Genomic DNA, 56607 nt, shown 5'->3' on the forward strand with positions numbered 1-56607 from the left:
GCGATCTCCTGATCGGCGAAACCGCGCAACGCATGAGCGATCGCCACCGCGGAATCGACGGCATTGGCCGCGCGATGCGGCATCGCCGAGTGGCCGGTGCGCCCGATCACCGTCAAGCGACGCGCCACCTTGCCCTTGTGCGCGCGAACGACGCGCATCGCGGTCGGCTCTCCGACGATGGCGAGCACCGGCGGCGCGACGGACTGCATCAGCGCACGCACCAGATCCGGCGCGCCACGGCATCCGACTTCCTCGTCATAGGAAAACGCCAGATGCACCGGAACGGCCTGAGCCGCCGCCTTGAGACGCGGCACGGCGGAGAGAACGACAGCCAGAAAGCCCTTCATGTCAGTCGCGCCGCGACCATAGACGCGCTGATCACGGATGACCCCGGCAAATGGCGGCACGGTCCAGGCCTGCCCCTCCACCGGCACAACGTCCGTATGTGCCGACAGAACGACACCGGCTCGGTCCGCCGGACCAATGGTCGCGAGCAGCGACGCCTTGCGTCCGTCAGGCGACGGCACGCGACACGCCGGCACGTCCGATGACGTAAGTATCCGCTCGATATAATTGATGATATCGAGATTGGAATTCGAGCTTATACTTTCAATACTGATTAGCTCGCAAAGTATTTGAGCTATCTTTTCGATCATCTATACTACCATTACTTTTACGAATACGGGAGCATCACGATGACCTATTCTATCTCGGCGCGTTGTCCGGAGACCGGCGCATTCGGCATCGCCATCACGTCGTCCAGTATCGCGGTGCCGGCGCGCTGCGCGTGGGTCGGGCCTCTGGGCCTCGTGGTGTCGCAGAATGTAACCGACCCGGTGCTCGGCCCGACCGGTCTTGCGCTGCTGCGTCAGGGCCTCGGTGCCGCTGCCGTTCTCAACAGCCTCACACTCGGCACGCCGCAGCCAGCATGGCGACAGGTCGGCGTGATCGATCGTTACGGTCAGGTGGCCTGGCATTCCGGCGCTCAGGCATTGGCCACGGCGGCAGTTGCCGAAGGCGCTGGCTGCCTCGCGCTCGGCAATCTGCTCGCCGACGACAAGGTGCCCAGCACGATGATTGCGCGGTTCGAGGCGACCGTTGGCCAGCCACTGGCGGAGCGGTTGATGTCGGCGCTGGAAGCCGGCCTCGACGCCGGCGGTGAGACTGACGACGAGCATGCGGCGGGTTTGCATGTCGCTCACATCTTCGACTGGCCGGTCGTCGACCTGCGTATCGACTGGCACGACGCGCCGATCGGCGAGTTGCGCGCGTTGTGGGAGCGCTATCGGCCGCAGCAGAAAGATTATGTCGCACGCGCGAAGAATCCGGGCGCGGCGCCGTCGTTCTAGACGCAGACGCCTCACGGCGCCTCGCCCGGCGGAAACGCCACGATGTCGTCGGAGCCGATCGACAATCCGACCTCGGCTCCGACCGGACAGGACGACAGCGCCGCAATACCCGGCGACCGCAGCAAAATATGATCGCGCGCGCTACCTGGCGCGTCGATATAGAGATCGACATGGCCGCCCTGGAACACCTGCGTCGTCACAGTACCAGGCAGCGATCCCGATTCCCCTCGCGACGTCACGGAAAGGTGTTCCGGCCGTACGAAGACGTCCACAGAACCGCCAATCGATACTTCAGCAAGTGATGCTGCAGGAACGCTCGCGCGCACATCACCAATCGAGACCACCGCGGCATTGCCGTTCCGCTCGACGAGCCGACCGTTGAGTACGTTGGCATCACCCACGAAGGACGCGACGAAGCGATCGGCGGGACGACGATAGATATCGTCAGGCGCGGCGATCTGGCGGATGCGTCCGGCCGACATCACCGCGATGCGATCCGACATCGACAGGGCCTCGCCCTGGTCATGGGTAACAAAGATCGTGGTGACGCCGAGCTCACGCTGAATCTGCTTGAGCTCGACCTGCATGGAACCACGCAGATTCTTGTCGAGCGCCGAGAACGGCTCATCCAGCAGCAACACCTTCGGCCTGATCACGAGCGCACGCGCGAGCGCAACACGCTGCTGCTGACCACCCGACAATTGCCGGGGCTTGCGGTCTGAGAAACCCGAGAGCTTGACCAGCGCCAGCGCTTCGTCGACACGGCGCGCCATCTCCTTCTTGTCGACGCCGCGGGTCTTCAGTCCATAAGCGACGTTCATCGCGACGCTCATATGCGGAAACAGCGCATAATTTTGAAACACGATGCCGATCTCGCGCATGTGCGCCGGCGTTTCGGTGACCAGGGCGTCTTCAATAAAGATCTCGCCGCTGTCCGCTTCGAGGAAGCCCGCAACAAGATTGAGCAGCGTGGTCTTTCCGCAACCCGACGGTCCCAGCAAGGTCATGAACTCGCTCGACCCGATCTTCAGCCAGGCCTCATGCAACGCGATGGAATCGCCGAAGCGCTTGGTGACGCCGTCGAGCTGCACGGCCGGACGGATTTTGTCGTTTCCGGCGACTGACGTATTGGCAGCCATCTGATTAGTGCGCATCAACATTCAGGATTTTTCCGAGGCCCAGGAAGGAATTGGCGATCGTGAGCAAGGTCGCGGTCACGGCGATGTAGATGACCGACAGGGCGGCCAGTGTGGGATCCGCGAATTCGCGGACGTAATTGTACATGGCGACCGGCAGCGTCTGCGTGGCCTGGCTGCTGACGAACAGAGTCGCCGTGAATTCGTTGAACGATAGAATTGCTGCGAATAGCCAGCCGCTGAGCAAGCCCGGAATCAAAAGCGGGATCGTCACGGTGAACAGGATCCGCAGCGGCGTGGCGCCAAGGCTGGACGCCGCCAGTTCGAGTCGGATGTCGAGATTCTGCAGCGAGATGTAAGTGCTGCGCATCACGAACGGCAGCACCATGACCACATGGGCGAAGATGACGAGTGGAAAGCCGCGCCCGAGATTGGTCTGCGAGGCGAGGATGAGAACGCCGAGGCCGATTGTGTAGTGCGGGATGATCAGCGGCGACAGCAAAATGCCTTCGAGAAGATTCCTGAGTCTGAATTTGTGGCGGTGAATGGCGAAGGCGAAGGCCGAGCCGACCACCAGCGCGATGCTCGACGCCCACACCGTCACCGTCAAGCCATTCCAGAAGCCCTTAGCGAAATCGGGATAAGAGAACGCGCGCCAGAACCAACGCAGCGACCATGATTGCGGGGGAAACAACAAGATCGCACGATCGTTGAAGGCCGAAATCGCCACTACGATGCCTGGCAGCAGCACGAACAGGAGAATGGCGGCGATGAGGATGCGTCCCGACCATCGAAGCAGCAGGGTGCCGGGAGAGCGCTTCATGTCGTGCCTGCCATACGTTCGAGTGGGCTCGCGGCCTTCTTCAGCAAGGCGATCACGGCCAGCGATAATGCGAGGCCAATGATGGAGAGACTGGCAGCAAAGGGAAAATTGAAGGACGAGAAGCCGAGCTGATAGATCAGCGTCGACACCGTACTGACACGCCCGCCGCCGATCAGTTGCGGAGTCGCGAAAGCACTGAACGTCCACGCGAAGGCCGTGGAGAAACCAGCGACGATTCCGGGCATCGACAGCGGCAGGGTAATGGTGAGGAAAACGCGGACCGGACCGGCGCCGAGACTTTCGGCGGCCTTCTCGTAGTTGCGGTCGATGTGCGAGAGCGCTGCAGCCAGCATGATCACCATGATCGGCATGGTCACATGGACCAGCGCAGCGACCACGCCGCCAACGGTGAACATCATCTGCATCGGACGATCCAGCAGGCCAAGCTGGAGCAGCAGCGTATTCAGAAAGCCCTTGTTACCGAGCACGATCATCCACGAATAGGTCCGCACCACCTCGCCGAGAAACAGCGGCGTGACCGACACGACCAGAATGAAGGAGCGCAGCGCCGAACTATTGGTGCGCACCAGCGCATAAGCTAGCGGATAGGCCAGAATCAGCGTGAACACCGCAGTCTCGAAACACAACAACACTGTATTCCAGAATGCCAAAGCATAGAGCGGCCGCAGCATGGCCGCGAAATTCTGCAACGTGAACCCACCGACTTCGAGCGAGCCGGGAATATAGGCCCGGACGCTATACTGAAAGACGGCCAGCATCGCCGCGATCAGGCCCACGGCGACGAGGCCGGCCGGCGAAACGAACCAACCCAGAAACGGACGTGTGTTCATGGACAAACTCGACGTGGGCAAACTTAAAGCGATGGAGCGCGATCCGGCGGTATCAGCCGGATCGCGACCACGACCATGTTATGGAGCCATGATGTTCTCGGTGAACCACTTGCGCCAGGTGCCGGTCTTTTCGGCGCGCAGCTTGGCGTCGATCACGAGGCTCTGTTTTGCCCACTGATCCGGCGTGGAGAAGACGCCGGTCAAAGAGGCTATCTCCGGCTTGAGCTTGGCATTGTCGACCACCGGGCTGCCCTTTTTCAGTTCGGCGATCTTGGCCTGCACTTCCGGATCGAGGGCGATGTTCATGAACTTGTAGGCCAGCTCCGCCTTCCTCGAACCCTTGGTGATGGCCATGGTGTCGACACCGAGCACCGCGCCCTCCTTCGGGATCACGAGCTTGATCGGCACGCCCTGGTTCTGCATGTAATAGGCATTCATCGACAGCACGACCTGGACTGGCGTCTCACCCGTGGCGAACAGCTGCTGGCTGTTGGCGTCATTGGTATAGAATGCCTTGTAGTTCGGCTTCAGCGCCTTCATCTTGGCTTCGCCGACTTCCCAATTCGCAGCATCACCGCCCGACAGCTTGGCCGCGACGACCATCACATGACTCGGGTCGAAATCGGGCGACGAGATCATGCCCTTGAGCGCGGGATTCCACAGGCCTTCCCAGCTATCGAAGCTGACGCCCTTGGGTAGCCGGTCAGGCAAATAGCCGATGGTGTAGACATAGGCCCAGGCGCCGATGTGGTACGGACTGATCCTGGCCTGCTCGACCAGATGGCCGGCATTCGGAATCTTCGCCATGTCGAGCTTCTCGAACAGATTGTCGTTGGCATAGAGCCAGCCGACGTGGGCCGTCGTGAAGGTGACGTCGCTCTCGGGCTTGGCCGCCGCGAGCTTGGCCTGATTCAGCCGGTCGATCGTGCCGCCGGTGATGTATTCGACCTTGACCCCGGTCTCGGCGGTAAACTTCTTTGCGATCGCCTCATCGATCAGATCGCGGAAACTTCCACCCCAGGTGCTGACGACCAGCTTCTCCTGGGCGGATGCCTGCGCGCCGATCGCGAGCGTCGACAGCAACATCAATGCAGTAAACTTCAAGGCGCGCTTCATCTCGGAACCTCACAAGAATTATGACCCCGAGAGAAAAGCAAACACCATGCCAGGCGAACGAATTCGGCAATATTTTCAAGTATTTCTAGCGCAAAAAACTCCGTTGACCTTTCATTCGAAAGATCTGATCTCAAAATGATCGTAGCTATACTTCGGCGTCGAAGATCGACACAGTGCTACGTCGGAATTTCCGCAATGATGTCGATTTCCATCAGGTATTCGGGCTTGGCGAGCCCCTGAACGATAATTCCGGTCGAAACCGGATAGACGCCCTTCAACCACTTGCCGACAACCCGGTAGACCGGCTCGCGATAGGCGCGATCGGTGATGTAGATGACGATCTTCACCACGTCCTGCAGACCCGAACCTGCCTCTTCAAGCAGCACCTTGGCGCAAAACATGGCATTTTCAGTCTGCGCAGCGGCATCGCCGATGCCGACGATCTTGCCGTCGAGATCCATCGCCGTCTGGCCACGCACATAAACGGTGTTGTTGGCACGCACCACCATGCAGACGTCGTTATCGAGGCTCTGCTCGGGATAGGCATCTTTGGTATTGAACTTGCGGAAACGCTGATGGGTCATGAACCAAATCCTCAGGCGGCAGCGAGACGACGGAATGTGCGATCGCAGAAGAGCAAAGGACGCGCAGCTTGTTTGCGGACACTCAGCACCTCGCCGGTGACGATGCGATGCGAGCCGAAATCGAACAGGCTGGCCACGCGGCAATCGAAATTGCACAACGCACCATCGAGCGCTGGCGCTCCGGTGAGCAGTTCTGACCATTCGCCGGCGAGAAAGCGGTTGTCGCGCAATTCGGGGATCAGCCCGGCGAAGCTGTTGGCGACACGCTCCTGCGCATCGGACAAAACATTGGCGACGAACACGCCGTTGGCGAGCAGCAGAGCGAGGCCGCGATTGTCGCGGTGAACGCTGAACACCACCGACGGCGGCTCCATCGATAGCGAGCACAACGACGAGACCGTGACGCCGGCCCGGCCGGCCTCACCATCCGTCGTCACCACCGCGACGCCCGACGCGGTCGTCCGCATCGCGTCGCGAAATTCATCGACGGCGACGACGTCGTGCGACGCGCGGCTCACGATTGTCCCCCGTCGATACGGTCCGACAGACCCGCCGACTTCTTCACGAAGTCGAGCGGTCCGGCGAAGTCGAAGCTGTTGTAGACGGCCGCCAGATGATTGAAGTGGGGCGCCTGCGCGAACTGCACGAAGGTCAGGCGGTGGCCGGCATAGTCGGAGTTCAGCAGATCGCGCGCGAAAGCGAGCAGCTTGCGGCGATCGTCGGCCTGCCACTGCTCATTGAGTGAATAGAACTTGTTCAGCCACTTACCGCTACCCTCGGCCTCAAACGCATCGGCATTCGGCGTGATGCAGATCTGGCCGCCGCATAGCTCGCGGGCGATGTGCATCATCGCCGGAAGCTGCGAACAGGCAAACACGCGGCCAGCATAGAGCATCGATTGCTGCGGCATCAGAAGACCGCCGGGGCTCTTCTCCGCCATAGCGATCGAGGCGGTGAGATGCGCGTTGATGCCTTCGCGATAGCAAACGAGATCGGCGAGCTTCTCACGCACCGATTGCAGTTTGTCCAGACCGGTCTGCTTGGCATTCCACATCGCCGCGCCGATCATCATGTCAGCCGTGTAGAGCAGCCGCAGCACATAGGGGAATGCCGAATAACGGTGCAGTGTCGAGCGCACGAACTGCGCCGCGCGGGTATGACGATAGAAGAATACATCCTCCCACGGGATCAGAACGTCGTCGAACACAACCAGCGCCTCGACTTCGTCGAAGCGGTTGGCGAGCGGATAATCCTTGGCGCTGCTGCGATTGGCGAAGCCGGAGCGGCAAATATGCTTGACGCCCGGCGCGCCCATCTTGACGATGCAGCCCACCGCGTAGTCGGACAGCTTTTCATTCGCCCAGGCACCGACGGTCGGCTTCAGATAGGCCTGATCGGCATAGGGGGCCGCGGTTTCATATTTCGCGCCGCGGATGATGATGCCCGCATCGGTCTCGCGGGTAACATGAACCATCAGGTCGGGATCCTGCTGCTGCGGCGGCAGCGAGCGATCGCCCTTCGGGTCGGTATTGGCCGAGACGTGGAAGATGTCCTTCTCGATCACGGCGCGGATATGCCGGTCGATATTGGGGGCGAAGCGCGAATCAATCTCGGCCAGCACGTCGCGCCCGTCGGTGAGCGACCACATCTCGCCGATCGTCTCGTCGCCCACGCGGGTGACGACGCCACCGATATCCTTCATCACATGGTCGACAGCCCTGATCTTGTCGTGCCAGTCCTTCTGTTCCGTCGGCGGCCGGTAGAAGATCGAATACTTCTCATTGCCTTCGACATAGGTCAGATCGCCGCTGTAGCGCTCTTCCCGCGCCATGTCGTACATGCGGGCTTTGATATCGATGATCGGCTTCAGCGCGGGATGAGTGGTCACATCGTTGACGCGCTCGCCATCGACCCAGACCTCGCGACCATCGCGAATGCCCTGTTTGTACTCTTCACCCGTGCGGATCATTAATCGGCTCCTGTTCGACTGGACGACAAGGTGCCGGAGGCCCTATCATAAGAAAAATATTTTTATGTTTGGAGATACATAGGAAAATGCGATGAGGTTCTCGCTCCGGGCGCTGAGTTACGTTGTTGAGACAGCCGACGCGGGCAGTGTGACGGAGGCGGCCAAGCGCCTGAACGTCTCTCAGCCCTCGATCTCCGCCGCACTGAGCCAGATGGAGGCGGAACTCGGTATCCAGATATTCATCCGTCACCTCGCGAAGGGTGTGACGCTCTCACCGGCCGGCCAGCGGCTGGTGAATGACGCGAGGCTGCTGCTCAACCATGCTCGCGATTTTGCCAAAAGTGCCCAATCGCTTGGCAGTACGCTGCACGGCGAGATCGTGGTCGGCAGCTTCCTGACGCTTGCGACGCGCTTCATGCCTGGGCTGCTGGCCGGCTTTCGCACGCGCCAGCCAGGCATCTCGGTGAAACTGGAGGAAGGCGACCAGCAGGAGATCATCGACGGTCTGATCTCTGGGCGGACGGAATTGGCGCTGTCCTATTCCTTTGCCGTTCCCGATGAAATCGTCGGCGAAAAGTTCTGCGAATTGCCGCCTTATATCGTCTTGTCGGCCAGTCATCCTCTGGCGACCCGGTCTTCGATCAGCCTGACCGAAATGCGCGACGAACCGTTCATCCTGCTGGATCTGCCGCATTCCCGCGATTACTTCTCCAGCCTGTTCACGGCATCGGGGATCGAACCGCGGATCTCGTTCCGGACCCGGTCATTCGAATTGATCCGCGGACTGATCGGGCATGGCCAAGGATATTCGATCCATAACGCCGTTCCGCGCACCACTATCGGCTATGATGGCAGCCGCGTCGCGGTGGTGCCCATCACCGAGAAACTGCCGCCGACACATGTCATGGCACTCCGCCTGAAGCGTCACGCGCTGCGGCCGGCGGTGCAGACATTTGCCGACTACGCGCGCGAGGCCTTTGCCGTTGGCGGCCAGTTCGCGCCGGGCTCAATAGCCCCGTCGGGGATCGACACGGCTTAGCAGTTCCTGCCCGGCCCGAAGCCGGCGCACATTCTCGCCGATCTGCCGTGCAGCCGACCGCGGCAGCGCCACCGATGCAAGATGCGGCGTCACCAGAACATTGTCCATTGCCCACAAAGGACTCTCCGGTGACAATGGTTCGGAAGCAAAGACGTCCAGCGTCGCTTCCGCGATATGAGCCGAACGAAGCGCGTCGATCAAAGCCGGCTCATCGACGATGCTGCCGCGCGACACATTGATGAAGACGGCGCCCGGCTTCATCTGCGCCAGCCGTTCGGCATCGAGAAGGCCGCGGGTCTGCGGCGTCTGGGGCAGCATGCAGACCAGGATGTCGCTATCGCCCAGAATGTCCGGCAATGCGGCCAGGCCGGCAGAGGTCTCGATGCCATCCACCGACTTCAGCGTGTTGGACCAGCCGCGCACCCGATAACCCTGCCGCGCGCATTCCAACGCCGCCGTCAGCCCGAGCTCACCGAGGCCAAGCACGCCGACCGTGATGGTCTCAGGATCGCGTGGATGAATGTAGCGCCAACGATGCTCGCGTTGAGCGCGCTCGAAGGCCGGGATATCGCGCGCATGACGCGTCACGGCAAATAGCACATAGCCGGCCATCATCCGCGCCATTTTCGGATCGGACAGGCGGGTGATCGGCACATCCGGCAGATCATCGCGCCCGACCAGCGCATCCACGCCGGCGCCGAGATTGACCACGAGCCCGAGATTTGGGTAGCGGGCGAAAAAGCCATGCGGCGGCTTCCACACCAGCGCCTGCCTGACCTTGAGGGGATCTGCGATGTCGTCCGCCTGGCGCAGATCGATACCCTCTGCGGCAAGCGCATCACGCCACGTCTCGAAGTCATCGAAGGCGCTCGCCATGACTTCCGATGTCATTGGGCGGCCTTTTCGGCGATCAGGCGCGACACCGCCGTCAATGCCAGTTCATAGCCAAGCGCGCCGAGCCCCGCGATCACGCCCGTCGCCGCTCGCGAAACGTAGGAGTGGTGACGAAACGGCTCGCGCTTCCAAATATTGCTCATATGCGCCTCGATGATCGGGCCCTCGAAAGCGAGCAAGGCATCGAGGATCGGGACGGAGGAATAAGTCAGCCCGGCGGCATTGATGACGATGCCCTCGGCCTTCTCCCTCGCCTCCTGGATCCAGTCCACCAAAACGCCCTCGTGATTTGACTGACGGAAATCGACGGTCAAGCCAAGTGATGCCGCGTGATCTTCACAGCGCTTCTTGATGGAGACGAAACTCTCCCGGCCATAGGTTCCATTCTTATCAAGCCCGTAAAGATTCGCATTGGGACCATTCAGGAAATAAACGGTGGCAGAGGTCATAACCGCGCTTTCTCATCTGTCGCAGGGAGATCGGTATCGCTCAGGACAAACATGACGCCGGCCCCCGCGCGCGAGCAAAAGCTTAGAGAGCCTTTACTCGCAGCAGAAATCAAAAGAAACTATGCGCTTCGACGGATTTCAGTATGGCACCAGGATTGATCTTCTTTGCAGCGACCAGCTGACGGCGAAGCCGTCACCAAACACCAATACTGCCGCGGCGCAGCACGAGACGACCAATTGACGGCGCTCGTAGCCTCGAGCTGCCAGCTTTGGTTCGCCTTCGGCTAGTGCATTGGGGCGTGCTTGACGGAATCCTTGATCCCGCGCCAGATCTTCGCGCACCAATTGCTGACATTCTGAAGCAGGACTTTCTTCAAATCCAACTCTCTCTATAGCCTTTGTTGTCACCTGTCAGAAGCAAGAGTTGGGCCACCAGCCCAGTGACTTGATCGCCGCCGATGAAGCTCGGTCGGCCGTACGGCCGGGCTATCGTGTCCCGAATCTGAAGTTCTACGGCCTCCAAATCAACTCGAAGACGGCGGACTGTCCTTATTGTTTGAGGAGGACGAACGCTTCTGCGCTTACAATGTGCCAGCCAAGGCCAAAATGCCTTGAACTTCTGGTTCAGGACACTACGGCTCCCGTCTTGGCGGCCCGACCGACGCGCGGGGAATGAACTCGCTTGGCACCAGCACCTGATGGGCTTCCTGCACGTCGCGGTTCCGGATTCGATCGAGAAGCATGCCGGCGGCAATCCGGCCGATTTCTCCTTGATCCCATCCGATGACGGCAATCGGCGGCGTGACGAGCTCCGCGAGCTCGGAATGGCCGGACGCGATGACCGAGACATCCTCGGGAATCCTTAAGCCCCTTCCCCGCACCGCGCGCAGCACGCCCGAGAGCATGTCGATGCCGCCGGAGATCACCGCGGTCGGCGGATTGCGTTGGCCGAGCAGCGCCGAGGTGATACGGAATCCTGCACCGGGCAAGAAACTGCCTGCCTGGATCAGAGACAGATCTGGTTGCAGGCCGCGCGCCGCATAAGCCTCCTGATAACCGCGGATGCGTTCACTTGCCGGATACAGCCCGCGCTCACCTGTAATCAGTGCCACGCGGCGATGGCCCAGATCGAGCAAATGACCGACAGCGGCACGCATGCCGCCTGCGTGATCCGCCATGACCGCGTCGGCCCACGGCTGTTGGGCACGATCGATCAGCACGATGGGGATATCGAGCCCGCGCAGGAATGCTTCAAACTCGCCTTCGATCGGCGTGTAAGGGCCCATCATGACGCCGTCGGCCTGTCGGCTTGACAGGCGGCTGAGCAGTTCGCGCTCGCGCTCCTCCCGGCCTTCCGAGTTGGAGATCACCAAGGAGAACCCCTCGTCGTCGAGCACGTCGTGCGCGGCCTTCACGAAGCCGGCGAGCTGCGGGATATTGATCTCACGCAGGATGCAGCCGATCGTGTGCGTCGAGCGTATCCGCATGCTGCGCGCCACCGCATTCGGCGCATAGCCGAGTTCGTCGATCGCGCGCTGGACCTTTCGGCGGACATCGGGACGAACCGTGGCATTGGCATTCAGGACACGCGAAACAGTGCCCGTCGAAACGCCGGCCGCGGTCGCGACATCGCGGATCGTCAGCTTACTTCCGCGGCCCACCATCTGCCGATTTGTCATCGTGTCCACCTGAGGTCGGAACCCATTTTAGCGCATGCGGCGCTGAAGTGAATTCCGCGGCCTCAACCATCGGACGCACCGATCAGATCTCGAAGGCCCACTGCTCCGCGGCCAAAGTATATTGTCCGCCCTCGCGTCGCATATGGCCAAAGCCGGGAAAATGCAAATGCATTCCGCCGATCAGCATGTCGTCAGTCACCACCATGTCGAAAATCATCTGGCGCGCCCTGGCCGCGGAGTCGGGGTCGGTGTCGAACTCCATGGTGACGTGCGGAAGCGCCACCTGGATTTCGGGCACATGCACGGTGTCGCCCCACACAACCATCGACCGGCCGCCGGAGGAGACGACGTAAGCGGTGTGGCCGGGCGTATGACCGGGGATCGGAATTGCGGTGACGCCCGGCAGCACCTCGCCATTGCGGAAAGTGCGGACGCGATCGGCAGCCATATAAGGCTTGAGCTGAGTCCGGCCGGCCTCAAAATAGCGGCGGCGGGGTCGCTCCGCGGCCTTCGCCATCGCCTCGTCGTTGAACCAGTGATTGATCTCGTTTTCATGCACGATGACCTCGGCATTGGGGAACAGTCTCGTGCCAGTCGCCGCATCGGTCAGGCCGTTGGAATGGTCGGGATGAACATGTGTGAGCAGCACGCCATCGACGGAGGCCGGCTCGATGCCCGCAGCCGCGAGATTGTCAGGCAGGCGACCGCAGGTCGGTCCCATCAGATCGGCGGAGCCGCAATCGATCAGGTAGGTCCGGCCGTTCACCCGCAACGCGAAAGCATTCACTGAAATGCGCGGCGGCGAGATCCGGTGATCGCGGGCGAGAATGGCCTTGGTCTCCTGCTCCGGAATGTTGCGGAAGATCGAGTACCCCATGTCGACGTAACCGTCACTTAAGCCCGTGACTAGTACGTCTCCCAGTCTGCGGTGGTAGACGCCAGCGACTTGCGTCTCGGGAAACCTGCTCATCGGACACTCTCCTCCCAAAGTCGCGCGATCACGGCAGGATCGTCGCGTCTGTGATGCCAGCTTCGGCCGACGCGAAGCCCGGCCCTCAACCAAAGTCGAACTTCCATGAGCGCGTAAGCCCAGGTGACCGCGAACACGTCAATCACCGGTGCGCCGGCGATCTCGCGCAGGCCATGACGAACGAGAAGCTCGGCAAGCACGCCTTCGGCCGGAATGATCACATCGGCGCCGCGCGCGACCAGGCGTTCGGCTGCGGCAGCAAAATTGCCGATCACAGGCGCAGGGTCGGCATAGGCGGCGGCCAGCGCCGGCTCATCAAGCGGCGGATCAAGAGCGACGACATCGAGCACACGTGCGGCAAGCCCATGCTTGTCGACCGCAACCTTCGTCATCCATTGCACGGCCGGCGCATTTGACACCAGCGCCACGTAGCGTCCGAGCGAGCAACCGACGAGAAGGCCGCTCTCCGTGAGCGAGGCGACAGGAATGTCGACGGCGGAACGGATCTCACGCAAGAACGGCTCGCTGAAGGAACCGATCACGAAGGCCGCATAGCCCTCCCGCTCCGCCTTGATCGCATTATCGATCACTTGGCCGAGAATGCGGTGATAGGCATAGGCATTGCCGAGCACCGCCGTGGCCGACGCTCCACGATAGCTCCCCGAGGGAAGGCCATGCACGACAAGCTCGGCATCGTCACCGAGGATGTCGGCCGCGTGCGCCTCCAGCGCGCGCTTGTAAACCGCCAAATGGTCGAGTTCGTTGACCGACTGGTGCCAGATGCGAGGCTTCGAGCCTCCGCCGTATCCTGCTCTTGTCATGCGTCGGTCCGGTCGCTTGTCAGGCGCAGCGAGCGCAACGAGCCGATCTCTTCCAGGCGCCAGAGCTGCTCGAACAAGTCGCTCGCGTGGGCGCGGCTGAACACGCGCGTCGTACAATCCAGGAACTTTTCCCTCAGCTCCTCGCGCGTGAGCGGCATCTGCCAACTGCCCTTGGCATGCACGACCGGCGTGTGTTCCAACACCTCGCCTGAAGTGAGCACAACGCTCACCTGGTCCGACGGCGCAAAAGGCTGGTCGCCGGGCATAATCTCATCGGTCGTCGTGCAGCGCACCTTTGCGAAGGTGGCACCGACATCCGGCCGTGTAACGAATTCATCGGTCAACTCGGCAAGACCGACCCGGCGCGCGATGAGTGCGGCGGCCATCGCGAATTCCATGCTGAACTTTGCTTCGAGCCCCGTCTGCGGGTTGCTGTTGCGCAACATCAGTTTTTGCGTGACGCCGGTATGAACCCGAATCTCGCTGACTTCGGATGGGTTCAGCTTGTGCAGGTCGACCAGGCCGAGCATCGCGTCGATCGAGCGATGCGTGGCATAGCAGGTCGGATAGCGCTTCACATTGATTCCGAGCTCGGCCAGCCGCCAGCACCTGCCGATGTCGAGCGTGCCGTCCTCGATCCTTGGGGTACCGGACGGAGAATGGGCGCGCAGGAACCCGGTTCGGTGTTCCAGCACATCCAGCGAAGCGGTGAATCCCTGGTCCGCCAGCCGTGCAGCGAGCACGCCCGATTGCGCGGTGCGGCCAGCGTGCAGCGATTTCGTCATCGTGCCGAAATTGGCGACAAGACCTGAGGCCAGCGAGGCGGCGATGGCCACGGCGTGCGCCGTTTTCTCGGGACCGAGCCCGCGCAGGCGGGCGCATGCTGCTGCGGTTGCGAGCGCGCCCATCACCGCTGTCGGATGGAAGCCACGCTCGTGCAGGTGTCCTGGTTCGAGATCTGCGAGCTGCGCCCATAGCTCATAGCCCGCGACATAGGCGGCGACCGCATCGGCACCACTCGAATCAAGCGACCAGCCTTCGGCAAGTATGGCTGGAACGAGCACCGCGCTCGGATGACCAGCAAGCGCCACGTCGTCATAGTCGAGCACATGCGCCGCGACGCCGTTGACGAGCGCGGCATCTGACGCCGCGAGGTTGCGGCCCGAGGGAAGTTCAGGCGCCCCGTCGTTCTGTGTGGACGGTGCGAGCATGGCCGAGACGATGCGCACCGGTTGCTCGGCTGCGCCTGCGATCATAACGCCGACACAATCGATGATGCCGGTACGCGCGGCCTCCTTGCACCGATCGGGCAAGTCTGCCGGCCTCAGCCCCGCGACGAAACTTGCTGTCTCGCGTGTGATATCAAGCATGGTCGCCTCCTCAATAGGATCGGGGAAGACCGAGCACGTGCTGCGCCACATAGGCGAGCACCATGTTGGTCGAGATCGGGGCCGTCTGGTAAAGTCTGACCTCGCGCCACTTGCGCTCGACGTCGTATTCCTGCGCAAAGGCGAAGCCGCCATGGGTCTGGAACGTCGTATCGGCCGCCTTCCACGTCGCTTCGGAGGCAAGCAGCTTGGCGATATTGGCATCGGCACCGCAGGGGCGGCCGGCCTGGAAGAGCGCCGCGGCGCGGCGGCACATCATATCGGCCGCCTCAAGCTCGGCGTAGGCCCGCGCCAGCGGAAACTGAACACCCTGGTTCTGTCCGATCGGGCGGCCGAACACGCTGCGCTGATTGGCGTAGGCGACGCCCTTGTTGAGCAGCCAGCGCCCATCGCCGACGCATTCAGAAGCGACCAGGATGCGCTCGGCGTTCATGCCGTCGAGGATGTAGCGAAAGCCCTCTCCCTCCTCGCCGATCAAATTCTCCACCGGGACTCGCAGGTTCTCGATAAAGACTTCGGTGGTGTTGTGGTTGATCATCGCCTTGATCGGGCGGATCTCGACGCCATTGCCCTTGGCCTCACGCAAATCAACGAGGAACACCGAAAGTCCCTCGGTACGACGCTTCGCCTGATCGAGCGGCGTGGTGCGTGCAAGCAGCAGCATGAGGTCGGAATAGAGCGCGCGCGAGGTCCAGATCTTCTGGCCATTGATGACGTAGACGTCGCCCTGGCGCTCCGCCCGTGTCTTGAGCTGGGTGGTGTCGGAGCCGGTGTTGGGCTCGGTCACGCCAAAGGCCTGCAGCCGCAACTTTCCGGCGGCAATATTCGGAAGATAGCTGCGCTTTTGCTTCTCGCTGCCGTGACGCAACAACGTGCCCATGATGTACATCTGCGCATGCGCTGGGCTCGCCGTGCAGCCATTGGCATTGATCTCTTCGAGGATCACAGCAGCCGCGCGCAGCGGCAGGCCCGAGCCGCCGTATTCCTCCGGAATGAGGGCGCCGAGAAAGCCGGCCTCGGTCAGAGCGGCGACGAATTCGGCCGGATAGCCGCTGCGCTCATCGAGCGCGCGCCAGTATTCGCCGGGGAATCTTTCGCAGATTTTTCGAACCGTGCTGCGCAGCTCCGGAAAATCCTCGCCCACGACAACGGTGACTTCGGCCTCAGGCTGATGGGAAGTGTCGTGATAGTTCATGCAGTATCCTTTCAGCCGGCAACCCTGGCAGGCGTGCGATAGGTCTTCGGCAATCCAGCGCGAGCGATGGCGCCAGAGAACCGCTCGCCCGGCAGCCAGCTTTCGACTTCCCCGCGCAATGCAATCAGCGCTTCGACATCGGCGCCGGTATCGAAGCCGAGTTGCTCCAGTAGGAACACGGTGTCTTCGGTATCGATGTTGCCGGTCGCTCCGGGTGCGAAGGGACAGCCGCCAAGTCCCGCGAGCGACGCATCGAAGGCACGAACGCCGGCTTCGAGCGCGGCGGTGACGTTGGCGAGGCCGAGGCCCCGGGTATCGTGGAAATGACAGGCAACCGGAACGCGGCCGATAGCGGCGATCACCGCCTTCATCAACCGGCGGACCTGGCCCGGATCACCGTAGCCGACGGTGTCGGCGACGATGATCTCATCGGCTCCCGTTTCGGCAAGCCGCACCGCGATCTCGACGACCCGCGCCTCCGACACCGATCCGGAAATGGTGCAACCGAAGGCCGTGGCAATCCCGGCGCCGAGCGCAATCCGCGCGCCGGCGTGTTGATCACGCGCTGCGACGATGCGCGCGAAATCTTGCAGCGACTCTTCGGTGCTGCGACGGACATTGGCGAGGTTGTGCTCCTCGCTCGCCGACAGCACATAGTTGACCTGCGCCAGATCCAGCGCCAATGCGCGCTCCGCACCGCGCAGGTTCGGCACCAGCACCGAAGGCCGGCAGCCGGTGATCGCGGTCGCGCCGCGCGCCACCTCCTCCGCATCGGCAAACTGAGGGATCACCTTTGGCGGCACGAAGGACGTCACCTCGATGTCGTTGATGCCCGCCTCGACCATACCTCGACACCAGGCAAGCTTGCGCGCACTTGGCAGGATCGCCTTCACGAGCTGCAATCCATCCCTCGGCCCAACCTCGCGAACATGAGCTCTCTCACGCATCCCGCGCCTCCATTACTTGCCCTGAAAGTTCGGCTTGCGACGCTCGTTGAATGCGAGGACGCCTTCGCGACGGTCCGACGTCGGAACCAGCCGGTTGTAGGCCTCGATTTCGAAAGCAAGACCGTCCGCAAGCGACATCTGCAGGCCGCGGTGGATCGCCTGCTTGGCCTGGCGCACCGATATCGGACCATTGCCGGCGATCCGCTCGGCGATGGTCAGCGTTGCCGTCAGCAATTCGTCGGGCGGCAGCACGCGATTGACCAGTCCCCAGCGCTCCGCCTCCTCGGCCGAGAACGGCAGGCCGGAGAGGATGACTTCCTTGGCGCGGCGTTCGCCGATGGCACGCGGCAGGTTCTGCGTCCCGCCCGCCCCGGGCATGATGCCGAGCGTCACCTCCGTCAGCGCAAAGCGTGCGTTGGTGGCGGCGTAGACGAAATCGGCCGCCGCCGCGATCTCGCAACCCCCGCCATATGCGGCGCCGTTCACCGCTGCAATGACCGGAATCGGGCAAGCCAGGATCGCGCGCAGCATGCGCTCGAACACGAGATGCTGGGCCTGCCATGCATCATCCGTCATGCCGTTACGCTGCTTGAGATCACCGCCGGCGCAAAACGCCTTCGCGCCGCTGCCGGTCAGAACCGCAACGCGGAGTCCTTCGAGATCGACGGTCAGCCCTTCGAACAGCTCCATCAGGTCGAGGCCCATCTGGGTGTTCATGGCATTGGCGGCGTCGGGCCGGTTCAAGGTAACCAGCAGGATGTGATTGTCCCGCCGTTCCAACGTGATGGTTTCGAAATCACTTCGCATTGGCGGTCTCCCTGCTGGCGGATGTCCGAAGGATAGCGTTGTGCTGACCGAGTGTCGGAGCCGGCGTGCGCGCCCGAGGGCGGGCCCCGTTGAACGCGAGGGGAATGCCGACCAGGTCGATGTCGTCGTCATCGCAACGCACCGTCATGTCGAGCGCGCGGGTCTGCGGATGCTTGGCGACTTCATCAATGCCAAGCAGCGGCGCATTGGGCACCCCGGCGTCGTCAAGCAGCTTGCCGAGCGCCTCACCCGAATATCGCTGAACCGCGGCTCCAATCTGCGGCAAGAGCCGCTCGCGGTTGACGACGCGCGCCGCATTCGTGGCGAAGGCCGGATCGGACGCAAGCGCATCGAGCCCCAATGCACTGCAGAGCTTGCGGAACAGATTGTCATTCCCGGCGGCAATCATCAGCCAGCTATCGGATGCCTCGAAAGCCTGATAGGGCACGATCTCCGCCGTGCCCGAGCCGTAGGGCTTGCGCACTTCGCCGGATGCGGCGTAACCGGCGAGCGGCACGGTCATCCAGGCAAGACCGGTCTCGTACAGCGACGTCGAGACGATCCGTCCTTCGGCGCCGCTCTTGCGCGCAACCAGCGAGGCGAGCAAGCCGATCACGGCCCACATGCCCGAGCCCATGTCGATCAGGGAAACGCCGACCCGCACCGGTGGCCGACCGCCCTCGCCCGTGACACTCATGATCCCCGTGCTGGCCTGCGCGAGCGGATCGTAACCCGGCTTGCTCGCGAGCGGCCCCTTGCTGCCGAACGCCCCAATGTCACACCAGATCAGCGCAGGCTTCTCGGCACGCAACGCCTCGGCCGTGAGCCCGAACTTGCTGAGAATGCCGGGCCGCAGATTCTGGATCACGGCGTCGGCTTGCGACAGAATGAGTGACTTCAACTCGCGGCATTCACGCGCATCGCTGAAGTCGATCGTGACGTCCTCCTTGCCGCGGTTGAGGCAATGGAAGGCGCTGGCGGTCTCGTTCCAGAACGGAGGCCCCCAGCCGCGCGCATAGTCGCCGCTCTTCGGGTTCTCGACTTTGATCACGCGCGCGCCGAGATCGGCCAGGATCAGCCCGGCGTAAGGCGCGGCCACGCTGTGACCGAGCTCCACGACGGTGATGCCTTTCAGCGGCTTGTCGATCTCGGGCATTACGTTCTCCTCGATGGGATGCAGCATCCCCGTTTCGCCATCATCATTCCGTCCAAGCTTTCCGCCCCCACGCCTCAGGACTTGTCCATCGCGTTGTCCGCCACGAGCACCGCGCCGTTGACGAAGCTCGCCCGGTCCGACAGCGCGAACACGATCAGATTGGCGAGCTCTTGTGGCGTGCCCCAGCGCGTGTTGCGCATCGAATTGTTCTCCGACCAGCGCTGCCGTTCGGCCTCCCCTTCCTCGGCGCTGAGATTGCGCCTGGCGAGCTCGCGCTCCCATTTCGCGAACCGTTCCGGCGTGTTGACGAAGCCCGGAACCACGCAGTTGATGCGGATATTGTGCGGCCCGAATTCATTGGCCAGAATCTTGGAGAACCTGATCTCAGCCGACTTGGCCGGCCCGGTACAGGACGACAGGAAAGGCGGCATCGTCACCATGATGCCGGTCTCGCCAGAGACGTTGACGATGCTGCCGCCTTTCTGCTGGATCATGACGGGAATGATGCGCTGGCAGATGCGGAACTGGGCGAAGAAGTTGATCGCCATGCCGTACTGCAATTCCTCGTCGGTCACTTCGAGGAAGGGCTTGTAGGTGCCGGTGCCGGCATTGTTGACGAGGATATCGATGCGGCCGAGACGATCGCGGGCGACCATCGGCAGTTGCTCGATCTGCTTCAAATCAGTCACGTCGAGCGACAAGGTCTCGACCTTCGCGCCCGTGGTCTTCTCAATGTCGGCGCGCGCCTCGGCGAGCGCATCCCCGCGCCGTGCGCAGATGAGCACCTTGACGCCCTCTTCGGCCAGCAGCCGGCACGTCTCTAGTCCGATACCCTTGCTGCCGCCGGTGACGATGGCTGTCTTGCCTTCCAATCCGAGTTTCATCTGTTTTCTCCCTGAAACGAGGTGACACGATCGAGCAGCGCGCGGATCGGCATCGCTCCGCCGTTGCGCGCGGAGGCGAAGACCTCCGCAGCCAGCTGGCTTGCGGCGCCGGATGGAAATCCCGATCGCACCATGCGGGCTTCGAACACTTCGGTGGCGCGCGCCTCATCCTGGAAGACCAATGTCCTGGGCGCTTCGCGCGCGATGCGGCGATAGCGGCCGCCGTCATCCGTCTCGACCTCGACGGTTGCATCAAGATGTGTCCCGACATCGTCAGGCAGCACTGTCGTCTTCTCGACCAGTGCCAGGATCTCCGGATCCCGCTGGTGTTCGGCGCCCATCTCGTAGTCGAGCCGGCCGTAGCGGAGCATGGCGGCGACCGCGAAGGCGGTGCTGGCCTGCGTCTGGACGATGCTCGTGAATGGTCCCTTGAACGATGTTCCGGGATACTCGGTGTAGGGACGCCAGATCGTCACCGTGATCCGCCTGGTGCGCGCAAGGTCGATGCCGTCGCGGTTGAGCAGGCTGGCTGCAATCACAGCGGACATGTTATCGCCGAGCGTGGCGAACGGTTTGGCCATGACGCCAATCATCGTCGCGGGATCGGGATTTTTCAGCCAGGTCTCGGGCGTGCGGTCGAGGCCACCAAGTGAGCGCAGAAAACCCTTCGGCCCTTCCAGCGCATCGGGTGCACCCTGCACGCCGCGCGCGGCGAGCTCAGCGGCGATGAACCCGCCGTGAGCGGCGCGCCCATTCTGCACACGCCATTCGTCGGATCCGCAGCGCACCGGCTCAAGCGTACCTCCTGTCGTGGAAGCCGCAATCGCGACCGCGCTCGTAGCCTTCAGCGAATCGAGACCAAGCGCCGCGGCACCGGCCGCGGCCGCGGCTATAGTGCCGAATGTTGGACTTGTGCGCACGCCTCGCCCGATCAGACCGCGCGCAACGCTCTCGCCGGCGCCGAGCCATTTCAGCGTGGCATATCCGGCCGTGAGCGCATTGAGGACGACCCGCAACGGCGCGTCGCGCGCCTCGCCCAAGCACACGACGACCGGCGAGATCAACGATCCGGGATGGGTCCATGAATCGTGATCGGTATCGTCCTGGAAATGCGCATGGACGGCAATGCCATTGGCAAGCACCGCTTCGGACAGTGGTACGTGTTTGCCGCTGGCCCAGATCCGCGCACTTCGCGAGCTAGGTGCGACATCCGTCGTCATCGCCCGCGCCGCCGTGGCCGTTGGTTCGTCCCGTGACGCCAAAGCAAGTCCAAGTGAATCGAGCAGGCAGATCGCCGCCTTCACCGCGATCTCGGCCGCGAGTTCTGCTTCAGCCGCCGACGCGACAAAGGCGCCAAGACGCGTTGTTGCATTGATTTGAGCCATTACAGATACTCCTCGGCCAACGCGACATCGCGTATTTCGGCCACCGAGCCACTTCGCCTGATCTCACCGCCGCGCATCACATAGCCGCGGGTGGCAAGCTTGAGCGCCGGCCGGGCCATTTGCTCGGTCATGAGGATCGTGGTGCCACGCGCCTGCATGTGGCGGATCGCCTCGCTGATCCGCGCGATCCACACCGGCGCAAGCCCGAGGAAAGGCTCATCCAGCAGCAGCAGCTTGGGAAACGAACTCATCGCCCGGGCCAGTGCCACGATCTGCTGCTGACCGCCAGACAACTGTCCCGCCGGCTGGGCCGCGCGTTCCCGCAGCATCGGAAAGAGACCGCAGAGCCAGTCCCAGGCTTCGCGTTGTGCGGCACGGCCTCGCCCGCAGGCACCGCTCAGAACGTTGTCGGCGACCGACATGGTCGGAAATACGCGGCGGCCTTCCGGCGAATAACCCATGCCGGCCCGCGCCCTGCCATCGCATGCGAGCGCGCTGATGTCCCGGCCTGAAAAACGCACCGTGCCGCGCGCAGCGCCAGCAAGACCGATGACGGCATTGATCAGGCTTGATTTGCCCGCTCCGTTGGCACCCACCAGCAGGACTGTTTCGCCCTCCGCAACTTCGATCGAGACCCCCCGCAGCGCCGTGATGCCGCCATAGCGCACTTCGAGATTTTGCACCGCGAGCATCATGCTTCTGCCTCGTCCGTCGTCCCGAGATAAGCGTCGATGACGTCCTTGCGCGACAGCACTTCTGTTGGCGAGCCCTCGGCCAGCACGCGGCCGGAATCCAGCACCAGGATCTTCGGGCAGAGCCTGCGCACCAGATCCATGTCGTGCTCGACGATCAGAACGCCGCACCCCAACTCCGTTACGGCATGACGGACGAAGGCATCGATACGCAGGCGCTCGCGCCGTTCAAGACCGGCCGCCGGTTCATCCAGCAGCAGCACTTTCGGCCGCACCGCGCAGGCAAGCACGAGGCCGAGCATCTTCTGCAAACCGTAAGGCAGCTTGTCGCTTTGTTCGTCTAGGTGCGCGACAAGCTCGAATTCATCGATCAGCGGCGTGATGGCCTGCCACGCGTCCTCTCCCCCATCGCTGAAGCGCACCGCGCGCGAGATATTCTCGCGCACCGTGGCCGTGCGGAACGTATTGGTCTGCTGAAAGCTGCGCACGATCCCCGCGCGGCTCACGGCATGGAGCGGCTTTCCCGTCATGTCGCGGCGGCCGAGCAGGACGCGGCCACTGGTTGGCGGAAGCATGCCGCAGATCACGTTGATCAAGGTGGTCTTGCCGGCGCCGTTGGGGCCGATCACGCCGAGCACCTCGCCGGGCGAGATCGAGAAGCTCACGTCGTTGAAGACGTGCAGTCCGCCGAAACGCTTGCAGATGCCGGTGACCTCGAGACGCATCGATGAGTTCGCGATGCCAACGACAGATTCGCGTCGGTCGAGCCGCGGTCCCATGACACCAAGGACATCGCCCGGGGGCATTACAAACCCTTCGCCGAAACTGCTCTCGGTTCGTGCCGCTTCTCTGGGAAGCGGCTCTCTGCTCCTCGTCATGGCTGCGACTCCGTGGCGGCCGGGGCCCCCAGGGCGCCGGAGCCAGGGTTGATGGTGGATCGGCGGAGAACGCGCGAACTTAAGAACAGGAGAAACCGAGACACGCTGCCAACGATGCCCTCTCGCGCCGCCAGCACCACGACCACGATGAGGAACCCGAACAGGAGCTGGGAAAATTCACCGCGCAGCGCAAAGATTTCTCCTGCCCAGATCAGCAAGGCCCCGCCGACGAGCGGCCCGAGCATGGTGCTCTTCCCACCGATGATCGTGTAGGCGATGTAGTTCACCGATGAGAGTGGACTGAACGAGGTCGGATGCGCGGTGAGCAGCATGTTGACCAACGCAAAGCCAGCGAGCCCGGAGACACCGCCCGCGATCGCAAAGCCAAATGCCTTGTAGTGCCAGACCACGAGCCCGAGAGATTGCGCCAGCAATTCGTTCTCTTCGATCGCCGCAAAATGCTGACGCAAGCGGCGAGTGACCGCGGCCGTGATCAGCGCACCGGCGAGCGTCAGGCCGGTCGTGACCAATAGCACCGCACGATTATCGCCGAGCTCGATCCCGAAGAAGGTCACGGCGGGCATGCCGACCAGACCGTTGGCGCCTCCGGTCCAGCCCGGCATCTCGAACAGCACGAGCTGTGTGATCTCGGTGAGGACGAAGGTGACCAGCACGAAGTAGACGCCGGTGAGACGGAGCACCAACGCGCCCAGCGGCAATGCAAACAGCGCCGGCACCACGAAACTGGCGATGCCGAGCAGCAGAACATCCGTCACGCCATGGCGGAGACCGAGGATTGCCGCGGTATAGCCTCCGATCGCCATGAACGTGGGCACTGCAAAGGTCATCAGGTTCATGCGCAGCATGATGTAGACGCTCAACGCAGCGGTGACCCCAATCAGGATCTGATTGGCCAGCGAGTAGACTGCGGGGTTCTGGCTGACCCAGGGGATGACGAAGGCAGCGGCGATGACGACAACGCTTGCCGTCTCGGCGATGGAGCCCCTGCGCGCGGCGCCAAGATCAATGCTTGCCATAGCTCACGCTCCACGTACTCGATGGCCGAACAGGCCGGACGGCCTGACCACCAACATGATGAGGACGAGCACGAACAATGCGAGAGCGCCTTTCGATCCTCCGAGATAGACCGCCGAGAACGCTTCCACCATGCCGACGAGAAAGGCCGCAACGGTTGCACCGACAATGCTTCCGAGACCACCAAGAATGACAATGAGGAACGATGTCGCCAGCACGGGATCGCCGACATGCGGTGCAAGCGAGAGGATAGGCGTGACCAGCGCGCCAGTGAGCCCCGCAAGCCCGGTCGCCAGCGCAAACGCTGTCGGAAACAGAAGCTTTGGACGCAGTCCCTGCGCCGTGGCGACGGCACGGTCGTCAGCGAGCGCACGCAAGGCGCGGCCGAAGTCGGTGTAGTAAATCAGGGCATAGATCGACAGGATACCCACCAGGCAGACGGCAAGGACCACGAGATTCTCGACCGGGACGTAGAAGCCGTGCCCGCGCAGGACGCCCGTCAGGGGAAAGCTGAATGCAGGCGACTGCGGTCCAAAGATCACCAGAAGGCCGCTCGACATCATCAAATAGAGACCGAGCGTCAGCATCAGTGTCGCCAAGTGATCGTCGATCACGTGATCGAGGACGAAACGCTCGAAGAGATAACCCAGCGCCGTCGTGCCGAGTGCGGCGGCGATCACTGCCAGCGCATAGGGCAGACCAAGATAGGTCACCGCCGAATAAGCGAGATAGCCTCCGAGCACGTAGAATCCGCCATGGGCGAAATTGACCACGCCGAGAATGCCGAAGATCAGGGTGAAGCCGAGGGCGAGCAGCGCATACTGCGCGCCCAGGCTGATGCCGATGAGGCCGGTGGCGACGATGCCTTCCACAGGAACTCCGCTACTTGCCCGTGGCCGCTTCGACCGGAACGATCGGCTGCAATTTTCCGTCAGTGACCAATCCCACGCCGAAGGGGAACGATAGCTCCTGGTTGATGCCGAAGAATTCCTTTCCGATCCAATGTCCTGAACCGACATTTGGATCGTCCACGGGCAATGCACGGAGAGCCTGAGCCACCTTTTCGGTCTCGGTGATCGTGGCCGCTTTCGCGATCGCCTTTAAGACCATGCGAGTGCCGGACACCCACTGGAAAAACAAATTGTTCTCAGGCCGCTCGGTGCCGAACAGCTTCTTGTATTCGTCGGCGATCAGTTGGACCTTCTCGTCGACCAGAACCGGCTCGTACCAATAGAAGTCCTTCAGCACGGCGTCGCCGCCGGCAACCCGCGAGATCTCGCCATAGCCTGGGCCACCGAGGCGCCCGATCGGTCCTTCGAACCCGGCTTGGCGCAATTGCTTGACCATGATGCCGGCGTCGCCGGGCGGCGAGGACGCGAGATCCACGGCCTCCGGTTTTGCGTTCATGATGCGCGTCACGATCGGCGCAAAATTGGTGGTGCCGCGCTGGTAGTACTCCTCAGTCGCAGCGATGCCGTTCTTCTTGTAGGCGTCCGCATCGACGCTTGCGATATCCGTGCCCCCCTGGTCGTTCGGAGCAACGAGGACAACGCTCTTGATGCCGAATTTCTGCTTGGCGATCTTGATGATCGGATCGGCCCATCCCGACGGACCAGGGCCGACATGGAACACCAACGGCCATTGCGGACCCAGCGCATCCTTGGCGTAGCCATTGCCCATCACCAGCATCGAATTGCGTTTGGCGATGGGCTTCAGCCCGGTGAGTTCGGGTGAACCGATGGGACCGATGATGAATTTCACGCCCTGCCCCGCGAGCGTATTTGCTGCCGCGGCGGCGCCCTCTGCGGTGTATTTGCTATCGATCGCAACGACACTGACTTGACAGGGCGCGCCGTCGATCTTGACCAGGCCGTCGCGATTGGCCTCCGCAGCGGCGAACTCCGCCGCGCCCTTGAGGGCGAGTCCCCACTGCGCAGCCGGCCCGGAAAGCACACCGACGACGCCGAGTTTGAGCTCCGGTCCGGCGGCGAGCGCGGACGGCCCGGACACGACACTCGAAGCGCTGATTGCGGCGCCGGCCAACAGCAAGTCACGACGCGTTATCTTCATTTCCACCCTCCCGATATGGATCGTTTCATTTATTTTGCTTGTTTTTCTGCCAGCGCGCGTTGCGAGGCGCGCGACACTTAGCTTCGCGCAGTCGCGTCACCCCACCAGAGGATGGACGCAGCATTCAAGCAATATATTGATTTCGCTTTATAATTATTCCAGCTTGGCCGCTTGAGCGAAGTCTGCATCCAGCCCGAGCGTCGGCGCCCCTTCCCTCTGATTGTTCTTTCAGCACTTGGTTAGAGACTATGTGCCGTTATGGACGCCCTGTCAATGAAACGATTTAACAAACCATGAGGGTTGGCTCACCGGTGGCGTAACGTCGATTATTGGCCGCGCGTATCTTTCGAGCGTCGCGATGTTTATTGCAGTCGCCTAAGCCGCCTTGCACCTAAAGGCGCCCAACGCCTCTAATACGTCCAAGCAACTTCGTTGCTGCGGGGCGGATCTGCCCCAACCCGCGTGCAGGTCAGCGCAGCGCAACTGCAGGCAAATGATAGCGCGGAGCGAAGCTCGTTCGCGTTGGTGCCCCTCAGTCCACTCCTGCCGAGCCTGCCCAGCTTATGCAGAGCAAACAGCAGCGCGGCCTGAAAGCTGTCGCCGGCGCCGATCGTGTCCACGACCGTGACCGCGGGTGCCCCGACTTCGATGGCACCCGCCGCCGGATGCCAGGCCTGGACTCCCTTTATTCCGCGCGTGATGACATACAGGCGACCACCTCCAGCCAGGAACTTTTCCGCCTTCGCCGCGTAAGCCTCTTTCCCGTAGAGATAGTCGAAGTCAACGTCCGACATGCGAACGATGTCCGCGCTGTCGACAAACCCGTCCATGCGCGCGAGATAGGCTGTCTTGTCCTTGACCAGATTGGGCCTGCAGTTCGGGTCGAACGAAATCGTCGCCGATGATTTGGCATCGGCGACCATCGCGGCGATTTCCGCGGCTCCCCTCTCGTTGACCAGCGTCGTTGAGCCGATGTGGACGGCCTCGATCGTCTCGAACGGAATTTTGCCGTGCGAATAGGTCCATTCCCGGGTCGCCGTCGCCGCGTCATAAAACGCATATTGCGACTCGCCTGCGACCATTCGGACGAAAGCAAGCGTGGTCTGGCGATCGCTGCGGGTGGCATAGCGAAGGTCGACGGCGGATGCGGCGGCGTGGTCGGCGATCATGCGGCCGAACAGATCGGTCGAGATGCCACCGACAAAGCCGGTCGGCGCGCCAAGCCGCGCCAGTCCGACCGCGACGTTGAGGCAAGACCCGCCGACTGCCGGTCGTACCGCTTCGTGACCGTCTGCGGTCGTAACCGGCACAAAATCGATCAGCGCATCGCCACAGCTCAGCAGCATCGTTCGCGACCTTTCGAGATGATCTCAAAACCGCGCATCGCCTCACGGCTTCCGCGATCAAGCTCGCGCAACAACCTGTAGACCTCGCGCTTTCGGCGGTGGAATTCTTCCATGCCCGGCGCGGCCGGCTCAGTCAGGCGACCGAGCGCCGACATCGCGGCCATGGTCTCGCCGAGCGAGGCATAGGCGCCGGCAGCGACGGCGCCGAGCATGGCCGCGCCGAGCAGGACCGGCTCCGCCGTTTGCGGCAGCGCCACCGTGAGGCCGGTCGTATCGGCCATGATCTGCCGCACCAGCGGGCTCCTTCCTGCGCCGCCGCCCATGACGATCAGCTTGCTGTTGACCCCCTGCGCCCTGAAGGTATCGATGACGTCGGCGAGGCCATAGGCAAGCCCGCACAATCCCGCCACGAACAGACGTTCCATCGCGCAGATATCCGTATCGAGATCGAGGCCGGCAATGACGGCGCGCGTATCGGGATCGGCATAAGGCGAGCGGTTGCCGAGGAATTCCGGCAGCACATGAAGGTCGCGCGCCAGCAGCGCCGCCCTGCTCGCCTGCCCAGCACGGGCCATGATCCGCTCCTCGAGGATCTGGATGATCTCCACGCCGTTCCGCCTTGCCGCGTCGCTTGCCTCGGCGTAGGCGGGATGGGAGCGGATCAAATAATCGATCGCAGCACCCGCCGCCGATTGTCCGCCTTCGTTGAGCCAGAAGCCGGGCACCATGCCCGAGTAATACGGTCCCCACACGCCGGGGACAAAACAGGGATCGACCGTTGTCGCCATGATACAGGCGGAGGTCCCCATGATGTAGGCGAGGCGATCGCAGACATCGACTTCAGCACCCGATGTGTCCCGGCCGCCGATCGCGCCGAGCCCGCCGGCGTGCGCATCGATCAGCGAGGCGCCGACCGGCGTCCCCGGTCGCAGCCCGAAATCCCGTGCCGCCTGTTCCGTCAGGCCCAACCCCAGCGGCGTTCCAGGAGCGACGATCTCGGTGCCGATCCTGCGATATTCGTCCTCGACGAATTCCTGCAAGCCCACGCGCTGAAAATATGGCGCGCTCCAGCGCCCTTCATGCGCGAGGTAGTTCCACTTGCAGGTCACCGTGCAGGTCGAGCGCGCGAACGACCCTGTCGCGCGCCACGAGAGGAAGTCGGCCAGGTCGAAGAAATGCCCGGCGCGATCAAAACTGTCGCGCAGGTGCCGCTTCAGCCAGAGCAGCTTCGGCATCTCCATCTCGGGCGAGATGGAGCCGCCAACATGGCGCAGTACCTCATCCTGCGTATCGTTGATCAGCCGCGCTTCCTCGATCGCGCGATGATCCATCCAGACGATGACGTTGCGCTTGTTGTCGCCGGACGCGCTCACCGTCAGCGGTTCGCCATGCCGATCGAGCACGACCAGCGAGCAGGTCGCGTCGAAGCCAATGCCCTTCACGAGCTCCGGCGATATCGCAGCTTCCGCCATCGCGCTGCGGACGGCCGAGACGCTGGCCGCCCAGATGTCTGACGACGACTGCTCGACAATGTCGCCTGCCTCGTGCCAGACCGCGATCGGGTGTTTTGCAGTTGCGAGCAGGACTCCGTTTTCGTCGAAGATGCCCGCGCGCGTGCTGGAGGTTCCGACGTCAATGCCGATGAAGGCTTGCCGCATGTTCGCTCCCGTCAGTTTTGACGCAAGCTTACCAGCAAGTATAGCCACCATCGACAAGAACGATGCTTCCCGTCATGAGGCTGGCCGCTTCCGATGACAGGAACAGGACCACCGAGGCGATCTCCTCCACCTGCCCCATCCGCGCCATCGGGGTGCCGCCGATCCAGGCGTCGTACATGCGGGGGTTGTCCTTCACGAATGCGTTCAGGGGCGTCTCGATGTAGGTCGGCGCCACCGCGTTGACGCGCACGCCGCGCGCGCCCCATTCGGCTGCGAGCGATTTGGTCAGATGGTGCACCGCAGCCTTGGAGGCGTTGTAGTAGCACTGCTCCTGCGGCTTATTGACGATGAAACCGGACATCGAGCCGATATTGACGATATTGCCCGTCCGCGCCTGAAGCATGTGCTTGCCGAAGGCGCGGCAGCACCAGAAGGTGCCGTTGAGATTGACGTCGACGACGTTCAGCCAGTGCTCGTCGGTCACGGTTTCGGCCGGCGTCTCGCTGCGCGCGATGCCGGCATTGTTGACGAGGACATCGACCCGGCCGTAGCGAGCGACGAGTTCGTCGGCAATCTCGGTAACGCGCCGTGAATCCGTCACGTCCACGACCGCGACCTCGGCCTGATAGCCTTTCCCGCTCAGATAGGCACCCGCTTCGCCGGCTACCGCCGCATCGCGATCGGCAATCACAACCCTCGCGCCAGCCTCGGCCAGCGCCTCAGCACAGGCGAGGCCGATCCCCTGCCCGCCCCCGGTTACGACTGCGGTCTTGCCGGGTAGTTTGAATTTTTCCAGATACATCTTGGTCTTCCTGTTAAGCCCGCAGCGATTTTCCGCTTTCATCGAACCGATGCAGGCGGCCGGGATCCGGCGACAGCAGGACACGGTCGCCGGCGCTCAAATCGAGTTCGCCAACGTGGCGCGCGGTGAGCGTTCCGATTGCGCCGGCATCGACATAGAGAAAGGTGTCGCTGCCGAGATGCTCCGCAACCAGGATGTTTCCCGGCCATCCCCCGCCGTCGCGCGCGATTTTCAGGTGCTCGGGGCGAACGCCAATGGTGGCCGCGTCATGGCGGCCTGCGACCTCGCCGGAGATGAAGTTCATTTTCGGCGAGCCGATGAAGCCGGCGACGAACAGATTGGCCGGCTTTTCGTAGAGTTCGAGCGGCGTCCCGTATTGCTCGATCTTGCCGCCATTGAGCACCACAATCTTGTCCGCCATTGTCATCGCCTCCACCTGGTCGTGCGTGACATAGATGGCCGTCGTGCCAAGCTGCTTCTGCAGCCGCGTGACCTCCAGGCGCATCTGCACGCGCAGCGCGGCGTCGAGGTTGGACAGCGGTTCGTCGAACAGAAACGCCTTCGGCTCACGGACGATGGCGCGCCCGATCGCGACGCGCTGGCGCTGGCCGCCCGACAATTCGCGCGGCTTTCTATCAAGATACGGCGTCAGATTAAGGGTCGCCGCCGCGGCCTCCACCTTCCGGTTGATCTCGGCTTTCGGCAGACCCGCCATCTTCAGGCCGAAGGCGATGTTGCCGCGCACGCTCATATGCGGATAGAGCGCATAGGATTGGAAAACCATCGACAAGCCGCGCTTGGCAGGCGGAACGTCAACGACGTTTTTGCCGTCGATCAGGATATTGCCGCCGCTGACGTCCTCGAGCCCGGCGATCAGGCGGAGAAGAGTGGTCTTGCCGCAGCCGGAGGGGCCGACGAAAACGACAAAGGAACCATCCGAGATATCCAGATCGGCGCCCTTGATGATGTGAACGGGCCCGAACGATTTCTGGACATTCTGAAGCGTGATCTGACCCATGGCTCCAGCCTTTCCGTTTTACTTGACCGCGCCAAAAGTCAGGCCGCGGACGAGCTGGCGCTGGCTGAACCAACCGAGCACCAGGATCGGCGCGATCGCGAGCGTGGAAGCGGCCGAGAGCTTGGCCCAGAACAGCCCCTCGGGACTCGAATAGGACGCGATGAACACGGTCAGCGGCGCGGCCTGCAGCGTCGAGAGGTTCAACGTCCAGAACGCCTCGTTCCAGGCGAGGATTAAATTCAAGAGCAATGTTGATGCGAGCCCCGGTACGGCCATCGGCGTCAGCACATAGACGAGTTCGCGGCTGATCGTTGCTCCGTCCATGCGTGCGGCTTCGAGGATGTCCTTTGGGATTTCCTTGAAATAGGTAAACAGCATCCAGATCACGATCGGCAGATTGCCGAGGCAGAGGATGAAGACGAGACCAGTCAAAGTATCGAGCAAGCCGAAATCGCGGTAGATCAGGTAGATCGGCACCAGCACGCCGACCGGCGGCATCATCTTTGTCGATAGCATCCAGAGCAGCACATCCTTGGTGCGTTTGGTCGGCGAGAACGCCATTGACCACGCGGCGGGAATCGCAATCAGCAGCGCGATCAGCGTCGAGCCGCCTGCCACAATGATGGAGTTGAGCGCATGATGGACATAGTCACTGCGCTCCTGCACGGCGGCATAATTTTCCGTGGTCCAGTGAAAGAACAGGAATTTTGGCGGTATGGCGAAGGCATCGAGTTCGGTCTTGAAGCTCGCCAACACCATCCACAGGATCGGGAAGAAGATCAGGAAGCCGACCAGCCACGCCGCAATGGTCGAGACCGCCACATGCCTGCTTGTTGCCATCCGCGCCATGCGTCAGGCCTCCAAATTCCGGCCGACGATCCTGACCAGGAAGAAAGCCACGATGTTGGCGATTACCACTGCCACCAACCCGCCCGCGGAGGCACCGCCGACATCATACTGGATCAGCGCCTGCGAATAGATCAGGAAGGCGATGTTGGTGGTCTGCAATCCCGGCCCTCCGCCGGTGGTGACGAAGATCTCGGCGAACACGGTCAGAAGGAAAATCGTCTCGATCAGGATCACGACAGTGATCGGTCGGGCCAGATGCGGCAGCGTGATGTAGATGAAGGTCGACAGCGCGCCGGCGCCGTCCATCTCAGCCGCCTCCTTCTGCTCCTCGTCGAGAGATTGCAGCGCCGTCAGAAGGATCAGCGTTGCAAACGGCAGCCACTGCCAGGAGACGATCAGGATGATTGCGAATAGCGGTACGTCGTTGAACCAGTCGATCGGTGGCGCGCCGAACAGCCTTGCGATCCAGGCGAACAGGCCAGAAACCGGATGCATCAGAAGGTTCTTCCAGATCAGCGCGCTGACCGTCGGCATCACGAAGAATGGCGCGATCACCATCAGCCGCACGATGTTGCGGCCGATGACCGGCTGGTCGAGCAACAGCGCGAGCGGAATTCCAAGCAGGATAGTCAGTCCAAGCACGGACCCAACCAGAACCAGTGTGTTCTGCAGCGAAGCGAGGAAAGCCGGATCGGTCAGGAAATAGCGAAAATTCTCAAAGCCGACGAACTGCGCGGATTCGGAGTCGAGCAGATTGTAACGCAGCAGCGAGAAATAGATCGTCAGCGCCAAGGGGACGATCATCCAGATGAACAGCAGCGCGACCGCTGGCGTCAGCAGCATCCGTGCGAGCAGTTGCGTTTGTCGGGTCCCGGTTCCCGTTTCCGTCGACTGCAAAGCAGGTGCAGCCATCCGGTGCAAGCTGCCGGATGGCTGCGAGGGGCTTAGCTCGGGAGTCTGAGCCAAGGGAGCCACCTATTTGATGTAGCCGGCGCGCTTCATTTCCCGCTCCGTCGACGCCTGCGCCGCCGACAACGCCGCGTCCACGCTGGTCGAGCCCGACAGCGCCGCGGAGAACTGCTGGCCGACCGAGGTGCCGATACCCTGGAATTCCGGGATCGCCGCATACTGCACGCCAACGTAAGGCACCGGTTGCACCGTCGGCTTGTTCGGATCGGCGGCATCGATCGACGCCAGCGTCAATTTGGCGAACGGCGCGACTTTCAGGTAGTCAGGGTTCTGGTACAGCGACGTTCGCGTACCCGGCGGCACGTTGGCCCAGCCCTCCTTCGACGCAACCAGTTTTGCGTAGTCCTTGCCGGTCGCCCAGGCGATGAACTTTTCTGCGGCCTCGACCTTCTTGGAGCCGGCGGGAATCGCGAGGTTCCAGGCCCACAGCCAGTTCGCGTTCTTGCCAAGCCCGGCGTTCGGCGCGAGCGCAAAGCCGACCTTGTCGGCGACCGTGGAGTCCTTTGGATTGGTCACAAACGACGCCGCAACCGTTGCGTCGATCCACATCGCGCATTTGCCGGCATTGAACAGCGCCAGGTTTTCGTTGAAGCCGTTCGAACTGGCGCCGGGAGGCCCCGCCTCCTTCATCAGATCGACATAGGTTGCCAGTGTCTTCTTCCATTCGGGCTTGTCGAACTGCGGCACCCACTTCTCGTCGAACCAGCGTGCACCGTAGGAATTGGCCATGGCGGTGAGAAACGCCATGTTCTCACCCCAGCCGGCCTTGCCACGCAGGCAGATGCCGTAAACGCCGGCCTCCTTATCGGTCAGCTTCTTGGCCGCACTGACCACGAAATCCCAGCTCGGATTTTCCGGCATGGTAAGCCCGGCCTTCTGGAACAGGTCGGTGCGATACATGGTCATCGAGCTTTCGCCATAGAACGGCGCCGCATAAAGCTTGCCGGAAACGGACACCGCATCCTTGATCCTCGGCAAGAGATCGGCGACGTCGTAGTCGGCGCCGAGCTTGTCGAGCGGCACCAGCCAATTCTTCTTGGCCCAGATCGGCACCTCATAGGTGCCGATGGTCAGGACGTCGAACTGGCCGCCCTTGGTCGCGATATCGGTGGTGACGCGCTGGCGCAGCACGTTCTCCTCGAGAGTCACCCATTTGACCGTGATGTCCGGATTCTTGCTGGTGAAGTCGCTCGTCAATCCCTGCATGCGGATCATGTCGCCGTTGTTGACGGTGGCAATCGTCAGGGCGGTCTGGGCGAGTGAGGGAGTTGAGAGCAAGAGCGCAGCCGCGCCCAGAAGGGCGCCATGGACGTTTTTCACGGTAACCTCCCATCATCGCGTTTGAGCATATGCCCACGCGTTGGGCGTATGTTCACATCAACATTTCAGCTTGTCAAGCTGACACACGCGATCCGGCTGCCCGCAACGCCGGAGAGAAAATCCGTTTTGTTCAGGAAGGCACGACGATCGTGCCGGCGCTATCGATCGAGGATAGCCCGGGCCGTTGCTTCGTCGGTGATGAGACCGTTGACGAGGCGCCCAATCAGCGCGGCGCTAATCGCCGGAACCTTGGCCTGCCCGATCGCCGCGGCGATCGTAGTGGTCCGCGCCGGCACTTGCGGGGGGATACTGGTCAACCGCTTGTTCGTGCCCCCCTTGATGAGCCGGCCCTTGGCGTCATAGGCCCAACCCGTGACTTCGCCGATGGCGCCAAGCCGCATCATCTCGAACAGCTCTTCGCGGCTGACGAAGCCGTCAACATGCACCTGGGCCTTCTGGTCCATCTGACCGATGCCGATGAGACGCAGGTCGGCTCTCGCGGCAATCGCCTGGATCTTGGCGATTGGCTCGATCCGGTTCATGCGGTTGCGCTCGTCTTCCGTCGACATCAGGAATGGCAGAGGCATCGGATAGTGGCGGGCACCGGTGCGATCGGCAAGGCGTCCCACCGTATCGAAGAAGCTCGCCGAGCCGTCGGCCGAGATGTTTCCGACCAGCGAGACAATCTGGTGATTCGGCCGCTCGATCGGCGTGACTCGCTCCACTGCAGCGCGCACCGCGCGCCCGGTGCCCAATGCGACAATGACCGGGGTTTCCAGGCGCAGGGTTGAGTCCAGCAGGTTGGCGCAACGTTCCGCGATGCCGGCAGTGGAATGCGGCGATGCCGGGTCCGACGGCACCACCTCGCAGTGAACGAGATCGAAGCGATCCTTGAGCTTCGACGCCAGTTCCATGCATGCGGCAATAGGATGTTCGAGGCGGAAGGTGATCAGGCGTTCTGCGAGGCAAAGCGATACCAGACGCTGCGCGGACGCGCGCGAGACCTGCAGCATCTTGGCGATCTCATCCTGCGTATGGCCGGCGATGAAATAGAGCCAGCCGGCGCGCGCGGCGTCGTCAAGACGGGATTTCTCGTTCTCCAGTGCTGCCATGAAAGCCCGCTATCTTTCGTCCCAGAAGTCCGCCATCCGGTCAAAGACACGATCTGCGCCGGCATCGCGCAGCTTGCTATGCCGATCGCCAGACTGGTAGTGACTGCCACCGATAAAGCCCCATACGGTCATGCCGGCGGCCTTTGCTGCGGTCACGCCGCTGACACTGTCTTCGATGACAAGCGTGCGCTGCGGCGCGGCGCGCATCTGCGCAGCCGCATAGAGAAAAAGGTCGGGGGCCGGCTTGCCGCGCGCCACCATCTGCGCCGTGTACACCCTGTCGCCGAAATGCGATCCAAGACCGGTCAATGCCAGCGAAAGCGATACCCGGTCGAGATCGCTGGACGAGGCAACACAAAACGGCATTTTCAGGCTGGAGATCAATGACCCCACTCCAAGGACAGGTCGCAGCGAACGCCTGAACCGTTGCAGCACCCGCGCCTTCAACGCGACCAGAAAGTTCTCGGGAACGAGGCGTTGGTCCGCCTGGTAGTGTTGCAGGATGGCCGTCGTGCTGCGGCCAAGAAACAGTTCGAGGGCATCGTCCCTGCTGAGCTCGATGCCGAATTCGCCAAGGACCTCTGACAGGCACTGACAGCTCAACATCTCGCTGTCCACGAGGACGCCATCGCAGTCGAAGATGACCAGATCAGCCTGTAGGGGTTCCATCTCACAATAGGATCATATGCTCATCAGTTGAGCAATAGCCCAACGATCCATCTGAGGCGGCACAGCAATGTGTCCGCTCCGGGATAGAGTTCAAGCAGCCGGATCCTTTTCGCAAACCCTGCTCGACTTGCCCTGTTACCCCAAAGCGCACGTGACTCGCTTACCGCGCCGTTGACCGTGAAGCACAACGCCAGGAGCCCGGCGGCCGCCAGATCGGCGGGCGCAACTACGCGTGGCAGACCGCAAGCAGGACGTCCCGAGGCCGAGCTCTAGAATCCGAATAGTTTTGCCGGATTGTGAACAAGGATCTTTTCCAAGGTCGTCTCGTCAGGCGCATACTTGTACATGAGTTCGAGCAGATCGGCGTCGTTGGGCGGCTGCACGACCGAAACCGGATGCGGCCAGTCGGTGGCCCAGATGCAGCGGTCCGGCGCGGCCTCGATATAGGTGCGCGCGATGGGGATGACATCTTCCCAGGGCGGACCGGCCTTCGAGGTCTTTTCCCCGAGCGACAGCATGACCCAGAAATTGCCCTTCGACAGCAGCTCAAGCATCTTCTGCAGATTCGGATCGTTCTTGCCGCGGGTCGGGTCGGGACGCGCCATGTGATCGATCAACACCGGCACGTCGAGGGATTGGTACTTCTCGACGCTGGAGATGATGCCGTCCTTCTCCGGCTGGATCTTGACGTACCAGCCGAGCTCGCGGATGCGCGCGATCGCCCGCGCAAAATCCTTGTCCGACAGCACGGCTCCTAGTTCCTGCCGGAAACTGAAGCGCGCGCCGCGGACCCCTGCCTCATGCAGCTTGGCGAGGTAGGCATCATCAGCTTCGGCGAACACCAGCGCGTTGGCACAGCCGCGATAGTTCGGCCCCATTGCCGCCAGACCATCGAGCACGACCGTGTGGTCCGCGCCATAGGTCGTGGTCTGCACGATCACGCCGCGCTCGATCCCGAGCGCCTTGTGCATCCGCAGCGCCGCCTCCCAGGTTGCGGTCGGCATCTGATAGGCAGCGCCCGGACGTACCGGATATTTCTCCAGCGGCCCCAGCACGTGAAACTGGCTGTCGACAGTCTTTGGCGGCGGCAGTTTCGAAGGCCGGCGCGGATTTGGATCGAAGGGCAAGTAGGTCGGCACGGCAAACTCCTTAGTCAATCACGGCGGTGAAATCGCACTGCACCAGCGCGCCGCCTTCCATGTCCATCGGCAGCGCATGACGCGCCGGGCGTGAGTGTTCGTCGGGAAACATCTTCAGCCACTCGGCATTGACAGGCCCGCGCTGCGAACGGTCCTTGAGCCAGACCGTCATCTTGATGATGTCGTCGGTGCTGCCACCGGCAGCCTCGACGGTCGCCTTCATATGCGCGAACATGTTGGCGCATTGCGCTTCCAGGCTCTCCGGCATCGCTCCGGTCGCGGGATCGCGGCCGAGGATGACGCCGGACATCACGAGATTGCCGATGCGAGAGGCGTTCGGGATCGGATTGGCGTGTTTGAATCCGCCGATGTGGATGCTTCTGCGCCGTGCTTGGCCGGTCATCGCTTTCCCTCTGCTGGTCTGGTTCAGGTAAATTGACAGGACACCGAGCCGAACGGTCCGTAGTCGGCGTGGAAGGTATCGCCGCGGCGGATATCGACCGGTCGCGTAAACGATCCGGCGAGCACTACCTCACCTGCGGCCAGTTGCTCGTCATGCGGCGCCAGGCGATTGGCGAGCCAGGCGACGCCGTTGGCCGGATGGTTGAGCACGCCGGCGGCAAGCCCGGTCTCCTCGACCTGTCCATTGCGGAACAGCAGCGCGCCGATCCAGCGTAGATCCGCCTCGAGCGGCCGGAACGGACGGCCGCCGAGCACGAGAGCGGCATTGGCGGCATTGTCCGAAATCGTGTCCATGACCTTACGGGTCTGGCCGGTCTCGGGATCGACGCGATGCATGCGGGTCTCGAGGATTTCGAGCGCGGGCGTCACGTAATCGGTGGCGTTGAGTACGTCGAAGATGGAGCAGTCCGGGCCACGCAGCGGCGCCTTCAGCACGAAGGCAAGCTCGACCTCGATCCGCGGCGCATGGAAGCGATCGAACGGGATCGCGCTCGCATCCGGATAGAACATGTCGGCGAACAGAACGCCATAATCGGGCTCGGCGATGCCGACCGCGTTCTGCATCGCTTTCGAGGTCAGGCCGATCTTGTGGCCGTTGATGACGCGGCCACGATCGAGCTGCAGACGCGTCCAGGCGCGCTGGATCGCATAGGCATCCTCGATCGTGAGATCGGGATGCTCGCGCGTGAACATGGTGATGAGTGTCTTGGTCCGTTCGGCCTCGTCAAGCCGCTCTGCGAGGTGCCGGATGATGGAGGGATCGAGCATGGCGCTATTGCTCCGCAACCACCGCGTTGCGCAGCACGCCGATCCGCGACGACTCCACCTCGACCACATCACCGGGTTTGAGCCAACGCGGCGGATCGAACCGGGCGCCGGCGCCGGTCGGCGTACCGGTCGCGATCATGTCGCCGGGCTTCAGGGTCGCAAATCTGGAGAGATAGGCGATCAGGAAATCGAACGGGAACATCAGCCGCTCGGTACTGTCCTGCTGCCTGACCTCGCCATTGACGCGGGTGATAATGTCGTGCGGTCCTCGCGGATCGCATTCATCCGACGTCACAATCCAGGGGCCGATGCTGCCGGAGCGATCGAAATTCTTGCCCTGCGTGACGTTGAACTTGCCATGATGCAGCCAGTCTCGCACACTGCCCTCGTTGCACAGCGTCATGCCGAAGATATGCGAGAAGGCGTCTTCACGCGCGATGTGCCGACCCTGCCTGCCGATCACGATGACCAGTTCGCCCTCATAGTCGAGCTGGTCGGAGACTTTCGGCTTCTCGATCCCCTGCCCCGATCCGACCACCGACGAGGAATTGCGTACGAACAGGCTCGGATATTTCGGCAGGTCCGAGTTGTCCTTGTATTCGGCGTTGCGGTCCTTGTAGTTCACGCCAATGCACCAGAACTTTTCCGGCGCCAATACTGGCGGCAGCAGCGTCAATTCGTCCAGCGCATGATCGGGACGCTGGCCCGCCGAAGCCTGCCGGGCCGACGAAAGGCCATCGCGTGCGATCAGCGTCTTCAGATCGGGAAATTCTGCGCCGATCCGTACCGTCAGATCGACGACCCCATTGTCATCAGCCACACCATAATGTGGCTGGCCATTCACGAGATAGCTCAATAGTCGCATCGCATGCTTTCCTTCGGCGAGAGTTTCACGCAGTCTGGCCGCTACGCTGGGCACCGGCGGCCGCCAGTTCGCGCCCGCGCGTCTCGGGCAGGGACAGGGTCATCGCCAGGAAGATGATGATGGCGGGCACGACGATCATCATGCCGAGCGCAAGCTGGCCACCGAACCAACCGGCCGCCAGCGGAACGACGATCGGCGCAAAGCTGCCGATGCCGCGGCCCGCCATGTAGATGAAGGATACCGCGGTCGAGCGCACTTCGATCGGATAGATTTCCGACAGCCAGGTGCCGACCACGCCGAGCGCCGAGTTGCCGATCACGAAGGCGATGTAAACCCAGAACATCGGGAAGCCAAACAGACTGCCGGCGAACCTGTCATGCGCAAAGACATAGAGGCCGCAGGCCATCGCGCCCCACGCAAGACCCGGCAACAGCGCGCCGAACCGCCGGCCGAAGGCGTCGTTGAGCAGGCCCATGCTGATATACGAGCAGCCGCCGACGACGGAGGCGATCACCGAGATGTTGCGCACGACTTCAGGCGGCGCACCGAGCGACTTCTGCATCAGTGTCGGCATGAAGACGACGATCCCGTAGTAGCAGAACATGTAGGCCATCATCCACGCCAGGCACATCAGCGAGATCGGCAGCAACCGGCCCTGGAACATCAGCAGCATCGTATTGGTGGTCTTGACCTTGCGCTCGACCAAGCCGCTCTTGCGCGCGCGATCGAACTGCAGCCACGCCTTGGATTCCGGCATGAAGAAGCGGATGAAGATCATCAGCAGGATCGGCGAGCCACCGGTCAGGAGCGCAATGCGCCATCCCCATTCCACGCTGAACGACGTGGTGGCCCAGACCCCGATGATCGAGGCGCCGGCGCTCGCGACGACCGCGCTGCCCTGGATGAAGGCGCTGCCGATACCGCGCCGATCCTTGTTCCAGGCCTCATTGAACAGCACCATGCCGGCGCCCCATTCGCCGCCGAGCCCGATGCCGGTGATGAAGCGGAGCAATGCCAGGCTCCAATAGTCCCAGGCGAACGCCGATGCGATCGACCCGGCGGCGAACACGCCGAGCGTGAGCTGCAGTGCCTGCTTGCGGCCAATGCGGTCGCCGAGCCAGCCGAATAGCGCGCCGCCGATCACCGACCCGATCAAGGTCAGGCTCGTCACGCTCGCGACCTGGGTCAGCGAAATGCCTAGCGACGACTGTATCGAGCTCATCAGGAACGGCATGATGAGCACGTCGTAGAGATCGAGCGCAAAGCCCAGCATGCAGGAGAAGATGATCGCGGCGCGCTCGCCGGTCGTGTAGCTGCCGATTGCGGAAAGCGAGGATTGTTCGGTCATATCTGTCTTACTGGTATACGATCTCAATCGGTCGACTTCGGTGCCTGGAACACAGCGCGCAGGGTGACGATCTCTCCGAGCCGGGCATAACGTGGGCCTGCGATACGCGCGATCGGATCAAGCGCCTCGGTTTCCACCTTGCCGTTGTTCACGAGCCCATCCCGGAGATGGAACATCAGGACCTCGCCGACAATCAGCCGGCTGCGAGCCTCGCCGAATTCGAGACATTGGTGAAACCGGCATTCCATGGCGACCGGCGGCGCGGCGAGCCGCGGCACCTTGATGCGTTCGCTCGGCACGGTCTCGAGCTTGAGCAATTCGACTTCGCTCACCTCGGGCGGATGCTCGACCGAACTCTCATGCAACGCCGTCATCAGCGGCGTGTCGGCGATGTGAATGACGTATTCTTCGGTATCGAGAATATTATGCGCGGTGTCCTTGTAGACGCCGGCCTTGCGGCCGATGCTGATGGCGAGCATCGGCGGCTTCTGCGAGACAAAGGTGAAGGCGCTGAAGGGGGCGAGATTGAGCACACCTTTGCGCGACATGCTGCTCACCCAGGCGATCGGCCGCGGCACGACGATGCCGGTCATCAGCCGGTAGATGCGTTCCGCGCCGAGTTCTGAGGGGTCAATCTGCATGCTGCCTCGAAGCTTGACTGGCGTATGCGCGCCGACCTCAATCGGCCCGGATGTTCGCCTTGCGGACGATGGGAATCCACTTGGCGTCATCGCGCGTCAAATAGGCCGTGAACTCCGCAGGTGACATCGCGACGGCCTCGGCGCCGAGCTTGTCGAATTTCTCGACGACCGCGGGATCCTTCAGGATCTCCGCCATGGTGTCGTGCAGCTTCGTTACGATCGCGTCCGGCGTACCGGCCGGTGCGAACAGGCCGGTGAAGGTCTGCGCGTCGAAATCCTTGTAGCCGAGCTCGGAAAAGGTCGGCACGTCGGGCATCGAGGCGAGGCGATGCGCGCTGGTGACTGCAAGCACACGGACCGCGCCGCTCTTGACGAAGGGCAGCGCGACGGAAACCTGGTCGAACGCAAACTGCACCTGCCCGCCGATCAAGTCATTGGTCGCCGGCGCGTTGCCACGGTAATGCACTGTGACCCATTGCAGGCCGAGCTCCGATTGCGCCAGTTCGCTGAGCAAATGATTGGTCGTCCCCGCTCCCGGGGACGCCATCGTGAGCTTGCCCGGCTCGCGGCGCGCCAGGTCAAGAAACTCCTTCAACGTCTTTGCCTGAACGGAGGGATGAACCTCGAGCACCAAGGGCGTCATCGAGATGGTCGTGATCGGGAGGAAATCCCGTTTCCAGACATAGGCCTCGCGCTTGTTGATCTCGGGGGCGAACAGCACCGGGCCGTTGGCGCCAATGAACAGCGTGTATCCATCCTTCGCCGATTTCGCGAACGCCTCGCCCGCGATCAGGCCACCGGCGCCGGACTTGTTCTCCACGATGAATGCCTGCCCGAGCCGTTGCTGCAGCTTGTCAGCTACGATGCGGGCAGCGCTGTCGACATTGCCGCCGGCGGGATATGGCACGATCAGGCGGACATTGCGCTCCGGCCATGTCTGGGCTGCGACCGGTCCAGCGACTATCGCCGCAATGGCAGCGACCGCAACAGCGAGAAACCTCATGTGACATCCTCCCAAAGCCGCGGCGGATGAGGTCTCCACCCTGTTCTTGTTGAGTGTCCGATCGGGATCGTCTAGCCGACGCCTCGATGCGATGCGAGATCATTCGGCGAGCGGGCTTTACTTGTCGACGGCTTTGCTCCAATTCTGTCCACATTATGGACGGCAAGCCATGACCACGGAACCGAGGCAAGGTGCCCAGGCGATCCGGCGAGCGCTGATGGTGCTGCGCATCCTCGCCGCTGGCAGGGAGAGCGGAGTACCGCTTACCGAAGTGGTGCAGGCGACCGGGCTGACGCGGCCGACGGTGCACCGGATCGTTCACGTGCTGATCGAGGAAGGCATCGTCGAACGGCACGAGAAGACCGGCCGCTATGCGATCGGCGGACAGGTGCCGGAATTGGCGCTGGCGCGCCCCTCGCGTTCACCCCTGCTTGCCGCGGCGGACGATATCCTGGCGCGAACCTCGCAGCGGGTCGGCGACACGTTATTCCTGACGGTACGTACCGGCAATGATACGCTGTGCGTCGATCGCAGGATCGGCTCCTATCCGATCCAGGTGCTGTCGATCGAAGTCGGCGCCAGACGTCCGCTCGGCGTCAGCAGTGCAGGTGTTGCGATTCTTGCCGCGATGCCGACGCCCGACGCCCGCAAGATCGTGACTGCCAATGAAGTGCGGTTTGCCGGGTATCGCACCAGCGTGGCGACGGTGCTTTCACAAATCGCCTTGGCTAAGCGCAGAGGCTATAATCTGCGCGAGGCCGGTCTGGTGCAGGGAACGAAATCGCTGTCCACCTGGATCAAGACCCCCGATCGCCAGCCGGCCGCGGCGATCACCGTATCAGCCGTTCGCACGAGACTCGGACCGCGCCGAGAGCAAGAGGTCGCCGAGATTTTGCTGGAGGCGGCACTCGCGATCGAGAAGAAAATTGAGTCTCTCCCTTAGAGGAACTTGACCAGACTCATCTGGTAAAGCATCGATGTCGTTTGATAAGACGCCTGCAGTGCAGTCTGCAGTGCCAGGATTTTGGTCGCGACTTCGTCGTCATTGATGCCTTCGATAGAATCCAGCATCCTTTGCGCCATCGCCTTGGTCTGAACCTGCCGATCGGTGGCCGCTTTGATCGAGCCCTGCGCGCCGGCGAAGTCGGCCTGGATATTTTCAATCGTCTGGGTCCCCGGCACCGTCGCCAAACTGTTTGCGACGCGCTGGTTGAGCGCAGTGACCTGGGCATTGGCATAGGGGTCCGTCGCCGACGTGGTTACGGCCGCGAATACTGCCACCGTCTGCAGTTGCGACCGCAATGCCGGTTCGTCGGCTCTGGCGCCATACTGCACCGTGATGGATGTATCGATCTGGGCTACTGCCGATCCGCGCGCCGGTCCGTTCGCCGCAGTATTCTGTTCGCCGTTGTACCAGATCACGGTGTTGTCGGGAGTGCCGGCCACAAGCGTGGTGGCCGACGCAAGCGGCGTCGTCCCGACGCGCAGCGGAGGTTGATCGAAAAAGTTCTCACCGGCTTCCATCGCCGACGCCGCCACCATCGGACCGTTCGCCAGATTCTTCATCGAGGTCCCGAGCGCCGTGTTCAGATTGGCCGCGGTCGCGGTGGTATCGGCACCAATCAGGAAGCTGTTGGCGGCAAGCGGCGTGGTGTTCGATGCCGTCATGACGATATCTTCCTTGGTGCCATCAGGCATGGTGAAGGTGAACTTGACCTGGTCACCCGGCTTCGGATTGGTCGCGCCAAGATCGACCGACATGGACTTCTGCACCGGTGTCGCCGGCGGCGCCGGCGGAACAGTCGCGGGCAGGTCGACGGGCTGGGTGACAGTAGCGCCCGTTATATTTGTAGATACGCCGGTGAGCTTGATCCCGAACGGCTGCGCCTGCTGCGGAGGCGCCGGTGTTGCATCCTCCTCGGTGAGAACAACTGAAGTTGCCGGCGTACCGACGGCACTGCCGACGCGACCGTTCTGATTGACACCGAGATCAGCGATCTTTCGCTCGGCGATGACCTGCTTCAGTCCGGCGACCTGCGCGCCACGACCGTTCATGATCTCATCGGCCGATGCCACAGGGGCGGTATCCGTAGCACGGCCGGAAAACAGATAGCGATCGCCTGACTTCGCGTTGAGCATGTCGACTGAATCGGTGAAGTCGAGCAATGCGGTCTTCTGCCCCGAGGTACGACCCGCATCGTCGAGATCCGAGCTTGCGCTGACGGCGGCGCCCTTCACTTCCGACCCGATCTTCACCAACTGCTGCAGTGAAAGGTTAGTGACACCAATGCGCGTGTTCAGATTGGTCGCAGTATCGGAATAGGCTCCTATCCCTGTGATCTGCGCGCGTAGCGCGATCGCAAGGCTGCGACCACTACCCTGCCCCGCGTAAGTATTGGAGATCTTGCCGGACGCGAGTTGCTGCGTCAGCGTATCAAGCTGACTGCGCAAATCGAGAATGCCCGAGCCGATGTAGGATGTGCGTTGACTAACCCCGGATATCGTCATTGCTGCCTCACAATACCTGCATCAGGGTTTTGTACATGTCGTTGACCGCCGACATCACGCGCGCGTTTGCCGAATAAGCATTCTGTAACGACAAGAGATGCGCCATCTCTTCATCCATGTTCACGCCCGAGGACGTCGACATCTTCTGCTGGAGCGTATTGAGCACGACGTTCTGACCATCGGCAAGCTGCTTCGCCGCGTCGGCGTCCGCCCCCTGCTGACTGGTGAATTGCCGCATGAAGCTGAGCAGCGTGCCCTTGAACGGTGCGCTCGCAGTACCAACCCCGCTCTGCGCTCCGAACGTGTAACTCGCGTTGCTTAGCTGATTGAGGATGAACGAGGGCCGTGTGGTGTCTCCTGCGGGCGTCGAACTCCCGTACGTCACGAGCTTGGCAGGATCATTGATCAGCGCGCTGTTGACCGTCAGGCGTCCCGCAAGACCCGTTATCTGAGATCCGGACGCGCTGATCGCACCGCTGTAAGGTGCCCCGCTGTCAGTGAAGAGGGCGATCTGCGGGCTGCCATCGTTCAACGCATTCGGGTTCTTGGTGACCGTAACCGAAGCGCTATCGATCCGGGCGAAAGCGGGATTGCTCAGAACGCTCAGCGATGTGCTTGTTCCGCTGAATGTGACGCTGCCGCCCAGTGCAGCATTGAGCTGATCGAGCACCGACGAGAACGATCCGGAGAAATCGATCCCGATCACCTGATCATTCGGATTCGCGGTCGTATCGTTCGACAACGGCAGCACGCCGGGGTCATCAACGCGCACGAAGGAGATTTCGCGCTGCTGATTGGTCGCCGCATCAGTGTAAGTGAGATGGATGACGTTGCCGGATTTCATGCCCGAGATATCGAGCGCAAACCCCGAAGGCGTTCCGGCCGGGACTGGCGAGCCCGTTATCGGGGTGCCCGCTGTTGTCTGATCGGACAACGCGCTCGACAACGACGCAGCAAACTGGTCGAGCTGGTTCTGTGCCGTGACTAACGTCTTGTCTCGTAGCTCGGTATAAGCCGCGATCTTGCCCGATTTGATCGCACCGGTAGCCGTGAGATCGATCGATGCGCCGCTGCCCGGAAACTCAAGTACGACGGAGCCAAGCTGGCTCTGATTGGGATCGCTGCTCCACGTCGTATTTGCACCAACGGTGGCCTGAGCATTGAACGACAGGGTCGCGGCTTCGTTGCCCACGAGCTGGATGCCGGAGCCGGTAAAAACCGTGACCTGGTTGACGCTATTGGTCGTGACACGGATGTCCATCAGCTCTGAAAGCTGATTCACATATTGATCGCGTTGATCGAGCAATGCGGCGGTCGACGCATCGGTAGACGTGCCGCCGGATGGATTAGCCATCAATTTGTTGTTGATTGACGCTATCTGCTTGAGCAGATTGTTCGCCGTCGTGACCGAGTCCTTGATGCCGGTCTCTGCGGTCCCGCGCAAGGTTTGAATACCTTGCGTCATCGAGTTCAGTTGTTGCGTCAGCGTCGACGCCGCGTTGAGAACGCCTATTCGGGCCGACTGGCTGTCAGCGCTGGTATTGAGCGCCTGCAGCGCTGTCGTGAGGTTGTTAAATGCGCTCTCCAGCGTTCCGATTGAACCCGGATCTCCATAGAGGCTTTGCAGTTGCTGCAGAACGTTCGAGCGAAGCGAGGCGTACGACGCGCCCGACGTTTCCGTGCGCAACTGCGCCTGGATATATTGATCGAGTTCACGATTGATCCCGGCGACGACAACGTTGCTGCCATGCGCACCGGCATAGGACGTGACCTGGTCGACCGTCTTGCGAACGTAGCCGGGCGTTTCCGCATTGGCGACGTTCGACGAGACCAGCGAAATCGCCGCCTGATTGGCGCGGAGGCCGGACATGGCGATGGCGAGGGCATCATTCAGACTCATGACAAGACTGCTCTCAAGCGGTTACGTGCGCGCCCGGTGTCAATTACCGCATCACGTTGAGGAGATCCTGGACCATCGTGTTCGTTGTCGTGATCACCTTGGTGTTTGCGGAATAGGCCTGCTGCGTCACGATCAATTTCGTGAATTCGTCGGCGATATCCGTGTTCGACGATTCCAGCGACGAGCCCGAAATGCTCCCGCCTTTCCCATAGAGCGCGTCTCCGGATTCGTTGGTCACTTCAAAGGCGCCGCCGTCGACACGCTTCAGGAAGTTGGCGCCGTTGAAGGTAGCAATGGAGACCTCCGCAAGATCGATGGTGCGGCCGTTCGAGTAGGTGCCGACGACACGTCCCTCGTCGCTGACCGACACGCTTTGCAGTTGACCCGCGGCGTAACCGTCCTGCTGCAGTTGGTTCACCTGCACGTTGCCATTGGTGTCCGCAAACGACGTTAGTCCGCCGGTGCCAAATGCCATTGTGACGTTACCGAGGCTGGTCCCATCCACGGTAAGCCCGGACAGCGTGATCTGACTGACCACCGGCTGCATCTGTCCGTTCGGACCAAACTTGAAGTCCGTTCCGACGTTCTGCCAGGCAACGGTGTTTCCGGTCGCGTTGGAATTGACCTGGTAGAAGAGATTCCAGGTGTCTGTCCCACCCATGGTGGACGATTCGACTTTGGCCCATCGGAACTGCAGGTTCACCGGAGCGCCATTGCCGTCATACACGGTCCTCGCGCCCCCGCTGATCGACTCATCCAGAAAGGCTTGCTTGTCGCTGCCAATGACGACGCCGGTGCCGGCTGTCCCGCCGCCGGCGCGCATCCCGACAACGGTGCCCGAGAAGCCCAACGCTTGAAACGCTGCGACAGCCGATGCGGATGAACCTGCGGCCAGGCTGAAGTCATTTGCCGTACCCGTATTCAAGGTGATTGCACCGGTGCTCGACACGCTGGACGCCGGTGATGGCGAAGCATTGCCTGTGAGACCGTCAATTGTGGTTAAAAGGCTTCCAACCGTCGCGGTGGAGAGATCGACAAAGGTAGTGCCAGCGACAGGCGCGGGCGCGGCTCCAGTATAGAATGAGATCGTGTTGGTTGTCGTGACACCGCCCGTGGTGGTCTTCAGCACCAGAGTGTCACCGCTGGCAAAGCCCGCCGTGAGCGAATCCGTGCCCGCCGCACTCACGAGGGACGTTGCTGCGGAAATAGGTTTCGCGATCGTCTCGAGGTTGTTCCGCGCATTACCGGTCACGGGTGTATTGGCAAACGGCGTCGCGGCCGTTCCAAGGGTTCGTGGATTGGATATGAAATCGGCAGGCCTCAGCAATTCCGAGCCTGGCACTGACGCTTGGCGCTTGGCTGTCAGCGGGGTGCTGGCGAGATTGGCGCGATAGTCGATCTTGGTGGTTGCTTGCGACGGCAGGAAATCGTTCTGGAACCTCAGGACTTCCGGCGTACTTCCGGCGGGATTTCCGGTCGTCGGATCAATCTTCACGCCCTCGAGATAATAGCCTGCACCGTTAACGAGGTATCCGTTTTGGTCCAGCGTAAAGTCGCCGCGCCTTGTGTACCGGTTGACGCCGTCGAATATCGGCTGGTTGTCGGACATGCTGCCCGGCTTTTGCACGGCGAAGAAGCCGTCGCCGTTGATCGCCATGTAGGTGGAGACCGAAGCCGACTGAACCGAGCCGGCAATCGTGTTGGTGCTGCGCGAGTTTGCCACCACGCTGCCCGCGAGCTGTGCGTTCGTGCCAGTGTCTGGAATGAGATCAAGGAAGCTGGTGTCAATCCGCTTGAAGCCGGTCGTCTGCGAGTTCGCGATGTTACCGGAAATGTTTTCCAGCGCGTACGAGTTTGCCCGCAGTCCGGCGACGGACGTGGTCAGGGCGCCGAAGATACCCATTACATCATCTCCAATTGGATCCGGGCGGCCGCCGGGATGTTTTGGGTGTCATGGCCGCAACCGCTGCGATCGTTGCAAGCCGCCTGCCAACGAAAAAGCACAATGAAGTCAGATAGATAAATCTGCGAGATACCGGCGAAGCCGGATCAAAATTGCCGGACCGAGCAACTTTTGCCGACCTGTTCGCGTGTCGTGAATGCGACGTCCCTTGCCGGGGATGTCGTATTCCCGAGGTCAATTGACTGTAGCGAAGCCGAGCGAGTCGCGGACGGCCGGCTCAATGCGTTCTGGCGTCCACGGCGGATCGAACGTCATCTCGACATCGACCGAGCCGACGCCCGGCACCTCCGCGACACAGCTTGTCACGCCTTCTTGCAGGAAACCGGTCGCGGGGCATCCCGGGGTGGTCGCCGTCATTGTGATGCGGACGGCGTCTCCGACGACCGAGATGTCATAGACGAAGCCGAGATCGACGATGTTGTGACCGAGCTCGGGATCGATCACGACACGCAGCGCGTCCCGAATCCGGCTGGCGAGTTCGCTTGTCATGACGGAGCCCTCACCGTCAGTTCGTAGGTCGCGCCATCAGGCGTGAACCCGCCGAGCCAGCGATATCCACGCTTCTCGAGCTGCGGGAACAGAAAGACGGGCTCGCGGCGCAGCAGCGCGGAAAGAGTCTCGCCGGGACCCAGTTTCTCGGCGGCCGCAAGGATCCGGACCATAGGCTCAGGAGGATCGAGATCGCGATTGTCGAGCTTCACGGCGGGCTCCGGCCAATTGTCGAAGCTCGGCGTTCCGCTCGGAGCGGCCGTGTTCTCCGTCGCCTCCGCCGGCGTGAACAGAACTTCCCATTCGCCGCCGTCGAGCGCGCGCTCGGAATGCATGAACCCTCTCTCTGCCATCACGGCGAATAGCGGGATCGGCTTGAACGTGGCGTAAAGGCGGAGCCCCTGCCCTGGCTCCAGGCGTTCGATTGCGGCCATGATGACCGAGAACGGCTCGCCGCCGGTGCGCAGGATCGGACGGACATCTACGTCGATGTATTCGGTCATGCTTCTTCCCTCCGTTTCGTTTTAGTTCCTTGCAAACAGCAGATGGGGCGCGCGGGCGCCGCCCGGAAAGCGCAGCGGGTTCGCGACATCAGTGAGCTGCCGTGTCCGGATCACTTCGCGAACGATGCCGATAACTCCGGCCGTCATCGCCATCGCAGCCGCTTGGAATCCCGACGGTTGGTCGACCAGCAGCATCAGCGTTCCGGTCCAGACGGCCGCGTAGTAGATCACGAACCACTTCGATGCCCTCCGCTCTGCGACGAGGTCCTGAACGCGGGGAGTCGGAGTTCGTCCCATCACCGGACCATAGGTCTCGAGCCAGGTCAGGAAAGCTACGATCTTGTAGAGTTTGGCGAGGACCAGGCCCGACAGCCAGCCGAAGACAGCGAGGAAGACGAACGCTCCGACATGCGCGGTAAAGTCGCCGGTCACGACAAGCGCTGCACCCAGAAGCGCAGTCCCCGCCAGGCTCGCGAAGGACAGCGTCGCCATCCGCATATTGAGCTCGAGCTGGCGCCGCTTGCGAGTGCGGAAGATTGCGAACACATCGCGCCCGTATAGAGCGGCAGCTGCGAGGCCGAGGACGGCGGCAATCGATAGCACCACGTCCAATCCGGCCAAGAGCTCGACCGCGAGGACACCGCCGGCCACCGTGACGGCGATCGCGAGCCCGCCGGCCAATAGCGTCGTGCCGCTTTTCCGGTCGTCGACGTCAGGCGAAAGCATGAACATGGACAACAGTCGGTAACTGACGCCCATCGCCGTCATCGTCAGCCAGCCGCCAAGACCGGCGATCGCGTGCAGCGGCACGCCGCCAGCCAGAATCGATTGCCCGGCCGATCCCGCCCACCCCGCCAGCGCGAACGCGAACATCGCGCCGAAGACGACGGTGACACAGAGCGAGGCCAAGCCAACGAGGACAAAGCGAGCCGGCCCCACCGGCCGCAGCCATGCGGTCAGCCCGAGATCGACGACGATCAGCCCGAATCCAGCGACCAGCAGGACTGCGCCGAGCGGAAGCAGCCACAGCCAGGCCGGCAGCCGACCACCCAATGCCAGGAAGCCCGCGAGCAGCGAGGCGAGACCGGCGGTCAGAAGACCCAGAGCAGGCAAAGCCCACTTCTCCGAGAACAGCGGCTTCGCCACGAGCACAGGCACGAACTGGAACAGCGCGCCGCACATTGCGAGGCTCAGCCATCCGATGCAGACCACGTGCACGAGGACGAGCGTGTCCGGCGATGCAAGATCGGCCGCGGGAAAGCCGACGCCCGCAACCATCAGCGCCAGCGCGACGAACAGCCAGGCGATCGCCATCGCGAAGTAGCTCATCGTCCATCGTGATATGCTGGCGCCGATCATAGTGATCTCAGAACTTTCTCTGCATCGTCGCTTGATGGCGGTAACCGTAGGTCGCCGCGATCACAGGCTCTTTGTCGGAGCACAAATTGCAGTGTCCTTCACGTAGGTGTTTGATCCCCGACAAAGATCGCAACGCCCCTGATCTGCAATATTGGATGCGTCATCAACGGAGGACGCGATGCGGATTTTCGAAAGATTGCGACGACGCAGCCGAAGAGATCGCGTGATCGAACGCAAACTTTTCGAGGCCATCACCGACGATATTCTACGGAAGCTCGAGGACCGAACGTCGATCCTGATTTTCCCCGAGAGCAAGGCTGCCTGCTGTCCGGTCGAAGAGAAGGTGCGTCAGTAGGTCCGGCTTTGCGCTATATCAATGCGCCTGAGGCCTTTCGCAATGAGGATTGCGATCTTGAACCCGACCGTGCACGCACGGACGGGTTTCTGGCGCTGCGTTTCTCGTGCCGGCGACTCCGGCGTCTGTTACGACGTTTGGATGGACGAGGCGGTACTCGTCCATCCGGCTCGGAAGCGAAGCTGGGGCCGGTCAACCGTCACTTGGACGCGGTCTTGCCGGCTTCGAGTTTGTCGAAGAGCGTCGCAAACACCTGCTTTGCCTTGCCGCTCTGTGGGACCGCCTTGGCCTGATCGACGTTGCCGGGCGTTCCGACCACGATCATGGCGACCATGCCCATGCCGTAGTGAGGCAGACATTTCACGCCGTAGACACCCTCCTTGTCGAACTTGACGGCGATATCTTCGCCGTTCTTGCCGACGAAGGGCGTTGCGCCGTCGGGAAGCATGCCCTTGATGGACTCGGCGTTGTGACCCTTGTCGGTGGACAGGAACTTCACGGTGTCGCCGGGTGCGATCTTCACGAAGGACGGCTCGAATACCATCACACCTTCGGTCCCCCTGTTCAGGAGCTTGACTTCCACGTCCGCCGCCTGGGCGCTTCCGGCCAGGATTAGAACCGCCGCAGCGCCCGCCAATATCGCAATCTGTCTCATGCTTTCCATTTCCTGAAACTTGCGCCCGAACTCCACCGGGCTCCCGCGTGTCAGATATCCCCGCCTCGCCCGGCCCAGGTTGCGCCAGCTCAACTTCGTCGTAGAATCCTGGACTAAGAACCTGACGAGCCGTTGAGGCTTGCATCGGCCGCGGACAGTCCCCGCGGCATATTGGAACGAGGATATCCATGGCTGCAGTCGACCGCTCGCTGGTCGCGAACCTGCCGATGTTCGCCGGGCTTACGCCGACCGAACAGGACGAACTGCTGCGCGAGGCGCGCTCGATTCGATACCCGAAGGGAGCCGCGGTGTTCGACCAGGGTGCGGAAGCGGATCGCTTCTTCGTTTTGCTTCATGGACATCTTCGCGTCGAGAAGACCACATCGCAGGGGCAGCAGTCTGTGGTCCGCTACGTCTCGGCCGGCGAGCTCTTCGGCGTCGCACAGGCCATGAACCTGACGCACTATCCGGCAACCGCCGTCGCCGCCGTGGACAGCATCGCGCTCGCCTGGCCTTCCTCTTCCTGGCACCGCCTGATCGTCAAATATCCAAGCCTCGCCAGCACCGCGCTTCAGACTGTGGGCAGCCGTCTTCAAGATACGCAGGCACGCGTCATGGAGATGTCGAGCGAGCAGGTCGAGCAGCGCGTCGCCCATGCGCTGCTGCGCCTCGCCAAACAGGCCGGCAAGAAAGTCGATGCCGGTGTCGAGATCGACTTCCCGATCAGCCGGCAGGACGTCGCCGAGATGACCGGAACGACGCTGCATACCGTCAGCCGGATTCTCAGCGCGTGGGAGCAGCAGGGCCTGGTCGAGGGTGGGAGGCAGCGCATCGTTCTGTGCGACACACATCGGCTGCATAGTCTCGCCGAAGGTGAAGAAGCCGTTCAGGCAAACAAGCGCGCGCCTTAGATCATGATCTAAGCCGCTCGGGCCGTATCCATAAGCTTCGATACGAAGACGTCGGTGTCTACGCCGTGTTCGCCGCATGCTTCTTCGATCGAGTGGAAAGCGCCGATCGGACAGCCGACACATAACATCCTGAAGTCGAGAAAGACGCCTATCGCGAGCGGCCATCGACGCATCACGTCGTCGACCATCATATCCGCGGTAGGTACTGCATTCGATTTCATGCTGCTACCTTAACGTGTCTGCTTCCAATTATCTTTGATCGTCCGCAAATTCTTAAGCAGATCGCTTCGTCGAATAAATCGACATCTCCTTGTTCCAGAGCAAAGTGTCTGGCCACCAGATCGCACATGATGCACGCATCGAATTAGGACGAATTAAGCGATGGAGTGCATCATGCTGACGAGAAGGACCGCCCTGATGGGAGCCGCGATCGCGGCGCTGATGATAAGCGCGCCGGCGTTGGCTGCCGACGACCTCAAGCTGCCGCGCGAACGAGTAGAGCTGGTCGCGCCGCCCTTCGTACATCCGCACGAACAGGCGACCAAGGCCGGACCGAAGATCGTGGAGTTCAAGCTTACGGTCCAGGAGAAGGAAGTCGTGGTCGACGACGCCGGCACCAAGTTTCATGCGATGACCTTCAATGGCTCGATGCCGGGCCCGATGATGGTGGTGCACGAAGGCGACTACATGGAGCTGACGCTGGTCAATCCCGCAACCAATTCCATGCCGCACAACATCGACCTTCACTCGTCGACCGGAGCGTTGGGCGGTGGCGCGCTGACCAAGGTCAATCCGGGCGAACAGGCGGTACTGCGCTGGAAGGCGACCCGTCCGGGCGTCTTCGTCTATCACTGCGCTCCGGAGGGCATGGTCCCATGGCACGTGGTCTCCGGCATGCATGGCACAGTGATGGTGCTGCCGCGTGATGGATTGAAGGACCGTGACGGCAAGCCGCTGCACTACGACAAGATTTTCTACATCGGCGAAAACGACCTCTACATACCGAAGGACGTGAACGGCAAGTACAAGACCTACGAGACGGTCGGCGAGTCCTATGCTGATACCACGGAGGTCATGCGCAAGCTGATCCCGACGCACGTGGTCTTCAACGGGCGGGTCGGTGCGCTGACCGGCAAGAATGCATTGACCGCGAAGGTCGGCGAGACCGTGATGATCGTGCATTCGCAGGCCAACCGCGACACTCGTCCGCACCTGATCGGCGGGCACGGCGACTATGTCTGGGAGACCGGCAAGTTCAACAACCCGCCGGAGAAGGATCTCGAGACCTGGCTGGTGCGCGGCGGTTCGGCGGCAGCCGCGCTGTATACCTTTCGTCAGCCCGGCGTGTACGCCTATCTCAACCACAACTTGATCGAGGCCTTCGAACTCGGAGCCGCAGCGCACATCAAGGTGGAAGGCAAATGGAGCGATGACCTCATGAAGCAGGTCTCTCCTCCCGGCCCGATCCCGGCCGACAAGCTCGGCGCCGCCGACCCGGTAACCCTAAGCCGGTAGGTGGAGCTGAAGGAACGGCCCGCGGTCCCTACCCGCGGGCCGTTTCACCAAGTGGAGGCGACATCATGCTCATCCTGATGAAAATGAAAACGGCCATGCTCGCCGGCGCGCTGGCTGCGCCGATCCTGGCCACCGTGTTCTCGCCCGCGCCTCCGCATGATGACAACGGTGCTGTGCGCCTCTCTCCTGTTTCGTTCAGCTATCGGGCTGCCGGCGATTTCTCGCGGAATGACAGACCGGTCGAAGGGCCCCTGCGCAAACTCCGCCTGCCTGCTGAACTCACTGTCATGAAGCGGCAGGTCACGGTCGCCGAGTACGTGCGCTGCGTCGACGACGGAGCCTGTCCAAAGGTGCCGGTCCCCAACGGCTCCCTGGACGTGCCCGTCGTCGGCGTCAGTTGGCACGACGCCTCGGCCTATGCCGCATGGCTTTCGCGCAGGACCGGCATTACCCATCGTCTACCGACCGACGAGGAGTGGACATTCGCGGCCGCCGAGAAGGCGCGCGACGAAGCGTTGCCGCTGGTCGACCCGGCGGATCCGGCGCAGGCCTGGATCGCCAGATATGAAGCCGAATCCGCCCGCTCCAAGCCCGCCGAAAAGGCCGCGCAGCCGGGGGGCACGTTCGGCACGAACAGCAACGGACTGGACGACCTGGCCGGCAATGTTTGGGAGTGGACGGATAGCTGCTTCGTTCGCGCCTCGCTCGACGACAGAGGCGAGCGGATCACCAACACGAATTGTGGGGTCCGCGTCGTGGAGGGAGCCCACCGCGCCTACATGACCGACTTCATCCGTGATCCCAAGTCCGGCGGATGCGCCGTCGGCATTCCGCCGACCAATCTCGGCTTCAGGCTGGTCGTCGAGCCTTCCAGCTCGATCACTGCTGCGATCTCCCGGAATGTGGCGACGCTGCTGCCGCGAACCTGAGCGGCCGAATCTTCACCTCTCCCGCTTGCGAAAGAGGGAGCGCAGCCTCACCGGGGCTACCTCTCAACCTGATATCGATTGAGCTAGAACAAAGTCATTCCACCACGGGTCCGATAGATCATGCGGAGACGAAGGAGGAAGGCAGATGCGATCCGACTTGGCGCAATCCTACGGGCAGGACCGGCTGCCGCGCTACACCAGCTATCCGACGGCCCCGCATTTTTCACCTGCGATCGGCGAAGTCGATTATCGGCAGTGGCTCAAATCGATACCCATTCGCCAGCCGGCGTCACTCTATCTCCACGTCCCGTTCTGCCGAGCCATGTGCTGGTACTGCGGATGTCATACATCCGTAAGCAAGCGTGACGAGCCGATTGCGATCTACGCGTCGGGCCTGCGCACGGAGGCACTCCTTGTCGCCGAGACGATTGGGCAAAGGCTGCCGCTCTCCCATATCCACTTCGGTGGCGGCACGCCGACAATCATGTCGCCGGAGACCTTCGCGGACCTCATCGGTGCCTTGCGCTATTCGTTCTTCGTGCTGCCGGAAGCCGAGATCGCCGTCGAGATCGATCCGCGCACGCTGACCGAGCCGATGGCGGAGGCGCTGGGCTATTGCGGCGTCAACCGCGCGAGCCTTGGCGTCCAAAGCTTCGATCCGGCCGTGCAGCGCGCCATCAATCGGCACCAGAGTTTCGAACAGACGGCAGCATCCGTCGAGCGGCTGCGCCGGGCCGGCGTCCGCAGGCTCAATTTCGACCTGCTCTATGGCCTGCCCCTGCAGACGGTGGATTCGTGCCTGGACACGGTTGCCAAATGTGTCGAGCTGCGTCCGGATCGCTTCTCGGTGTTCGGCTACGCGCACATTCCGTCCTTCAAGGAGCACCAGCGCAAGATTGCCGAAGAGTCCTTGCCTGACAGCATCGAGCGGCATCTTCAGTCCGAAACGATCGCGCAGGCGTTGCTCGATGCGGGCTACATGCGCATCGGCCTCGATCACTTCGCCCTTCCCACCGACAATCTTGCCGTGGCGAGACAAGAAGGCAGGTTGCGGAGGAATTTCCAGGGCTACACCGACGATTCGGCCGACACCCTCATTGGCCTCGGCGCCAGCGCCATCGGCCGCATGCCGCAAGGTTTCGTGCAGAACGCCGTGCCGACGCGCGACTATCTTGCGCGCATCGTCGAGGACCGGCTCGCCACGGTCAAGGGCTACGCCTTCACCGAGGAAGACCGCTTCCGCGCCGACATCATCGAACGGATCATGTGCGATCTTGCGGTTGACCTCCCCAAGGTATCGCGGCTGCACGGCCGTGATCCACAGTCAGCTATCGTCGATCGGTCGCGGATCGAAAGCCTCATCGCCGATGGCGCTGTGACGATGTTCGGTGACCGCCTCGCGGTCAACGATGGCGCCGAATTCCTGGTCCGCAG

At 62.2% G+C, this 56607-nt stretch carries 57 protein-coding genes (2 of these 57 cut by a window edge); 8 read left to right on the forward strand and 49 right to left on the reverse strand.

Annotation, left to right across the window (positions count from 1 at the left end; genetic code table 11):
* Positions 1 to 656 carry the 5' portion of an acetylornithine deacetylase gene (gene argE / locus AC5ZGW_RS05450; RefSeq protein WP_130224093.1) on the reverse strand. 520 nt of this gene lie to the left of the window's left edge, so only the first 656 of its 1176 coding nucleotides appear in the window; its start codon is at positions 654 to 656; its stop codon lies off the left edge, out of view.
* 39 nt (positions 657 to 695) lie between these two features.
* Between argE and AC5ZGW_RS05455 the strand changes: the two genes are divergently transcribed.
* Positions 696 to 1349 (forward strand): DUF1028 domain-containing protein, encoded by a 654-nt coding sequence (locus tag AC5ZGW_RS05455; protein WP_130224091.1) that lies wholly within the window; start codon positions 696 to 698, stop codon positions 1347 to 1349.
* Between the two features lie 11 nt (positions 1350 to 1360).
* Here the strand turns inward: AC5ZGW_RS05455 and AC5ZGW_RS05460 are convergent, their stop codons facing one another.
* From AC5ZGW_RS05460 to AC5ZGW_RS05490, 7 genes are all read right to left on the reverse strand, one after another.
* Positions 1361 to 2509 carry an ABC transporter ATP-binding protein gene (locus AC5ZGW_RS05460; protein ID WP_130224089.1) on the reverse strand — a complete coding sequence of 383 codons (1149 nt, stop codon included), beginning with the start codon at positions 2507 to 2509 and terminating at the stop codon, positions 1361 to 1363.
* Entirely contained in the window at positions 2493 to 3308 is an 816-nt protein-coding gene (locus AC5ZGW_RS05465) for an ABC transporter permease (protein ID WP_130224087.1), read from the reverse strand. The genes AC5ZGW_RS05460 and AC5ZGW_RS05465 overlap by 17 nt, the downstream gene beginning before the upstream one ends.
* Positions 3305 to 4159, reverse strand: a complete 855-nt coding sequence (locus AC5ZGW_RS05470) for an ABC transporter permease (protein WP_130224085.1) — start codon at positions 4157 to 4159, stop codon at positions 3305 to 3307. The genes AC5ZGW_RS05465 and AC5ZGW_RS05470 overlap by 4 nt, the downstream gene beginning before the upstream one ends.
* A 78-nt stretch (positions 4160 to 4237) precedes the next feature.
* Positions 4238 to 5275 carry an ABC transporter substrate-binding protein gene (locus AC5ZGW_RS05475; RefSeq protein WP_130224083.1) on the reverse strand — a complete coding sequence of 346 codons (1038 nt, stop codon included), beginning with the start codon at positions 5273 to 5275 and terminating at the stop codon, positions 4238 to 4240.
* Positions 5276 to 5451: 176 nt separating this feature from the next.
* Positions 5452 to 5859 carry a RidA family protein gene (locus AC5ZGW_RS05480; protein WP_130224081.1) on the reverse strand — a complete coding sequence of 136 codons (408 nt, stop codon included), beginning with the start codon at positions 5857 to 5859 and terminating at the stop codon, positions 5452 to 5454.
* A gap of 11 nt (positions 5860 to 5870) precedes the next feature.
* On the reverse strand, positions 5871 to 6377 hold the full coding sequence (locus AC5ZGW_RS05485; RefSeq protein WP_245474564.1) for a flavin reductase family protein: 507 nt from the start codon (positions 6375 to 6377) through the stop codon (positions 5871 to 5873).
* On the reverse strand, positions 6374 to 7828 hold the full coding sequence (locus AC5ZGW_RS05490; protein WP_130224079.1) for a 4-hydroxyphenylacetate 3-hydroxylase family protein: 1455 nt from the start codon (positions 7826 to 7828) through the stop codon (positions 6374 to 6376). Before AC5ZGW_RS05490 ends, AC5ZGW_RS05485 begins: the two co-directional genes overlap by 4 nt.
* A gap of 91 nt (positions 7829 to 7919) precedes the next feature.
* Between AC5ZGW_RS05490 and AC5ZGW_RS05495 the strand changes: the two genes are divergently transcribed.
* Positions 7920 to 8867, forward strand: coding sequence for a LysR family transcriptional regulator (locus tag AC5ZGW_RS05495; RefSeq protein WP_130224077.1), 948 nt, complete (start codon positions 7920 to 7922; stop codon positions 8865 to 8867).
* Here AC5ZGW_RS05495 and AC5ZGW_RS05500 read toward each other — a convergent pair.
* The 33 genes from AC5ZGW_RS05500 to AC5ZGW_RS05660 form a co-directional block, all read right to left on the reverse strand.
* Complete coding sequence (locus AC5ZGW_RS05500) at positions 8835 to 9758, reverse strand: 2-hydroxyacid dehydrogenase (RefSeq protein ID WP_130224076.1); 924 nt, start codon at positions 9756 to 9758, stop codon at positions 8835 to 8837. The genes AC5ZGW_RS05495 and AC5ZGW_RS05500 overlap by 33 nt on opposite strands.
* Positions 9755 to 10210 carry a type II 3-dehydroquinate dehydratase gene (locus AC5ZGW_RS05505; RefSeq protein ID WP_130224074.1) on the reverse strand — a complete coding sequence of 152 codons (456 nt, stop codon included), beginning with the start codon at positions 10208 to 10210 and terminating at the stop codon, positions 9755 to 9757. The genes AC5ZGW_RS05500 and AC5ZGW_RS05505 overlap by 4 nt, the downstream gene beginning before the upstream one ends.
* A gap of 632 nt (positions 10211 to 10842) precedes the next feature.
* Positions 10843 to 11889, reverse strand: a complete 1047-nt coding sequence (locus AC5ZGW_RS05510) for a LacI family DNA-binding transcriptional regulator (RefSeq protein WP_130224072.1) — start codon at positions 11887 to 11889, stop codon at positions 10843 to 10845.
* A gap of 82 nt (positions 11890 to 11971) precedes the next feature.
* Positions 11972 to 12859: an MBL fold metallo-hydrolase gene (locus AC5ZGW_RS05515; RefSeq protein WP_130224070.1), complete on the reverse strand. Its 888-nt coding sequence runs from the start codon at positions 12857 to 12859 to the stop codon at positions 11972 to 11974.
* Complete coding sequence (locus tag AC5ZGW_RS05520; protein ID WP_130224068.1) at positions 12856 to 13680, reverse strand: aspartate/glutamate racemase family protein; 825 nt, start codon at positions 13678 to 13680, stop codon at positions 12856 to 12858. Before AC5ZGW_RS05520 ends, AC5ZGW_RS05515 begins: the two co-directional genes overlap by 4 nt.
* The gene (locus AC5ZGW_RS05525) at positions 13677 to 15050 is read right to left on the reverse strand and encodes an MmgE/PrpD family protein (RefSeq protein ID WP_130224066.1); all 1374 of its coding nucleotides are present in this window, start codon (positions 15048 to 15050) and stop codon (positions 13677 to 13679) included. The genes AC5ZGW_RS05520 and AC5ZGW_RS05525 overlap by 4 nt, the downstream gene beginning before the upstream one ends.
* Positions 15051 to 15060: 10 nt before the next feature.
* Positions 15061 to 16263, reverse strand: coding sequence for an acyl-CoA dehydrogenase family protein (locus AC5ZGW_RS05530; protein WP_130224064.1), 1203 nt, complete (start codon positions 16261 to 16263; stop codon positions 15061 to 15063).
* 11 nt (positions 16264 to 16274) lie between these two features.
* Positions 16275 to 17210, reverse strand: a complete 936-nt coding sequence (locus AC5ZGW_RS05535) for a hydroxymethylglutaryl-CoA lyase (RefSeq protein WP_130224062.1) — start codon at positions 17208 to 17210, stop codon at positions 16275 to 16277.
* Positions 17211 to 17222: 12 nt separating this feature from the next.
* A complete protein-coding gene (locus AC5ZGW_RS05540) occupies positions 17223 to 18017 on the reverse strand; it encodes an enoyl-CoA hydratase/isomerase family protein (RefSeq protein ID WP_130224060.1) in 795 nt (264 codons plus the stop codon).
* Positions 18007 to 19173: a CaiB/BaiF CoA transferase family protein gene (locus tag AC5ZGW_RS05545; RefSeq protein ID WP_165435079.1), complete on the reverse strand. Its 1167-nt coding sequence runs from the start codon at positions 19171 to 19173 to the stop codon at positions 18007 to 18009. The genes AC5ZGW_RS05540 and AC5ZGW_RS05545 overlap by 11 nt, the downstream gene beginning before the upstream one ends.
* A 74-nt stretch (positions 19174 to 19247) precedes the next feature.
* On the reverse strand, positions 19248 to 20057 hold the full coding sequence (locus AC5ZGW_RS05550; RefSeq protein WP_130224056.1) for an SDR family NAD(P)-dependent oxidoreductase: 810 nt from the start codon (positions 20055 to 20057) through the stop codon (positions 19248 to 19250).
* Positions 20054 to 21442: an MmgE/PrpD family protein gene (locus AC5ZGW_RS05555; protein WP_130224054.1), complete on the reverse strand. Its 1389-nt coding sequence runs from the start codon at positions 21440 to 21442 to the stop codon at positions 20054 to 20056. The genes AC5ZGW_RS05550 and AC5ZGW_RS05555 overlap by 4 nt, the downstream gene beginning before the upstream one ends.
* The gene (locus AC5ZGW_RS05560) at positions 21442 to 22137 is read right to left on the reverse strand and encodes an ABC transporter ATP-binding protein (RefSeq protein WP_245474563.1); all 696 of its coding nucleotides are present in this window, start codon (positions 22135 to 22137) and stop codon (positions 21442 to 21444) included. The genes AC5ZGW_RS05555 and AC5ZGW_RS05560 overlap by 1 nt, the downstream gene beginning before the upstream one ends.
* On the reverse strand, positions 22134 to 22859 hold the full coding sequence (locus AC5ZGW_RS05565; RefSeq protein ID WP_245474562.1) for an ABC transporter ATP-binding protein: 726 nt from the start codon (positions 22857 to 22859) through the stop codon (positions 22134 to 22136). The genes AC5ZGW_RS05560 and AC5ZGW_RS05565 overlap by 4 nt, the downstream gene beginning before the upstream one ends.
* A gap of 149 nt (positions 22860 to 23008) precedes the next feature.
* Positions 23009 to 24049, reverse strand: coding sequence for a branched-chain amino acid ABC transporter permease (locus AC5ZGW_RS05570; protein WP_130224052.1), 1041 nt, complete (start codon positions 24047 to 24049; stop codon positions 23009 to 23011).
* Between the two features lie 3 nt (positions 24050 to 24052).
* Positions 24053 to 24919: a branched-chain amino acid ABC transporter permease gene (locus AC5ZGW_RS05575; protein WP_130224050.1), complete on the reverse strand. Its 867-nt coding sequence runs from the start codon at positions 24917 to 24919 to the stop codon at positions 24053 to 24055.
* Positions 24920 to 24929: 10 nt separating this feature from the next.
* Positions 24930 to 26117, reverse strand: coding sequence for an ABC transporter substrate-binding protein (locus AC5ZGW_RS05580; protein WP_130224048.1), 1188 nt, complete (start codon positions 26115 to 26117; stop codon positions 24930 to 24932).
* 410 nt (positions 26118 to 26527) lie between these two features.
* A complete protein-coding gene (locus AC5ZGW_RS05585) occupies positions 26528 to 27463 on the reverse strand; it encodes a carbohydrate kinase family protein (RefSeq protein ID WP_130224046.1) in 936 nt (311 codons plus the stop codon).
* Positions 27454 to 29121, reverse strand: a complete 1668-nt coding sequence (locus AC5ZGW_RS05590; protein WP_130224044.1) for an FGGY-family carbohydrate kinase — start codon at positions 29119 to 29121, stop codon at positions 27454 to 27456. Before AC5ZGW_RS05590 ends, AC5ZGW_RS05585 begins: the two co-directional genes overlap by 10 nt.
* A 28-nt stretch (positions 29122 to 29149) precedes the next feature.
* Complete coding sequence (locus tag AC5ZGW_RS05595) at positions 29150 to 29923, reverse strand: SDR family NAD(P)-dependent oxidoreductase (RefSeq protein ID WP_130224042.1); 774 nt, start codon at positions 29921 to 29923, stop codon at positions 29150 to 29152.
* A gap of 13 nt (positions 29924 to 29936) precedes the next feature.
* A complete protein-coding gene (locus tag AC5ZGW_RS05600) occupies positions 29937 to 30941 on the reverse strand; it encodes an ABC transporter ATP-binding protein (RefSeq protein WP_130224040.1) in 1005 nt (334 codons plus the stop codon).
* A gap of 18 nt (positions 30942 to 30959) precedes the next feature.
* Positions 30960 to 31790 carry a carbohydrate ABC transporter permease gene (locus AC5ZGW_RS05605; RefSeq protein ID WP_028162257.1) on the reverse strand — a complete coding sequence of 277 codons (831 nt, stop codon included), beginning with the start codon at positions 31788 to 31790 and terminating at the stop codon, positions 30960 to 30962.
* A gap of 3 nt (positions 31791 to 31793) precedes the next feature.
* Complete coding sequence (locus AC5ZGW_RS05610; protein WP_130224038.1) at positions 31794 to 32702, reverse strand: carbohydrate ABC transporter permease; 909 nt, start codon at positions 32700 to 32702, stop codon at positions 31794 to 31796.
* 63 nt (positions 32703 to 32765) lie between these two features.
* Positions 32766 to 34079 carry an ABC transporter substrate-binding protein gene (locus AC5ZGW_RS05615; RefSeq protein ID WP_130224036.1) on the reverse strand — a complete coding sequence of 438 codons (1314 nt, stop codon included), beginning with the start codon at positions 34077 to 34079 and terminating at the stop codon, positions 32766 to 32768.
* Between the two features lie 158 nt (positions 34080 to 34237).
* Entirely contained in the window at positions 34238 to 35191 is a 954-nt protein-coding gene (locus AC5ZGW_RS05620) for a sugar-binding transcriptional regulator (protein WP_028162254.1), read from the reverse strand.
* Positions 35192 to 35200: 9 nt separating this feature from the next.
* Entirely contained in the window at positions 35201 to 35860 is a 660-nt protein-coding gene (locus AC5ZGW_RS05625; protein ID WP_130224034.1) for an HAD family hydrolase, read from the reverse strand.
* A gap of 269 nt (positions 35861 to 36129) precedes the next feature.
* Positions 36130 to 36999, reverse strand: coding sequence for an amidohydrolase family protein (locus AC5ZGW_RS05630; RefSeq protein WP_130224032.1), 870 nt, complete (start codon positions 36997 to 36999; stop codon positions 36130 to 36132).
* 10 nt (positions 37000 to 37009) lie between these two features.
* The gene (locus AC5ZGW_RS05635) at positions 37010 to 37402 is read right to left on the reverse strand and encodes a RidA family protein (protein ID WP_130224030.1); all 393 of its coding nucleotides are present in this window, start codon (positions 37400 to 37402) and stop codon (positions 37010 to 37012) included.
* Positions 37403 to 37425: 23 nt separating this feature from the next.
* Positions 37426 to 38229 carry a 2-oxo-hept-4-ene-1,7-dioate hydratase gene (hpaH, locus tag AC5ZGW_RS05640; protein WP_130224028.1) on the reverse strand — a complete coding sequence of 268 codons (804 nt, stop codon included), beginning with the start codon at positions 38227 to 38229 and terminating at the stop codon, positions 37426 to 37428.
* Positions 38230 to 38233: 4 nt separating this feature from the next.
* Positions 38234 to 39094 carry a fumarylacetoacetate hydrolase family protein gene (locus AC5ZGW_RS05645; protein WP_130224026.1) on the reverse strand — a complete coding sequence of 287 codons (861 nt, stop codon included), beginning with the start codon at positions 39092 to 39094 and terminating at the stop codon, positions 38234 to 38236.
* 25 nt (positions 39095 to 39119) lie between these two features.
* Positions 39120 to 40442: an MFS transporter gene (locus tag AC5ZGW_RS05650; protein ID WP_130224024.1), complete on the reverse strand. Its 1323-nt coding sequence runs from the start codon at positions 40440 to 40442 to the stop codon at positions 39120 to 39122.
* A gap of 23 nt (positions 40443 to 40465) precedes the next feature.
* Positions 40466 to 41083 (reverse strand): flavin reductase family protein, encoded by a 618-nt coding sequence (locus tag AC5ZGW_RS05655; RefSeq protein WP_130224022.1) that lies wholly within the window; start codon positions 41081 to 41083, stop codon positions 40466 to 40468.
* A gap of 37 nt (positions 41084 to 41120) precedes the next feature.
* Complete coding sequence (locus tag AC5ZGW_RS05660; protein ID WP_130224020.1) at positions 41121 to 42086, reverse strand: Bug family tripartite tricarboxylate transporter substrate binding protein; 966 nt, start codon at positions 42084 to 42086, stop codon at positions 41121 to 41123.
* A 169-nt stretch (positions 42087 to 42255) separates the two neighbouring features.
* Between AC5ZGW_RS05660 and AC5ZGW_RS05665 the strand changes: the two genes are divergently transcribed.
* On the forward strand, positions 42256 to 43029 hold the full coding sequence (locus tag AC5ZGW_RS05665) for an IclR family transcriptional regulator (RefSeq protein ID WP_130224018.1): 774 nt from the start codon (positions 42256 to 42258) through the stop codon (positions 43027 to 43029).
* Here AC5ZGW_RS05665 and AC5ZGW_RS05670 read toward each other — a convergent pair.
* The 6 genes from AC5ZGW_RS05670 to AC5ZGW_RS05695 form a co-directional block, all read right to left on the reverse strand.
* The gene (locus tag AC5ZGW_RS05670; RefSeq protein WP_130224016.1) at positions 43026 to 44594 is read right to left on the reverse strand and encodes a flagellar biosynthesis protein FlgL; all 1569 of its coding nucleotides are present in this window, start codon (positions 44592 to 44594) and stop codon (positions 43026 to 43028) included. The two genes, AC5ZGW_RS05665 and AC5ZGW_RS05670, sit on opposite strands and share 4 nt — an antisense overlap.
* 7 nt (positions 44595 to 44601) lie before the next feature.
* Entirely contained in the window at positions 44602 to 46494 is a 1893-nt protein-coding gene (gene flgK, locus AC5ZGW_RS05675) for a flagellar hook-associated protein FlgK (RefSeq protein WP_130224014.1), read from the reverse strand.
* 43 nt (positions 46495 to 46537) lie between these two features.
* Entirely contained in the window at positions 46538 to 48397 is a 1860-nt protein-coding gene (locus tag AC5ZGW_RS05680) for a flagellar hook-basal body complex protein (RefSeq protein WP_130224012.1), read from the reverse strand.
* Between the two features lie 234 nt (positions 48398 to 48631).
* On the reverse strand, positions 48632 to 48946 hold the full coding sequence (locus tag AC5ZGW_RS05685; protein ID WP_028162241.1) for a metal-sulfur cluster assembly factor: 315 nt from the start codon (positions 48944 to 48946) through the stop codon (positions 48632 to 48634).
* Positions 48943 to 49449, reverse strand: coding sequence for a DUF2249 domain-containing protein (locus AC5ZGW_RS05690; RefSeq protein ID WP_130224010.1), 507 nt, complete (start codon positions 49447 to 49449; stop codon positions 48943 to 48945). The genes AC5ZGW_RS05685 and AC5ZGW_RS05690 overlap by 4 nt, the downstream gene beginning before the upstream one ends.
* Positions 49450 to 49470: 21 nt before the next feature.
* On the reverse strand, positions 49471 to 50778 hold the full coding sequence (locus AC5ZGW_RS05695) for a hypothetical protein (RefSeq protein WP_245474561.1): 1308 nt from the start codon (positions 50776 to 50778) through the stop codon (positions 49471 to 49473).
* A gap of 253 nt (positions 50779 to 51031) precedes the next feature.
* Here AC5ZGW_RS05695 and AC5ZGW_RS05700 point away from each other — a divergent pair, with 253 nt between their 5' ends.
* Entirely contained in the window at positions 51032 to 51163 is a 132-nt protein-coding gene (locus AC5ZGW_RS05700; protein WP_283806988.1) for a hypothetical protein, read from the forward strand.
* 199 nt (positions 51164 to 51362) lie between these two features.
* On the opposite strand, the gene AC5ZGW_RS05705 is transcribed toward AC5ZGW_RS05700, so the two are convergent.
* The gene (locus AC5ZGW_RS05705; RefSeq protein WP_130224006.1) at positions 51363 to 51818 is read right to left on the reverse strand and encodes a pseudoazurin; all 456 of its coding nucleotides are present in this window, start codon (positions 51816 to 51818) and stop codon (positions 51363 to 51365) included.
* A 188-nt stretch (positions 51819 to 52006) separates the two neighbouring features.
* On the opposite strand from AC5ZGW_RS05705, the gene AC5ZGW_RS05710 reads away from it, so the two are divergent.
* Positions 52007 to 52729, forward strand: coding sequence for a Crp/Fnr family transcriptional regulator (locus AC5ZGW_RS05710; protein ID WP_130224004.1), 723 nt, complete (start codon positions 52007 to 52009; stop codon positions 52727 to 52729).
* Positions 52730 to 52737: 8 nt separating this feature from the next.
* On the opposite strand, the gene AC5ZGW_RS05715 is transcribed toward AC5ZGW_RS05710, so the two are convergent.
* Positions 52738 to 52950, reverse strand: a complete 213-nt coding sequence (locus AC5ZGW_RS05715) for a DUF1858 domain-containing protein (protein ID WP_130224002.1) — start codon at positions 52948 to 52950, stop codon at positions 52738 to 52740.
* Between the two features lie 172 nt (positions 52951 to 53122).
* Here AC5ZGW_RS05715 and nirK point away from each other — a divergent pair, with 172 nt between their 5' ends.
* The 3 genes from nirK to hemN all read left to right on the forward strand — a co-directional run.
* Positions 53123 to 54244, forward strand: coding sequence for a copper-containing nitrite reductase (nirK, locus tag AC5ZGW_RS05720; protein ID WP_130224000.1), 1122 nt, complete (start codon positions 53123 to 53125; stop codon positions 54242 to 54244).
* Positions 54245 to 54309: 65 nt separating this feature from the next.
* Positions 54310 to 55173 (forward strand): SUMF1/EgtB/PvdO family nonheme iron enzyme, encoded by an 864-nt coding sequence (locus AC5ZGW_RS05725; RefSeq protein WP_130223998.1) that lies wholly within the window; start codon positions 54310 to 54312, stop codon positions 55171 to 55173.
* A 145-nt stretch (positions 55174 to 55318) separates the two neighbouring features.
* Positions 55319 to 56607, forward strand: the 5' portion of a protein-coding gene (gene hemN / locus AC5ZGW_RS05730; protein WP_130223996.1) for an oxygen-independent coproporphyrinogen III oxidase. The gene runs 64 nt beyond the window's last position; 1289 of the gene's 1353 nt are visible here — the first part of the coding sequence; its start codon is at positions 55319 to 55321; the stop codon falls past the right edge of the window.

Source organism: Bradyrhizobium sp. Crot121 (assembly GCF_059512385.1).

Coding starts and splice junctions, on each gene's coding strand:
- AC5ZGW_RS05530 (WP_130224064.1), bottom strand. CDS start 16,263: ATGAACTATCACGACACTTCCCATCAGCCTGAGGCCGAAGTCACCGTT.
- AC5ZGW_RS05715 (WP_130224002.1), bottom strand. CDS start 52,950: ATGAAATCGAATGCAGTACCTACCGCGGATATGATGGTCGACGACGTG.
- AC5ZGW_RS05475 (WP_130224083.1), bottom strand. CDS start 5,275: ATGAAGCGCGCCTTGAAGTTTACTGCATTGATGTTGCTGTCGACGCTC.
- AC5ZGW_RS05695 (WP_245474561.1), bottom strand. CDS start 50,778: ATGAGCTACTTCGCGATGGCGATCGCCTGGCTGTTCGTCGCGCTGGCG.
- AC5ZGW_RS05550 (WP_130224056.1), bottom strand. CDS start 20,057: ATGAAACTCGGATTGGAAGGCAAGACAGCCATCGTCACCGGCGGCAGC.
- AC5ZGW_RS05710 (WP_130224004.1), top strand. CDS start 52,007: ATGGCTGCAGTCGACCGCTCGCTGGTCGCGAACCTGCCGATGTTCGCC.
- AC5ZGW_RS05565 (WP_245474562.1), bottom strand. CDS start 22,859: ATGCGTCTCGAGGTCACCGGCATCTGCAAGCGTTTCGGCGGACTGCAC.
- AC5ZGW_RS05560 (WP_245474563.1), bottom strand. CDS start 22,137: ATGATGCTCGCGGTGCAAAATCTCGAAGTGCGCTATGGCGGCATCACG.
- AC5ZGW_RS05570 (WP_130224052.1), bottom strand. CDS start 24,049: ATGGCAAGCATTGATCTTGGCGCCGCGCGCAGGGGCTCCATCGCCGAG.
- AC5ZGW_RS05470 (WP_130224085.1), bottom strand. CDS start 4,159: ATGAACACACGTCCGTTTCTGGGTTGGTTCGTTTCGCCGGCCGGCCTC.
- AC5ZGW_RS05690 (WP_130224010.1), bottom strand. CDS start 49,449: ATGACCGAATACATCGACGTAGATGTCCGTCCGATCCTGCGCACCGGC.
- AC5ZGW_RS05465 (WP_130224087.1), bottom strand. CDS start 3,308: ATGAAGCGCTCTCCCGGCACCCTGCTGCTTCGATGGTCGGGACGCATC.
- nirK (WP_130224000.1), top strand. CDS start 53,123: ATGCTGACGAGAAGGACCGCCCTGATGGGAGCCGCGATCGCGGCGCTG.
- AC5ZGW_RS05545 (WP_165435079.1), bottom strand. CDS start 19,173: ATGCCCGAGATCGACAAGCCGCTGAAAGGCATCACCGTCGTGGAGCTC.
- AC5ZGW_RS05650 (WP_130224024.1), bottom strand. CDS start 40,442: ATGACCGAACAATCCTCGCTTTCCGCAATCGGCAGCTACACGACCGGC.
- AC5ZGW_RS05525 (WP_130224066.1), bottom strand. CDS start 15,050: ATGCTTGATATCACACGCGAGACAGCAAGTTTCGTCGCGGGGCTGAGG.
- AC5ZGW_RS05610 (WP_130224038.1), bottom strand. CDS start 32,702: ATGGCTGCACCTGCTTTGCAGTCGACGGAAACGGGAACCGGGACCCGA.
- AC5ZGW_RS05555 (WP_130224054.1), bottom strand. CDS start 21,442: ATGGCTCAAATCAATGCAACAACGCGTCTTGGCGCCTTTGTCGCGTCG.
- AC5ZGW_RS05725 (WP_130223998.1), top strand. CDS start 54,310: ATGCTCATCCTGATGAAAATGAAAACGGCCATGCTCGCCGGCGCGCTG.
- AC5ZGW_RS05515 (WP_130224070.1), bottom strand. CDS start 12,859: ATGAGCAGGTTTCCCGAGACGCAAGTCGCTGGCGTCTACCACCGCAGA.
- AC5ZGW_RS05595 (WP_130224042.1), bottom strand. CDS start 29,923: ATGTATCTGGAAAAATTCAAACTACCCGGCAAGACCGCAGTCGTAACC.
- AC5ZGW_RS05635 (WP_130224030.1), bottom strand. CDS start 37,402: ATGACCGGCCAAGCACGGCGCAGAAGCATCCACATCGGCGGATTCAAA.
- AC5ZGW_RS05535 (WP_130224062.1), bottom strand. CDS start 17,210: ATGCGTGAGAGAGCTCATGTTCGCGAGGTTGGGCCGAGGGATGGATTG.
- AC5ZGW_RS05490 (WP_130224079.1), bottom strand. CDS start 7,828: ATGATCCGCACGGGTGAAGAGTACAAACAGGGCATTCGCGATGGTCGC.
- AC5ZGW_RS05460 (WP_130224089.1), bottom strand. CDS start 2,509: ATGTTGATGCGCACTAATCAGATGGCTGCCAATACGTCAGTCGCCGGA.
- AC5ZGW_RS05520 (WP_130224068.1), bottom strand. CDS start 13,680: ATGACAAGAGCAGGATACGGCGGAGGCTCGAAGCCTCGCATCTGGCAC.
- AC5ZGW_RS05495 (WP_130224077.1), top strand. CDS start 7,920: ATGAGGTTCTCGCTCCGGGCGCTGAGTTACGTTGTTGAGACAGCCGAC.
- AC5ZGW_RS05590 (WP_130224044.1), bottom strand. CDS start 29,121: ATGCGGCAAGCCTTCATCGGCATTGACGTCGGAACCTCCAGCACGCGC.
- AC5ZGW_RS05685 (WP_028162241.1), bottom strand. CDS start 48,946: ATGACAAGCGAACTCGCCAGCCGGATTCGGGACGCGCTGCGTGTCGTG.
- AC5ZGW_RS05480 (WP_130224081.1), bottom strand. CDS start 5,859: ATGACCCATCAGCGTTTCCGCAAGTTCAATACCAAAGATGCCTATCCC.
- AC5ZGW_RS05625 (WP_130224034.1), bottom strand. CDS start 35,860: ATGGAACCCCTACAGGCTGATCTGGTCATCTTCGACTGCGATGGCGTC.
- AC5ZGW_RS05620 (WP_028162254.1), bottom strand. CDS start 35,191: ATGGCAGCACTGGAGAACGAGAAATCCCGTCTTGACGACGCCGCGCGC.
- AC5ZGW_RS05580 (WP_130224048.1), bottom strand. CDS start 26,117: ATGAAGATAACGCGTCGTGACTTGCTGTTGGCCGGCGCCGCAATCAGC.
- AC5ZGW_RS05705 (WP_130224006.1), bottom strand. CDS start 51,818: ATGAGACAGATTGCGATATTGGCGGGCGCTGCGGCGGTTCTAATCCTG.
- AC5ZGW_RS05600 (WP_130224040.1), bottom strand. CDS start 30,941: ATGGGTCAGATCACGCTTCAGAATGTCCAGAAATCGTTCGGGCCCGTT.
- AC5ZGW_RS05670 (WP_130224016.1), bottom strand. CDS start 44,594: ATGACGATATCCGGGGTTAGTCAACGCACATCCTACATCGGCTCGGGC.
- AC5ZGW_RS05540 (WP_130224060.1), bottom strand. CDS start 18,017: ATGCGAAGTGATTTCGAAACCATCACGTTGGAACGGCGGGACAATCAC.
- AC5ZGW_RS05500 (WP_130224076.1), bottom strand. CDS start 9,758: ATGACATCGGAAGTCATGGCGAGCGCCTTCGATGACTTCGAGACGTGG.
- AC5ZGW_RS05660 (WP_130224020.1), bottom strand. CDS start 42,086: ATGAGGTTTCTCGCTGTTGCGGTCGCTGCCATTGCGGCGATAGTCGCT.
- AC5ZGW_RS05680 (WP_130224012.1), bottom strand. CDS start 48,397: ATGGGTATCTTCGGCGCCCTGACCACGTCCGTCGCCGGACTGCGGGCA.
- hpaH (WP_130224028.1), bottom strand. CDS start 38,229: ATGCTCGATCCCTCCATCATCCGGCACCTCGCAGAGCGGCTTGACGAG.
- AC5ZGW_RS05505 (WP_130224074.1), bottom strand. CDS start 10,210: ATGACCTCTGCCACCGTTTATTTCCTGAATGGTCCCAATGCGAATCTT.
- AC5ZGW_RS05605 (WP_028162257.1), bottom strand. CDS start 31,790: ATGGCGCGGATGGCAACAAGCAGGCATGTGGCGGTCTCGACCATTGCG.
- AC5ZGW_RS05455 (WP_130224091.1), top strand. CDS start 696: ATGACCTATTCTATCTCGGCGCGTTGTCCGGAGACCGGCGCATTCGGC.
- AC5ZGW_RS05585 (WP_130224046.1), bottom strand. CDS start 27,463: ATGCTGCTGAGCTGTGGCGATGCGCTGATCGATTTTGTGCCGGTTACG.
- AC5ZGW_RS05655 (WP_130224022.1), bottom strand. CDS start 41,083: ATGCAGATTGACCCCTCAGAACTCGGCGCGGAACGCATCTACCGGCTG.
- flgK (WP_130224014.1), bottom strand. CDS start 46,494: ATGAGTCTGAATGATGCCCTCGCCATCGCCATGTCCGGCCTCCGCGCC.
- AC5ZGW_RS05665 (WP_130224018.1), top strand. CDS start 42,256: ATGACCACGGAACCGAGGCAAGGTGCCCAGGCGATCCGGCGAGCGCTG.
- AC5ZGW_RS05510 (WP_130224072.1), bottom strand. CDS start 11,889: ATGACAAATCGGCAGATGGTGGGCCGCGGAAGTAAGCTGACGATCCGC.
- AC5ZGW_RS05645 (WP_130224026.1), bottom strand. CDS start 39,094: ATGCGACTATTGAGCTATCTCGTGAATGGCCAGCCACATTATGGTGTG.